We start from the raw sequence: 51,241 nt of genomic DNA, 5'->3' as shown, positions 1-51,241 counted from the left end.
CCGGCGTTTGAGGCGCGGGGTCCGGGGCGGAGCCCCGGTTCGGGAAGGGGCGGGGTGGGGAAACGGCTCCGCGCAGCGGCAACGGCCCGCACCACCACGGCGCCGCACACCGCACGAAACCCGCGCCCCCGGCAACGAACCGCACCCCGCACAGGGCGGCACCGGCACCCGGAAGCGCACCGCACCCGGCACGGGACCGGCACGGCACGGCGCCGCACCCGGCAACGAACCGCACCCGGAATCGAGCCGCGCCCGGCACGGCGCCGCACCCGGCACGGGACCGGCACGGCACGGCGCCGCACCCGGCAACGAACCGCATCCGGAATCGAGCCGCACCCGGCACGGGACCGGCACCCGGCATCGGACCGGGTCCTCACCGGCGTTTGAAGAACTCGGCCTCCGCCAGGGCCACCCGCTTCGCGGGCCCCGTGCCGTAGGCGGACCGGACCGTCAGGCGGACCCGCACCGCATCGCTCACCGGCACGTGAAAGGTCTGCTTGCCCGGCTCGTCCGCGACGCGGAGCGTCTTCGTCGTGACCTCCCCGTCCTCCGCCGTCACGGCGACCAGCACCTCCCGCGGCCGCCCCTGCGTCAGGAACCGCTCGGCGACCGGCGCGACGCCCGGGTACAGGACCAGGTCGACCAGCCGCACCGGCTCCGCGAAGACGGCCTCCAGGAACTCCCCTTCCCCGGCACCCGGTTCGGCGGGCGCCCAGTACCGGTCCGTGGTGCCGTCCACGGCCAGGGAGGCCGGATGGCCCTCCTGGGCGCTGGACGCCGTGACCTTCACCGCGTGCACCTGCTCGGTCTTCGAGGTGCGGTCGCGTACGGACTCCAGCGCCCCCTCCGCGTGGGAGCGCAGCGCGTACCCGACGCCCAGCACCACGGCGATCACGATCAGCGGCACGAGGCAGCCGGGCCGCCGCCACTGCCGCCGCTCGGGCCGGTCGCCGGCATTCGGCTTCTCCTTGGGCCGGCGCGTGAACAGCCTCTTCCACCACGGTGGTTTGGGGACCACCCGGGCGTCGATGAGCGAGCGCCCGCAGCTGCGGCAGTAGTTTCGGGTGGGGAGGTTGCCGACGCCGCACTTGCCGCAGATCAGGTCGCCCGCCTGGGGCGGCGGTTCCTCCCGCTCCCGCTCCCGCTCGCGGCGCTTGCGCGTGGGGTGCGGTTCGGGAGTGGGCTGGACGGCGCGGAGGGGCTGGTGTCTGGGCCGGGGAGGGATGTCGGGCGTGCCGGTGCGGGGCTGCCCGGCACCGGGCGCGGCGACGGGGCCGGATGTGCCGGTGCCCGTGTCGGCGCCGGAAGCTCCGGGCGTGCCGCCGCCCGGGCCTGTACGGGCAGTCGCCCCCGCATCAGCGGCTCCTGCACCCGGTGCCCCGGCACCCGGTGGCCCGGCGCCCGGGGACCCGGCACCTGGTGACCCGGCGCCCGGGGACCCCGTACCTGGTGACCCCGCCCCCGGTGACCCGGCACCCGGTGACCCCGCCCCCGGTGACCCCGCCGCCGGTGACCCGGCGCCAGGTGACCCCGTACCCGTCTGGCCCCCTTCAGGCACCCCGGTCTGCGCGCCCTTGAACTTCAGGAACGCCCCGCAGTTGCCGCAGAACTTCTCGTCCGCGCCACAACGCTGACCGCACCGCATGCAGTTGACCACGCGCCCCTCACCCCTTCCCGGGGCCCATGCTCCGCCGTGCGCACCGGGCGGGCCATTCCCGTAAGGGCAGGCAGGACGGGGACGCACTCTGCCCCTTCGGGCAAAGCCCCTGAGGGGCGCGGCAGGGGCGCGGCGGCGCGACGGGAGCGGAACGGGAGCGCGTCAGGCCCGCGGATACCGCGCCAGCCACCCCGGCGACGTCACGGCCGGCCCGTGCAGCGCCGGGCCCTGGGTCATCTCCATCGCGAAGTCGTCGGCCAGTTCCAGCACCGTGGCCCGCCCCTCCAGCTCCGCCAGCCAGGCCGGCGGCAGCGCCGTCTCGCCGTGCAGCGCACCCAGCAGCGACCCGCAGAGCGTGCCCGTGGCGGTGGAGTCCCCGCCGTGGTTCACGGCCAGCCGCAGCCCGTGCCGCAGGTCCTCGGCCACCAGCGCGCAGTACACGGCCACGGCCAGCGCGTCCTCGGCGTCCCGCCCGTCCCCAGGCGAGAGCGACTCGACCAGCTTCGGCGAGGGCAGCCCCTGCCGTACGGCGCCCAGGGCCCGCTGGAGCGCGTCGGTGACGGCCTGGTGCCCCGGCCGGCTGCCGAGCATGCCCAGGGCCCGCTGTACGGAGGCGTCGAGGCCGTCGCCGCGGGCGAGCCCGTGCACGATCACCGCGAAGGCGCCGGCCGAAAGGTAGGCCGTGGGGTGCCCGTGGCTCTGCGCCGCGCACTCGACGGCGAGCTGCAGGACCAGGTCCGGCTCCCAGCCGACCAGCAGCCCGAAGGGCCCCGAGCGCCCGGTGGCCCCGGCGTCGCGCGCCGTCGGGTTCTTCGGCTTGTCGAGGGTGCCGAGGACGTCGTCCCCGAAGCCCGTCATACAGGCCCGGTCCGGGCCGCGGCGGGCGTACAGCCATTCCTCGCGGGCCAGCCAGCCGTTGTCGGTGCGGCGTTCGTCGGGGCCCCAGTCGTGCTGGGTGGCGGCCCACCGGAGGTACGCGCGGTGCAGGTCGGTCGGCGGGTGCCAGGCGCCCGTGTCCCGGCGCACGTGGGCCCGTATCAGGCCGTCGACGGTGAAGAGGGTGAGCTGGGTGGACGCGGTGACGGTGCCGCGCCTGCCGTAGGCGGGGGCGAGTTCGGTCAGGCCCTCCGGGCCGTGCTCCTCGCGGATGGCGTCGAGGGAGAGGCCGGCCACGGGCGTGCCGAGGGCGTCCCCGATGGCGCCCCCGAGGAGCGTGCCGCGCACCCTGCTGCGGAAGTCCTGTTGCTCCGTCCGCCCCCACACGGGCGCCTTCGTCGCTGTCGCTGAGCTCACGGAACCCCCCAACCGTCTCTGGACGCAGCAGGTTAGTGGACCCGGGCGGCCGAATTCGATCGGTGGTGGGGAGGCGGCGAGTAAGTGAGCGGAGAACGGCTGGAATGCGAATATCCGCGGGCGGACGGGTCGTGGGGTGGCACGTTTTGTCACCTTGCTGGTCATCGAGCAGGTCGGTTTCGGCCACGTCCCGTTCAGCGCCGGTTCTCCCGTGGCACGGATTGTCACCTCCATGAAGACCGCAGCAGTCGCGACCACCGCGCTCGCCCTCGCCCTGACCGCCGCAGCCGCCACGGCCACCGCCACCGCCACCGCCCAGGCGTACGGCGGCGAACCGGGCCGGGACCACGGCCGCCCCGAGGCCCACCACGGACGTCCCGGCGCCCACCCCGCCCGCATCCCGTTCACCGAGGCCACCGTCACCGCCGGCGCCGACGGCTCGTACACGCTCAAGTGGGCCGCGGAGGGCGTCCGCCGGGTAGAGATCCGCGCCGACGGCCGGGTCGTCGCGCGCGGTACGGAGCGCGGCGAGGCCGTGGTCACCGGCCTGCCAGCCGCCGACCGCCAGTGGTTCGACTTCCGCGCCGACCACGGGCAGTCGCTGCGCCTCGCCGACCGGCTGGTGCGGCTGGACGGCACGGTCAACCTGCGCGACGCGGGCGGCTACCGCACCTCCGACGGCCGGTGGGTCCGCATGGGCGAGGTCTACCGCTCCGACGCGCTGAACCACCTCACCGCCGAGGACCAGGCCAAGCTGCAGCGCCTGGGCATCCGTACCGTCTTCGACCTGCGCATGCAGGGCGAGCGGGACAAGGACCCGGACCGCGTCCCGGCCGGTACCACGTACACGGTCGCGGACGTCTTCGCGGACTCCGGCGCGTTCTCGACCCTGCCGCGCACGCCCGACGAGGCGGTTCGCGCCATGATCGACGCCGAGAGGGCCATGGTCTCCTCGCCGGCCGGCCGGAAGGCCTACTCGCGGGTGGCCGACGGCCTCGCCGCCGCGGACGCCCGCGGCGAGGCCGTCCTCTTCCACTGCACCGCGGGCAAGGACCGCACCGGCTGGGCCGCCGCGGCCCTGCCCACCGGCCTGGGCGTGCCGCGCGCGACGGTGGAGGCCGACTACCTCGCCAGCAACGACTACCGGAAGGCCGCCAACGACGCGGTCCTGGGCCACCTGCCGCCCGCGCAGGCCGCGGTCTACAAGCCGCTGCTCGACGTCCGCCCCGAGTACCTGAACGCCGGCTACGACGAGGTGGCGGCGGAGTTCGGCGGCTTCGACGCGTACCTGCGCGAGGGCGTAGGCCTGGACCGCCACGAGCTGAAGCGCCTGGAAAACGACCTCCTGACCGGCTGACCCGCCGCCGCGGCACGGTGGTGGGGCGGGCCGTTGCCGCTGCGCGGAGCCGTTTCCCCACCCCGCCCCTTCCCGAAACTGGGGGCTCTGCCCCCAGACCCCCGCGCCTCAAACGCCGGCGAGGCTGGATTTCGCTGCGCGACCGCAGCCCCCGCCGACACATCCCTCGCCGCACGCACCCCCGGGCTCGGCAGGAGTATCCGGCGCCGCAGGCATACCGAGCGCCGCAGCCGTATCCCAGCGCCGCAGGCATATCCAGCCCCTCCGGCGTTTGAGGAGCGGGGGTCCGGGGGCAGCGCCCCCGAAGGGGTCCGGGCGGAGCCCGGGGAACGGTGGAAGGGCGGGTAGGGGACTCGCCCCGCAGGGCAACGACCCGCACCCAGCAACTACCCGAGCTTGGCAAACACGCGCACCCCGCACGGACCTGCATCCGGCAACTACCCGAGCTCGGCAACCACGCCGGCACCCGGCACGGACCGGCACCCGGCAACCACCCGCACCCAGCACGGGACCGGCACCCGGCACGGGACCCGCACCCCGTACGCCCCCAAGGGCACACCCGTACGAAGGACTTTGCGGGCCGCCCGGCCCAAGCGCCGCGGCCCGGCCGCTCCGGCCGGGCAGTCCTCCCCGGTGTCGCCAGGAACCGTCGGAGGAGGAACCCCGAATGGCACGCATCATCAAGGCAGGCGTCGTCACCGCGGCAACCGCGGCGCTGGTCGCCCTGGGCTTCCCGGCAGCCGCCGCGCCCGCCGCGCCCGGCGCCGCAGCCGCCCCGCCCACCTGCTTCGGCATCCCGGCCACCCTCACCGGCACGGGCACCCTCACCGGCACGCCCGGCAACGACGTCATCGTCGGCTCGGCCGCGGCCGACACCATCGACGGCCGGGGCGGCACCGACCTCATCTGCGGCCTCGGCGGCAACGACCGCCTGACCGGCGGGACGGGCAACGACCGGCTCGACGGCGGCGCGGGCAACGACGTCATCCGCGGCGACGCCTCGGCCGACAGCGGTGACGTCCAGGGCGGCGGACACGACGAACTGCGCGGCGGCGAGGGCGACGACGACCTGGTCGGCGACTCCTACACCGCGAGCGGCAACGCCCGAGGCGGCGGCAACGACCTCCTCGACGGCGGATCCGGCGCCGACTTCCTGGTCGGGGACTCCGAGAGTGACGGCGCAGGGAACGCCATCGGCGGAGGCCACGACCGGATCTACGGCGGGGACGGCGACGACGAGCACATCACCGGCGACAGCGTCGCGCTCGAGGGCGACGCCGCAGGCGGCGGCCACGACCTCATCGAGGGCGGGAACGGCGACGACGGCCTGCTCGGGGACTCCGCCGCACCCTTCCAGGGCACGGGAACGGGCGCCGGTGACGACGTCCTGCGCGGCGGCCTCGGTGTCGACAACATCATCGGCGACAGCGAGGGCATCACCGGGGCCGTCGGCAGCGGCGGTGACGACCTGCTGGACCTCGGCACCGACGGCGGCGTCTTCGCGGTGGGCGACCACAACATCGGCGACGCCTCGGGCGGCCAGGCCCGGGGCGCGGGCCACGACCGCATCATCGGCGGCACCGCCGACGAGATCCTGGTCGGCGACAGCTCGGTCGGGGACGCCTCCGTCACGGCCGCCGGCCACGACCGCATCGACGGCGGGGGCGGCGCCGACACGGTCTTCGGCGACAACAGCAACTACGACGGGGACGCCAGCGCCGGGACGGCCGGCGGCAACGACACCCTCCGCGGCCAGGACGGCGCCGACGCCCTGCACGGCGGCCCCGACGACGACGTGCTCGACGGCGGCGCGGCCACCGACACCTGCGACGGCGAGGCCGGCACCGCGGACATCGCCGTCCGCTGCGAGACGGTCACCAACGTCCCGTAGCACCGGGCCCGCACCGCAGGCCCCGCACCCGCCTGCGGGTCCGGCACCCGGCCAGGGTCCGGCACCGCACACCGAAGTCCTAGTCCAGCACCGGCAGCAGCTCCGGCAGGTGGCCGTCCGACGCGGCGGCCGCCCGTCGCCGCTCCTCCGGGACCTCCCCGTACAGCGTCGTACGGGGCTTCGCCGGGCGCCCGGCGGCCTCGGCCACCGCCTCCAGGTCCCGCACGGACTTGTACGAGCCGTAACCCGAGCCCGCCATGCGGGAGATGGTCTCCTCCATCAGGGTGCCGCCCAGGTCGTTCGCACCCGACCGGAGCATCTCCGCCGCCCCCTCCGTGCCCAGCTTCACCCAGCTCGTCTGGATGTTGGTCACGTACGGGTGCAGCAGCAGCCGCGCCATCGCCGTCACCGCGCGGTTGTCCCGCATCGTCGGCCCCGGCCGGGCGATGCCGGCCAGGTAGACCGGCGCGTTGGTGTGGATGAACGGCAGCGTCACGAACTCCGTGAAGCCCGCGACCCCCTTCTCCCGCGCCCTGCGCTGCACCTCCACCAGCGTGCGGAAGTGCCCGAGCCAGTGCCGGGGCTGGTCCACGTGCCCGTACATCATCGTGGACGAGGAGCGGATGCCCAGCTCGTGCGCCGTGGAGATGACGTCGATCCAGTCCGCGGCCGGCAGCTTGCCCTTGGTCAGCACCCACCGGACCTCGTCGTCGAGGATCTCGGCCGCCGTCCCCGGGATCGAGTCGAGGCCGGCTTCCTTCGCCGCCGTCAGCCAGTCCCGTACGGACATCCCGGTGCGCGTCGCGCCGTTGACGACCTCCATCGGCGAGAAGGCGTGCACGTGCATGCCCGGCACCCGCTCCTTCACCGCCCGCGCGATGTCGAAGTACGCCGTCCCCGGCAGGTCCGGGTGGATGCCGCCCTGCATGCACACCTCGACCGCGCCGACGTCCCAGGCCTGCGCGGCCCGGTCGGCCACCTGCTCCAGGGACAGCGTGTACGCGTCGGCGTCCGTGCGGCGCTGCGCGAAGGCGCAGAACCGGCAGCCGGTGTAGCAGACGTTCGTGAAGTTGATGTTCCGCGTGACGACGTACGTGACGTCGTCGCCCACCACGTCGCGGCGCAGCTCGTCCGCGATCCGGGTCAGGGCGTCCAGCGCCGGGCCGTCCGCGTGCAGCAGCGCCAGCGCCTCGGCGTCGGTCAGCCGCGTCGGGTCGTCGGCCGCCTGCGAGAGCGCCGCCCGCACGTCGGTGTCGATCCGCTCCGGCGCCATCCCGGGCGCCGCGGCCTCGCGCAGGGCGTCCCAGTCCCCGTACACCGCATCGAAGTCGGTCCGCCGGTCCCCCGTACGCCCCTCGGTGTCGACGGCCCGGTGCAGATCGGTGCGGCCGCTCGGGCTGAACACCTCCTCGGGCTCCTGCCACGGCCGGCCCTCGACCACCGCGTCCGGCTGCGCCAGCCCGGTCTCCGGATCGGCGAGCGCGCGGACGTGCGGGAGCAGCCGCGGGTCGAGCCAGGGCTCGCCGCGCAGCACGAACTCCGGGTACACGCACAGCCGTTCCCGCAGCTCGAAGCCGGCCGCAGCGGACTGCTGCGCGAGCCGCTCGATCTGCGGCCAGGGCCGCTCGGGGTTCACGTGGTCGATGGTCAGTGGCGAGACGCCGCCCCAGTCGTCGATGCCGGCGCCGATGAGCCGCCCGTACTCGCCGTCGACGAGGTTCGGCGGCGCCTGCAGGCACGCGGCCGGCCCCATGATGTGCCGCGCCACGGCGACGGTGGCCACCAGCTCGTCCAGCTCGGCGTCCGGCATGCCGCGCATCGCCGTGTCCGGCTTGGCGCGGAAGTTCTGGATGATCAGCTCCTGGATGCCGTGGTACGCCCGGGACACGCGGCGCAGCGCGAAGAGGGACTCGGCGCGCTCCTCGTACGTCTCCCCGATGCCGATCAGCAGCCCGGAGGTGAAGGGCACGGAGGACCGCCCGGCGTCCTCCAGCACCCGCAGCCGTACGGCGGGTTCCTTGTCGGGGGAGCCGTAGTGCGGCATCCCCGGCTCGGACCAGAGCCGCTCGGCGGTGGTCTCCAGCATCATCCCCATGCTGGGGGCGACGGGCTTGAGTCGCTGGAAGTCGGCCCAGGACATCACGCCCGGATTGAGATGGGGAAGCAGCCCGGTCTCCTCGAGGATCCTCACCGACATGGCCCGCACGTACGAAATGGTGTCGTCGTACCCGGCGGCCTCCAGCCACTCCCGCGCCTCGGGCCACCGGTCCTCGGGCTTGTCGCCGAGGGTGATCAGCGCTTCCTTGCACCCGGCGGCCGCCCCTCGCCGCGCGATGTCCAGCACCTCGTCGGGGGACATGAACATCCCGTGCCCGTCCCTGCGGAGCTTGCCGGGGACGGTGGCGAAGGTGCAGTAGTGGCACTTGTCCCGGCACAGCCGGGTGAGCGGGATGAACACGCTCTTGCTGTACGTGATCACCCCCGGCCGCCCGGCGGCCGCGAGCCCGGCGTCGCGCACCCGTGCCGCGGATGCGGCCAGGTCGTCGAGGTCGGCCCCTCGGGCCTGGAGCAGCACGGCGGCCTCGCTGACGTCCAGCGCGACCCCGTCCCGGGCCCTCCTGAGGGCCCGGCGCATGGCGTTGGTGGTGGGTCCGGTGCCGGGGCTCATGGTCATCCCTGGAGCATACGATTCGCCGCTCCGCGTTCTCCCGCCGATGTCCGTTTCCCCTCCCCTACGGGCCCCCTGCCGGGGTGCCGACCTTCTGTTGCGGGCTCCCTGTCGGGGTGTCGCCCGTCTGCCGTCCCCGTGTCGGGGTGCCGGCCCTCTGTTGCGGGCTCCCTGTCGGGGTGTCGCCCGTCTGCCGTCCCCGTGTCGGGGTGCCGGCCCTCTGCTGCGGGCTCCCTGCCGGGTGCCGCCCTCCTGTTGGGGGCTCCCTGCCCGGGTGCCGCCGCCCATACGGCCCCCCCTGCCCGGGTGCCGGCCCTCTGCTTCGGGCCCCTGCGCCCGTGTGCGGTCACGCCCCCTTGCCGGGCGCCGCCCCGCACCGCGCAGCGGCCCTTGCCCGCGCAGCACCCATACCGGGCGTGCCCGGGCTGGCCTGTGCCGTGTGCGGCGCCGTCGTGGTGCGGGCCGTTGCCGCTGCGCGGAGCCGTTTCCCCACCCCGCCCCTTCCCGAACCGGGGCTCCGCCCCGGACCCCGCGCCTCAAACGCCGGCGAGGCTGGATTTCGCCGAGCGAACCCAGCCCCCGCCAGCACATCCCTCGCCGCAGGCACCTCCCGTGCCACCAGCACATCCGCGCCGCAGGCACATCCCGCCCCACCAGAGCATCTGCGCCGCAGGCACATCCCGCGCCGCCAGCGCATCCCGTGCCACCAGCGCATCCGCGCCGCAGGCATATCCCGTGCCGCCGGCACATCCAGCCCCTCCGGCGTTTGAGGAGCGGGGGCACGGGGGCGGAGCCCCCGAAGGGTCCGGGCGAAGCCCGGGGAACGGAGGAAGGGCGGGTAGGGGACAGCCCCGCAGGGCAACGAACCCGCACCCGGCACGCCGCCGCACCCAGCACAGGACACGCCCCGGCACGAGCCCCGAACCCGGAAGGACCCGCACCCGGACCGAGACCCTCACCCGGAGGGAGACACACCCGGCAGCAGCCCGGTACGACCCGCCCCCGGCACGGGACCGCACCCGGCAGCACCCGCCCCCAGTACCGCATCCGCACCCGGCATGGGACCGGCACCCAGCACGGGACCGGGACCCGGCACCACCCGCCCCCGGCACCGCATCCCCACCCGGCACAGGACCGGCACGGGACCCGCAGCGCAGCGTCACCGCATCAGCTCACCCGCATTCACCAGCACCGACTGCCCCGTAATGGCCCGCGCACGCGACGACGCCAGGAAGGCCACCGCATCCGCCACGTCCCCGTCCGTCGCCAGCTCCGGCAGAGCCATCCGCTCCGTCAGCCGCCCCAGCACCTCCGCCTCCTCCACGCCCTCGCCATGGGCGGTGAAGGTCACGTACGCCTGCACCGGCGGGCCCCACATCCACCCCGGCAGCACGGTGTTCACCCGGATCCGGTGCGGCCCGAGCTCCCGGGCCATCGAGTACATGGCCGACGTCAGCGCGCCCTTCGACGCCGCGTACGCGGCCTGCTGCACCTGCGACGGCGCCGCCACCGCCGACTGCGTGCCGATGATCACCACCGACCCGCCGCCCCCCGCCTTCAGCGCCGGCAGGCAGGCCCGGGTCATCCGCAGCGTGCCCAGCAGGTTCACGTCCAGGATCTGCTGCCAGGTGCCGAAGTCCGCGTCCTCCAGGCCCCCGAAGTACGAGTCCCAGGCCGCGACGTGGACCACCGCGTCGATCCCCCCGAACCGCTCCACCGCCAGCGCGGCCAGCGCCTCGCACTGGGCCTCGTCCGAGATGTCGGTCGGCAGATACGCGGTGTGCCGTCCGTCGGGGTCGATCTCAGCGGCGGATTTGGCGAGATTGGCCTCCGTACGGGCGCCCAGCACCGCGTTCCCGCCGTCCCGCACGACGGTCGCGGCCACCTGGTGCCCGAGCCCGGCCCCGACCCCGGAGACCACGACGGTCTTCCCTTGCAGCAGCATGCGTGCTCGCCTCCCGGCTCCAGCAGAAACTGATGGCGCGTCAGATTAGGCCGCCGCCCGCCCGGATGGAAGCCCTGCGACCGCTTCGCCCGGCCCCCCGCGGGGGTGCACACACCCCGAGCCCCCTGCCACCACCCTCCGCCCCCCTCGCCTCCACCCCCCACCCCCCAACCGCCACCCCCCACCCCCCCAACCGCCACCCCCCCAACCCCCACCCGCTGTCCGGAATCCGCCACCCCCTGGCCGAACGCCGACCGCGCGCCCCGCAAACGCATCAAGGCCCAAGATCACCGCATCGAGGTAATGCCCCCGGCTTCGGTGCGCCGACCCGGCGCGCGGCCGTCTACTGTGCTCCCGGATCCGGTCGGAATGCCCGGAAATTCCGCCCCTGTCACACGAAGGAGAGCCCGCCCGATGACGGTGGACGCCAGCCCGGACGCGCAGTTAGAGCCGACCCCGCCGAGCCGCGGCCCGGGGGCCGCCGCCCCGCACACCAGTCTCGGCACGGCCGCGGCCCGCAACCTCGCCACCACGACCAAGTCCGCCCCGCAGATGCAGGAGATCACCTCCCGCTGGCTGCTGCGGATGCTGCCGTGGGTGGAGACCAAGGGCGGCACGTACCGGGTCAACCGCCGCCTCACCTACACCGTGGGCGACGGCCGCATCGAGTTCGTCCAGGACGGCGCCGACGTCCGCGTCATCCCCCGCGAGCTCGGCGAACTCGCCCTGCTGCGCGACTTCGACGACGTCGACGTGCTCACCGAGCTCGCCGCCCGCTGCGTCCAGCGCGACTTCCGGCCCGGCGAGGTCATCGTCCAGGCCGGCACCCCTGCCGAACGGATTCACCTGATTGCGCACGGCCGCATCCGCCAGACCGCCACCGGCAAGTACGGCGACGAGCTCGCGGTGGCCGTCCTCGCGGACGGCGAGCACTTCGGCGAGTACGCCCTGCTCGACCCGGACGCCACCACCGACAGCACCGCCACCGCCGAGACCGCCGGCACGCTCCTCACCCTCTCCCGCGCCGACTTCGCCGCCCTGCTGGACCGGACACCGCACCTGCGCGACCACGTCGAGCGGTTCCGCTCACTGCCCCGGCAGCGGCAGAACCGTCACGGCGAGGCAGAGATCGCGATGTCCGCCGGCCACACCGGCGAGCACGAACTCCCGGGCGCCTTCGTCGACTACGAGCTCAAGCCGCGCGAGTACGAGCTGTCGGTCGCCCAGACCATCCTCCGCGTCCACACCCGGGTCGCCGACCTCTACAACGGCCCGATGAACCAGACCGAGGAGCAGCTCAGGCTGACCATCGAGGCGCTGCGCGAGCGCCAGGAGCACGAGCTGGTCAACAACCGGGAGTTCGGGCTCCTCCACAACGCCGCCTTCAAACAGCGGATCCAGCCCCACTCCGGCCCGCCCACCCCGGACGACATGGACGAACTGCTCTGCCGGCGGCGCGGCACCCGGTTCTTCCTCGCCCACCCGCGGACCATCGCGGCGATCGGGCGGGAGTTCAACGCCCGGGGCCTCTACCCCGACCACGTCGACGTCGGCGGCCAGGCGGTCCCCGCCTGGCGGGGCGTGCCGATCCTGCCGTGCAACAAGATCCCCATCAGCAGGGAGAACACGAGCTCGATCCTCGCGATGCGCGTCGGCGAGGACAAGCAGGGCGTCATCGGCCTCCACCAGACCGGCCTGCCGGAGGAGTACGAACCCGGCCTCTCGGTCCGCTTCATGGGCCTCGACGAAAAAGCGATCATCTCCTACCTCGTCACCACCTACTACTCCGCCGCCATCCTTGTGCCTGACGCGCTCGGCGTGTTGGAGAACGTGCAGATCGCCCGTAGGCACGATGAGTAGGACCTGCCCCGCCCCACGGCCATCACAGCCCGGACACCCCCGGGCCGGCCGACCGCGCCCGGGTCCCGGGACAGTCCACCCCCGTCTCATCTAGGAGCCACGGATGCCCGAGCCAGGGCTTTCGCCTCTGCCCACCACCACACCCCCGCCCCTGCCCGTACGCCGTCGCGCGCCCGCCACCGTGCCTGTGCCCGGTGCCGCCCCCGCGGCGGAAGCACCCGCCCCCGCGGCGGAAGCACCCGCGCCCGCGACGGGAACACCCGCCCCCGCGGCCCCCGGCAGCCCCGCCCTGGAGCGCATCCTGCGCGGCCCCAGCGGCCTCGGCACGGCGGGCCTCTTCCTGACGCCGCGCGAGGCTCCGCCGGAGCCCCCGCACGCCCCCGCGACCGACCAGGCCACCGAGCCCCCGGCACCCACCCGGGGCACCCCCATCCCCGGCCTCTACTACCACCCGGTCCCGGAGCCCGACCCGGTCCGCGTGGAGGAGGTCAGCCGCCGCATCAAGACCTGGGCGGTGGACGAGGTGGAGCTGTACCCGCCCGAGTGGGAGGACCAGTTCGACGGCTTCTCCGTCGGCCGCTACATGGTCGCCTGCCACCCGGACGCCCCCACGGTCGACCACCTGATGATCGCGACGCGGCTGATGGTCGCCGAGAACGTCGTCGACGACTGCTACTGCGAGGACCACGGCGGCTCCCCGGTCGGCCTCGGCGGCCGCCTCCTGCTGGCGCACACCGCCCTCGACCCCGTCCACACCACCACGGAGTACGGGCCGGACTGGGCGGAGTCCCTCCACTCGGACGCCCCGCGCCGCGCCTACCGCTCCGCGATGGAGTACTTCGTACGGCAGGCCAGCGCCTCCCAGGCGGACCGGTTCCGCCACGACATGGCCCGGCTGCACCTGGGCTACCTCGCCGAGGCCGCCTGGGCCCAGACGGAGTACGTCCCGCACGTCCACGAGTACCTGGCGATGCGGCAGTTCAACAACTTCCGCCCCTGCCCCACCATCACCGACACCATCGGCGGCTACGAACTGCCCGCCGACCTGCACGCCCAGCCGGAGATGCAGAAGGTGATCGCCCTCGCGGGCAACGCCACGACCATCGTCAACGACCTGTACTCGTACACCAAGGAACTCAACAGCCCCGGGAAGCACCTGAACCTCCCCGTGGTGATCGCCGAGCGCGAGGGCGTCTCCGACAAGGACGCCTACCTCAAGGCGGTCGAGGTCCACAACGACCTCATGCGCGAGTTCGAGGCCGCGGCCGCCCAGCTGGCCGCCGCCTGGCCGGTCCCGATGGTGCAGCGCTTCCTGCGCGGCGTGGCCGTGTGGGTCGACGGCAACCACTACTGGCACATGACGAACACCTACCGCTACAGCCTGCCCGATTTCTGGTAACCCCCCTTCTGCTTAAGAGGAATGGATCTCTCAGTGACCACCACCGTCAGCACCAGCCCCTTCATCCCCGCCCCCGGCTCCGCCCCCGCCGCCACCCCCTACCAGGGCGACATCGCGCGTTACTGGGACGGCGAGGCCCGTCCGGTCAACCTGAAGCTGGGCGACGTGGACGGCCTCTACCACCACCACTACGGCATCGGCGCGATCGACCAGGAGGCCCTCGGCGACCCCGAGGAGAGCGAGTACGAGAAGAAGCTGATCGCCGAGCTGCACCGGCTGGAGTCCGCGCAGGCCGAGGTGCTGCTCGACCACCTCGGCGCCATCGGCCGCGACGACCTGCTGATCGACGCCGGCTGCGGCCGCGGCGGCTCTTCGGTCATGGCCCACCAGCGCTTCGGCTGCAAGGTCGAGGGCGTCACGCTCTCCGCCAAGCAGGCCGAGTTCGGCAACCGCCGCGCCGCCGAGCTGGGCATCGGCGACCACGTCCGCGCCCGCGTCTGCAACATGCTGGACATGCCCTTCGAGAAGGGCTCCGCCGCTGCCTCGTGGAACAACGAGTCCAGCATGTACGTCGACCTCGACGACCTGATGGCCGAGCACTCCCGGGTCCTCCGCGTGGGCGGCCGCTACGTGACCATCACGGGCTGCTGGAACCCCAAGTACGGCCAGCCGTCGAAGTGGGTCTCGCAGATCAACGCCCACTTCGAGTGCAACATCCACTCGCGCCGCGAGTACCTGAAGGCGATGGCGGACAACCGCCTTGTCCCCCAGGCCGTCATCGACCTGACCCCGGACACCCTGCCCTACTGGAAGCTCCGGGCCACGTCCTCCCTGGTCACGGGCATCGAGGAGGCGTTCATCAAGTCCTACGAGGACGGCTCGTTCCAGTACGTCCTGATCGCCGCCGACCGCGTCTGACACCCGGCCCCGGGCCGCCACTGGTCAGGAGGAGCCGTCGTACGCCTTCCAGATCAGCGGCGGCAGGGCGCTCCCGCGCTCGGAGCCGGGGCCGCCGACGCCCTGCATGGGCAGCAGCTGCGTGACGCCGGGCTTCGTGCGGAACATGCCGACCGAGGTGCTCAGCTCCGGCGTCATGCCGATGTACCAGGCCGACTTCATGCGGTCGTTCGGTCCGGTCCTGCCGGCCCAGGACGGCCGGAAGGACCCCGGGCTCTTCGGGGGCCCGAGGGCCAGCCGGCTCACCTGCTGGAGCGCGGAGCCGACGACGTCGGCCGTGTACGAGCCCATGGCCTGCCGGGGCGCGGGCCGGCCGAGGCCCTTCACCGTGACGCCGTCCCGCACGACCTTGGTCACGGAGTAGGGCTCGGTGGCCCGGCCGTGGTTCAGGAAGGCGGTGTACGCGCTGGCCAGGCGGACGGCGCTGGGGGTCGAGGTACCGATGGCGAAGGTCGGCTCCAGCTTGGCCATGCTCTCCTCGCGCAGGCCGGTCGCCACGGCGAGCTTCTTGACCCTGTCCAGGCCGATGCGCTTGCCGGCCGTCACGAACGGCGTGTTGTCGGAAGCGACCAGGGACGAGTGCAGGTCCGTGAGCGCGCTGGGCGGTCCGGCGAACAGGGGGAGCGGGAGCGTGGTGGCGACCGGGGCCGGCTCGTCGGCGGGGTTCCCGTTCCCGAACTCCTGCTCCAGGGCGGCGGCGTACACGAAGGGCTTGAACGCCGAGGCCGCCGGGACGCCCGAGGTGTCCGCGTTGTTGCTGAAGTGCTTGATCGCGTCGGACCCGCCGTAGACGGCGACGACCGCGCCGTCCTTCGGGCTCACGGAGGCGGCACCGACCTCCACGTACCGGTCGTCGGCGCGCTTCGCCGGGTCCAGCTTGTCCTTGCTCACCTGCTCCACGGCCTTCGCCAGGGCCGCCACCCTGTCCTTCCGGAAGGTGGTGTGCACGCTGTAGCCGCCCCGGGCCAGGTCCTTGTCGGTGAGGCCGGTGCGGCTCTTCAGGTACTTGTTGGCGATGTCGACGAGGTAGCCGGTCTGTCCGGCCTGGCTGGTCGGCTTGACGGGCGCCTTCGGCTCGGGGAACTCGGTGTACTTCGCCCGCTCCGCGGCGCTCATGGTCCCGGTCTCGACCTGCCGGTCGAGGATCCACTCCCAGCGGTCCTCGGCGCGCCGGTGGTTCTCCGCGCTCACGGACGGGTCGAAGCCCTCCGCCCCCTTCAGCACGGCCGCGAGCAGGGCCGCCTGGCTGGGGTCCAGCTTCGCGGCGGGTATGCCGTAGTACGCGTACGAGGCGGCCTGGATCCCGTACGCGCCGCGGCCGAACCACGAGGTGTTGAGGTAGCCCTGGAGGATCTCCTGCTTGGACCGCTCCCGGCTGACCTTCACGGCGAGGAAGAGCTCCCTGACCTTGCGCTCGGCGGTCTGGTCCTGGCTCAGGTAGGCGTTCTTCACGTACTGCTGGGTGATCGTCGAACCGCCCTGGACCTCCTGGCCCTTGGCGATGTTGACGGCGGCGCGGAGGATTCCGGTCGCCGAGACGCCGGAGTCGCGGTAGAAGTCCTCGTTCTCGGCCGCGATGACCGCGCGCGGGACGGACTCGGGCACCTGGCCGAGCTTCACGTCCTGCCGGTTGACGTCGCCGACGCTGACCATGCGGCTGCCGTCCGCCCAGTAGTAGACGGTGGCCTGCCGACGGGCGGAGTCCTGGGCGTCGGGTATCTCCGTCTGTACGTACACGGCGATCACGAGGGCGGCCAGGGCGCCGGTGCAGAGGGCGAACAGCCCGGCGGTCAGCTTCCAGGAGGGCGTCCAGCGCCGCCAGCCGTGCCGTCCGCGCCGGGGGTAGTCGATGCGCATGGGGGACATGGACCTCCTTGGCAACAGGAATCGCGTGGGGGAAGCGACATCCGGCTTGAAGGATGATCAGACCGCGCTGTTGGTTGACTCTTTGGCCGAGATTCCATTCCATAAGCCCCCGCACGGGGTGGCGTCACCGTGCGGGGGCGGTCGTGGGGAGGGGGCCTCAGCCGCTGAAGACGACGGAGCGGAAGCGCGCGCCGGCCGGGGCGTTGAGGCCGGGGTTCACGACCCACCAGGTGTCGCCCTCGCACGCGGCGTCCTGGAAGAGCGTGGCCTCGGCGTCGGTGTAGTTGCGCCCGAGGAGTGCGGGGAGGTTGGCGGTGCCTTCAAGGTCGATGCAGACCCCGCTCGCCGGGTCTTCGAGCACGTGTCGGACCTGGACGTTGTTCAGGTCCACCGAGGTGTAGCGGAACTCTCCGGCCGCGGCCGAGGAGGATCCGGCGGTCGACAGGACGAGCACGAGGGCGGCGGTGCCGGCCGTGAGGGCTGTGCGCAGACGCATGGGGCATCCCGTGAGGTGGGTGGGGGAGGGGCGCCCCCACTTTCTCGCGCTCCTGACCTGCGGTAACGCCCCTGGCAGTGCCGTATCGTTCCGCCCTCACCCACCCGGCTCAGCGGGCTGCGGCGTACGCCACGAAGCCGGCCCAGGCGGCCGCGCCGAAGGCCAGCTGGGGGCCGGGGACGGCCTTGGAGTCGCGGACGTGGATGGTGTCGGGAGTGGAGGCCACTTCGACGCAGTCGTTGACGTCACCGTTGTCGCTGTAGCTGCTCTTGCGCCAGGCGACCTCGACGCAGTCGTTGATGTCGCTGCTGTCGCTGTAGCTGCTCTTGAACCAGCGGAGCTCGGGCTCGTCGATCATGTCTCTCCCAGTACCTGCTCAATGAAGGCCAGGGACTCCCGGGGCGTGAGAGCCTGGGCCCGGATGATGCCATACCGCAGCTCAAGGACCTGAAGCTGCTTCGGATCTGACACCGCGCGCCCGTAGAAGCTGCCCTCGGCCCGTCCAACGGCTGAGCCGTCACCGAACTTCAGCACCTGGATCAGTCCGTCCATTCCTGCATGCTCGTCGCAGAGGGTCGGCATCACCTGGAACGTGACGTTGCGCAACGTCGAGATCTCCAAGAGGTGTTCGAGCTGTCGGCGCATCACCATTGTCCCTCCGATGCGGCGCCTCAGCGTGACCTCTTCTTGGACGAAGCTCAGGGTTGGCGCCGGCGACCGACTGAAGATCGATTGGCGCGCCAGACGTCCCGCGACTCCTCGCTCTACCTGCTCGGGCGCGTGGGCTGGCTGTGCCATCTGAAAGAGGGCGGCGGCGTACTCCTCGATCTGTAGCAGCCCGTGGAGGTTGTGGTTGCCGTAGGCCAGCAGCTCCACAGCCTTGGCTTCCATCTTCGCCAGGTCCCGCACCCGCTTCGGGTATCGAGCCGTCTCGACGTCCTCCTTCATGGCGGCGATGCGGCCGCCCGCCTGGAGAACACTGTCGGCCTTGTCGAGGTACTCGGGGCGGGGGATCCTCGTGCCCGCCTCGACCTTCCGGACGAGGTCCTCTCCGTAACCGATCGCGCGGCCGAAGTCCGGGACCCGCATTCGCGCGGCCTCGCGCCACACCTTCAACTGGCGCCCCACCGCGGCGACAACGGCCGCACCCTGCTCGTCCTCCGGATCGACGTCCCAGCCGGACTCGTCCCTGTCCTCGTTGTCCTCGCTCATCCGCGCACCTCCCGCGTACCGACACGTCCAACGGCGCCGTACCCCTCCCCATACGCCGGACAGGCAGGACAAGACCGGACAAGCACCGGACAGTCTCCGTACGCACGGGCGCTGTCGCTGTCCACGGTATGCACGGGTCGCCACGCTGAGTCACATGAATCTCGAAAGTCGCCGCCTCGCCCTGTTCAGCGTGCAGCTCTCCTCAACCCCGCGCGGCGCCCGCCTCGCCCGCCTGCTCGCGGTCGAGCAACTGCGCAGTTGGGGCGTGCCATTCGAGCCCGCAGAGCACGTGGTCGCCGAACTGGCCGTGAACGCGATCACCCACGGCCGGGTCCCCGGGCGGGACTTCCTCCTCGGGCTCGCCGTCCACGCGGACACGCTCCGTATCGAGGTGGCCGACACCCGCGCCGACCGCCTGCCCGCCGAAGGCGGACCCGGCCTCGGCCTGCGCCTCGTCTCCGGCCTCACGGACCGCTGGGGAGTCACCCTCGGCCCCGCTCCCCGCAAGACCGTCTGGGCCGAACTGACGCTCGACACCGCGTCCTGAGAACGTACGACCCGGCAGCCCACTCCCCGGCCCGCCCCGGACCTAAAAGACTCAAAGAACCGGGGAAAACACCCCACCAAAACCCCTCCAGCCTCCCACCCCGAGCCCTCTCCCTCGGACGGGTGAACTATCCCAACTGGGCTGGATTTCGGGGTGGTTGCCGGGCATATGCTCGCCGCACAACCCCAGACATGAGACGGCCCCCGGCGGGACTGGCATCCCGGCCGAGGGCCTGATCCACGAGGAAGCGATACCTTCCCGATGGTCTTCCAGAAGCCTAGCGCGGGCACGCCTGCGCGACCCCGCAATCACGCCGGAACCGCCCGATCTGGTGGCATGGTCGGCGTCGTTCACGCCAACGTGCCGCTGACGACCCGCTTCACGGTCATCGCCAACCAACTGGCCCAGCACGAGCGCCTCTCGCTGCTGGCGATCGGCATCGCGGTCCACATCCAGTCCCTCCCGGCCGGCAGCCCGGTGAGCATCCGCGCCCTCGCCGACCGCTTCCCGGAGACCGAGCACCGCATCGGCCGAGCCCTCCGCGAACTCGAAGCCGCAGGCTTCCTCCGCCGCACCCGCCTCCGCCTCCCGACAGGCAAGGTCATCACGCGCACGGTCTCGTACAACGTCCCCCTGACCCCGGACCCGGACCCGGATCCCGACCCAGACTCCGACCCGGACCCGGACCCGGACCCGGACCCGGCCCCAGACCCCGCCCCGGACCCGAGCCGCACCCCCGACCCGGAATCCACGCAGGACCCGGCCCCACCACGGCCAAACCCCGCCCAGCAGCCCGTCCAGCACCCCGTCCAGCAGCCCGTCCAGCACCCCACTCCGCACCCCGCCCCGGCCGCGACGCCCACCCCCACGACGGTCGAGCGCCCGCCCCGCGCCGCGTCGAGTCCGCCGGCACCCGCGCCCAGCAGCCCTCTCGCACGCGAATCCGCCCACCTCCTGGCCGGACTACGGGCCCGGGACCCGCGCCTGCTCCTCTCCGAGGGGGACATCCGCCGCCTCACCCCCGGCGTCGTGGAATGGCTGGTGCGCGGCGTCCCGCCGGAAGGCATCCGCCGCACCCTCACCGCCACCCTCCCGGACAACCTCCGCAACCCCGCGGGCCTCCTCGCGCACCGGCTCCGCGACCTGCTGCCGCCGCTCCTCCCGCGGCCGCTCCACGCCTCGCCCCCACCCCCGACCCGGGACCGCCCCCACTACCCCCTGCACAACTGCGACGGCTGCGACCTGGCCTTCCGCGCCCCCACCCCCGGCCGCTGCCGCGACTGCCGCTCTGCTCCCCCCACGGCCGCCTGAGATGCCGGATCCCGCCTACCTGGCCATGCGGCCGTTCATCGAGTCGCTCCCCGAAGGGCTCCCGGGCACCCTTGAGGGCCGTCATGTCCGACATCCACCCGACGCCCGACGGCCCGCGCTACGCGACCAGCCGCGACTTCCTCTACGGCGAGGACGTCACGATCGGCAAGTGGACCATCTCCACCGACGGCCTACCCCGCTACGAGACACCGTGAGCCACTCGCACTGGAAGACCCGCCGCACCAGAAAGCTCCTGGGGCAGTCCGTTCAGGAATCTCCCGCCTACGTTCAGGCGGGGTACGGGTTCGCGCTGGGGCAGGCCGTCTACGACCGCCGCACCGACCTGGGCCTGTCGCAGGCAGAGCTGGCACGGCGAGCGGGCATGAGCCAGCTGCAGGTCTCGAACATCGAGGGCGGCGACTCCGTGCCGACGCTGCCCCTGCTGACTCGCCTGGCCAAGGCCCTGGACGCGTCGCTGACCATCGACCTGGACGGCGACCGCTCGTCCTTCGCCTTCACGTCGCGCTCAAGCGACCAGCCGGACGACGCGCCCTCGGATGGAAGCAACCCCGCCGCATGACGCCGTGACGGTGACGCGGAGGCCCCGGTCGCCTGGTGGCGGCCGGGGCCCTCGCTCACGTACGCGCGCGTCAGCCGGTGAACCAGCCCATCAGGTCGGCCCGCAGCTGGACGCTCCCCGAGTGGTTGGTGAGCGAGACCCAGCCGTCGGTGACCGGGACCGTGATCAGGTTGGTCGCCGCACGGCCGGTGCCGTACGTGAGCGCCGCCAGCCCGGGCCAGGTGCGGCCGTGCGGGGCCACCGTCACGTAGCTGGTCGTGGTCGGCGAGCCGACCGTGACGGCGAGGGTGACCGCCTTCGCGTCGTCGGGTACGCCGGCCATTCCCCGTACGGGGAAGCTCACCGTCTGGTCCGGGCCCACCGCGCCCGGACGGGCACCCAGCCCCGTCGAGGTGTTGAGCAGCCGCACCGGGGCGGCGGGGGTGTACCGCGAGCCGTCGGCGGAGTAGTAGCCCGAGACATCGGCGACGAGGTCCACGCTGCCGGCGCTGTTGCGCAGGTCGATCACGCCGTTGCGGACCGGGACGGTCACGCTGTTCGAGCTCGTCCTACCGCCGGTGAAGGTGAGGTGCGTGGTGCTCGGACGGGTGGTGCCGTCGGCCCATGCCGTGATGTGGCCGTTGGTCGTCGGCTTCACGACGGTGAGGTTCACGACCACAGCGGTGGCGCCCGTGGCCGGTACGCCGCCCACGCCCGCGACCTTGAGCTTGACGGTCGCGCCCGCGCCCACGCGGGCCTTCGGCGCGCCCGTGCCGACCCGGGTGTCCAGGATCCGCTTCGGGGTGACCGTCGTGAGCTTCGAGCCCGCGGTCGTGCTGGTGGTGTAGTACCCCGTGACCTCGGCGAACAGGTCGAGGTAACCCGTGCTGTTGCGGAGGTTCACCGCCCCGTTCCGGACCGGGACGACCACGGTGGTCGTGGTCGTCTGCCCGGCCGTGGTGCTCAGGGCCGTGGTGTCCGGGCGGGTGGCGCCGTCGGCCCACGCGGTGATGCGGCCATCGGCGGTGGGCGCCACGGCGGTGAGGTTCACGACCACCGCGGTGGCGCCCGTGGCCGGTACGCCGCCCGCGCCCGCGACCTTGAGCTTCACGGTCCCGCCCGCACCCAGCCGCGCCTTCGGCGCGCCCGTACCGGTCCGGGTGTCCAGGATCCGCTTCGGGGTGACCGGCACGAACCGGCCGCGGGTGACGGCCGGCGCGGCGGTCACCGTGAACGCGTTCGGGAGGTAGCCGGGGGAGCGCTCGCCGGAGGTGTAGCCGGTGTTGTCGAGGACCAGGTCGTAGCGGCCGGGAGGAGTGCTGCGGGTGCTCAGCCGCACGGTGAGTTCGGTGCCGTCGGAGTTGACGGACACGGGAGTCGCCATGCGATAGCTGCCCTGCCAGCTCCCGGACGAGAGTTCCACCTCGGTGCCCAGGGTCAGCTTCTTGCCGCGCAGCACAACCAGGTGGGAGGTGCCCGCCGCTCCGCTGCTCAGGCTCAGCGACGACGCGTCGGCCCGCTGGCGGGGAACCGCGCAGCCGGAGTGACAGACACCCTGGATCGTGTATTCCACAGGCATCGCGGACCGGTCCGGGCTCACGATCACCACCTGGCCGCCCGACGTGCTGGAACCGGCGCTGCAGTGGTAGCGGAACTCGCCCATGTTCTCGCCGTAACAGCCGTAAGGGGCGTTGTTCCCGAAGCCGTCGTTCCCCAGCACGCTCACCCACGGCACGTCCCTCGAGTAGCCGCTCGCCGCGCCGTAGACCTTGAACTCCTGCCGCGGCTTCATCGAGACCTGCGCGCAGTAGGCGGTGCCGGATTCGCTCAGGACACCGCTGCGGGCGGAGAAGCCCTCCGCGGACACCTTGTGGGCCGTGCACTCAGGGGCCCAGCCGGCCGAGGTGCCGACGCGCCACGTGTCGAGCCGGGCCGGGATCGCCTTGCCCGCGTACCCGGAGGCCAGTGCGAAGACCACGTAGCCGGCCGAACCGGTGGGCCGGCACGCGACCCCCCACTGCCAGCACACGATCCGGCCGGCGCTGTCCACGACGCCCAGCATCGCGCCGCTGTCGTCGGTGGTGCTGGTCCTCGCGGAGAACCAGAACTTGTCCCCGGCGGCTCCGCTGACGTGCAGGCAGGTGCTGTCGAGGCTGGTGGTGAAGGTGTACCCGACCGAAGGGCCGCCGACTGCGGTCGACTTGGGCGCCGCGCACTTGGCGGTGGCGGAGACGTCCCGCCGCACCAGGCGGTACGTGTCGGCCGCGCCGAACAGCACCGCGGCGTATGCGGTGCCCGCCTTGAAGGCGCATGTGGTCGTCGTCAGGGAGTAGGACGTGCCGCAGACCTTCTCACCGGCGCGGTCGTACACCTCGATGTACGCGGTGTTGCGGTTCGCGGTGTTGGAGTAGTCGAACATCTCCGCGACGGAGTGGGCGTCGGCGCCGATGGCCAGACAGGTGGCCGGGCGGTCCGCCGTCAGCTGTGCCTTCGTCCCGGAGGAAGGACCCCAGGAGGTCTGCGACCAGGGCAGGCAGCCGCCGGTCTCGCTCGTGCGCTGGATGACGAGCCGGTAGCCGTTCCCCTGTCCGAGCCCGGACACCACCGCACGGAACGGGGCGGTGCCGGTCAGCTTGCAGACGGCGTGGGAGTACTCGGCGCGGCACTGCTGGACACCCTTGGCGTCGAAGACCTCCACGTCCGGATGCGTGCTGTCCGCCGGGGGCGCGCTGAAGAGGTGTGCGCCCTGACCGGCGGCGGTCGGCAGGGTGAGGCACAGCCGCTGACCGAGCGCGCTGAAGGTGCCGGTCACCGGGCCGGACGCGAAACCGTCGTCGCGGACCGCCGTGCAGCCCTCGCCGCTGTCGGTGGCGTGGAACCACATGCCGAAGGCGTCCGGGTTCTCGTCCCTCAGGGTCCGGGCCCAGGTGTAGTCACCGGCCGTCAGGGTGCAGGGTGCGAGCAGGGTCGGCGTGCACACGGAGGTGCCGTCGGCCTTGCGGAGGTCGCCGTTGACCGAGGTGCCGGTGTGGACCGGGCCGTAGAGGTACGGGCCCGTGGCCGGCACGCGCAGGATCCGGCAGCGCGTGAAGGAGCTGGTGTCCGGGACCGTGCCGTAGGCCTGTGGGGTGACGACCGGGCAGCCGACGGGATCGGACAGCCGGTCGGCGGTGATGCTGTACGCGTCGACGCTCTCGCCGGAGATCTGGTACGCGAGTAGCCGGTAGGGTGCCTCGCCGGTCAGTCGGCACTCGATCTGCTCACCCCCGCTGCCGGGGTATGTGGTGCAGACCTCCTTGCCCGTGGCGTCGTTGACGGACAGATTCACCTGCGACTTGGACACATGTGTCCGCAGCACGTCTCCCGCTGCCAACGGGAGCGCGTAGCAATGGCCGGCCGAGCCGCCGGACAACGCACCGGAGAAGGAGTTCGGAGCACCGAGGGAGACGTCCTCATCGGTGATCTGCGTGCAGGCCGGGTCCGAGAGCAGGGCGTAGGCCTCCACGGAGTAGCCGGCGGAGCTGTCCTCGTCGCCGCTGACGTCGAGGGTGTAGGTGCCGGCGGTGTGGGTCGGGCAGCGCCAGGCTCCGTACCCGTTCCCCGGCGGGCGCGTGCAGGCGACGGCGGAGCCGTCGGGAGCGGTCAGCCGCTGGTACGGGTCCTGGTGGTTCAGACCGACGAGCTGGAGGAAAACCAGGTCGGTGGCCTTCGGGAGGTCGAACGTGAAGCGGCTGCCGCCCGGCGGCCGGGTGGCGCAGAGGTACGTGGTCCCCAGGGTGATGGCCCCCGAGCAGGCCTCCGGCAGGTCCGCGCCGGCCGAGGCGATCTCGCGGGCGGTGGTCTTCCGGGCCGCCCCGGCGCCCTCCGTGGGCGCGGTGGTCGCCGAAGGCTTGGGCGACGAAAGCGGGGCCTTGGGTCCTGTGCCGCTGGCCGCCATCCCCGTGCCGCCGTCCGGCCGCACCACCGCCGCGGACGCCGTGCCGGTCAGGCCCGGGCCGGTCACGGCGGTCGTCAGGGCCAGGGCGAAGGCCGCGAGCGTGGCGGCAGCGGAGTGCCGCGATCTGCGCCGCCACCCGGTACCGAATCGTTTCAGCAAGGATTCCCCCCTCGGAATCTCACCTCCCCGACCCCGCGCTACTCACGGAGCCGTCTGAAGCAGGCGGAGTCTAGACCAGGGCTGACCTGCGAATATGGGTGGTACGGGGGTGTGCGGCACTCGTGCACTCTTGCCCGGAAGAACCCGTTGCGGCCGGAAATCACGGGGGTGAGCCGGGATCGCCCACCGGGCCGCGCGTCCGGTACGTGGTCCCGGACGGCTCAGTCCCCGTCCCCGTACGGGCGCCACCGGGCCGACTGGCCGACGGCCGCCCGGGCACCGCACCACCACGCGAGGACGGCCAGCCCCGACAGGGACACGGCGGTGGCTGCGAGCAGGCCGCCGGACACCGCGATCCCGTCGACGGCACTCTCTTGGGGAGCCGCCAGCCACCACGCGACCACGGCGCTCACGACCACCGTGAGCAGCAGCGGTGCCAGCAGGGCCCAGGCCGCCGTCGTGTAGTGCACCTTCCGGGAGCCGGTCAGGACGCTCAGGGGAGCGACCAGTCCGCTGAGGCGGAGGAACTCCGCCAGGTTCGCGAAGACGATCGCGAGGGCGACGACCAGCGTGCCGGGGAGGCCGAAGAAGGTCACCCACCTGCTGTGCGCCTCGCTGTTGCGGGACCCCACCAGCCAGGACTCGCCCGGCAGCTCGGCGGTCACCGCCGCCAGCGGCAGGGTGTCGCGCAGTTGGCGCTTGAGCCGGTCGACCGGCAGGTCGGCACCGTCCGAGGTGGTGAGGACCAGGGTCGGCGGCGCCTCGCGCCAGTTCGGGGTCAGAGCCCCGCCCTGCTCCACCGCGACCCGATCGCTTCCCCCGACGGACCAGCGCACGGCCTCGACCACGCGAGGGTCGGCACCTGTGAGCGGAACGGTCGTTCCCGGCGTGCGGGCAGCTCCGCGGGCGGTCCCCTTGGCCGCACAGGGGAGCCGTACGCCTCCCAGTGCCTGGCAGTCGCCCCGTACGACGACCCGCCGTGCCGGATCCGAGCCCTCCTCGCTCCGCAGGGCCAGCGTTCGGACCGGGGAGGGGAGCTGCCGGAGGAAGCCTTCGAGCCGGCCGGGCGGCAGTCTGCCCGGATCGGCCTGGAGGAGCAGGACCGTGCGGCCGACGCGTTGGGCGGTGGCCTGCGCCGCCTGGGCGCTCTCGCCGAACTGCGCGTGCTTCAGCTGCATCTGGCTGACGAGGACCATGGCGATGCCCATACCGGCCACGAGCCTGGCGACCTGGGCGGGATGGGCGGCGATGTGCCGCCCCGCCAGCAGCGCCCCCGAACCGCCCCTGCGCCGCGCGGAGTCCGCCAGCCGCGGCCCCAGCGCGGAGGCGCCGAGTGCCACCGCGCACGGGAGGGTCGCCAGGACCGCGACCACGCCGGCGTTGTAGAGCAGCATGCGCAGATCGGCGTGCTCGGCCGGGTCCAGCAGGGCCGGCCCGCGGACGGTGGCGAGGAGGAGCACCGGGCACGCGTACGCGGCCCAGCGCAGGGCGTGCCCCCGATGGGCCGCCCAACGGGGGGACCGCGCCGCGGTCCGGCCCCCGGCGCGGTGCATCACCGCCACCAGGAGCACCAGTCCCGCCGCCGACCCGGCGCCCGCCAGGACGATCGCCCACCACCAGTGCCGCAGGTCGGTCGTGGAGAGGTGGTAGCCGATCCAGGGGAGCCGGACCTCGTCCAGGGGCATGGCCGCCCAGGCCGGCAGGGTGCCGAGGCAGGCGCCCAGCAGGACCGGCGGCCCCGACTCTCCCAGGTGCATGAGGAGGCGACGGGAGGGACCGCCGCCGAGTGCGCCGACCAGGGCCGTGCGGCGGTCCCGAGCCGCGGAGCCCATGCGGACGGCGACGACGGCGAGGGTGGCGGCGGGCAGGAGCACGAGGTAGAGCCCGGTGAGCAGCTTGCCGCGGTCGGACACGAACAGGAGGTCGCCCATGGGCAGGCCCCGCTCTCCGCCGAAGCCTGTCACCTCGCCGAAGTCCGCGCCGTCCAGCTGGCGGTCGGTCGGGTTCACGTACGCGTACCGCTCGCCCGGACTGGCCAGCCCGGCGGGGTGGATGGTGCCCACCACCCTTCCCAGCCGCTCAGGGGCGCCCTCGTCGCGCAGGGCCCGTGCCAGGGCGGCGGAGAGCACTGCCTCACCCGGCGCGGGCCACCGGTCCACGCCGGGGGGCGGCGGGACGCCGGGGGCGAGCGGCCGGACGTACACGAGGCTGTACTGGCGCCCTTCCGCCTCGTCGAAGTCGTTGCGGGCGAGGGCGGTTGCGGGCCGGTCCGGGAAGGCGGACCGGAACTGGATGCTGCGCGATGCGGTGCGCTGCTCCATCCCGTCGTACGCGGCGCAGACCGCCGCGACGGCCGACAGCCCGAGCGCCACTACGGCGGCCGCGGTGAGCAGCGCGACGGTGCGGAGGCGGCCGTCGGCCGACCGCCGCGCGGCCCGCCCCATCCGCAGGAGCTGTCCGGAGAGCGAGGCCGGTGAGGAGAGGGGGAGCCGTGTCACGCCCTGCTCCTCGCGGGCCGCGGCACGAGGTGGGCCCGGCTCAGCTCGAACGTGCGGTCCGCGCGGCCCGCGACCTCGGCGTCGTGGGTGACGACGACCAGTGCGCAGCCGCGGCGGCGGGGGAGCCCGAACAGCAGGTCGCACACGGTGTCCCGGGCGGCCGCGTCCAGCGCGCCGGTCGGCTCGTCCGCCAGGAGCACCGAGGGTTCGTTGACCAGGGCCCGGGCGAGGGCGGTCCGCTGCCGTTCGCCGCCAGACAGGTGCGCGGTGGCGATCTCGGAGGCGGGTACGCCGAGTTCGGCGAGGAGCCGCCCGGCCTCCTCGTAGGCGGGGCCGGGTCGCCTGCCCGCCAGCAAGGCGGCCAAGGCGACGTTCTCCACGGGCGTCAGTTCCGGCAGCAGTTCGCCGGACTGGAAGACCACGCCCAGGTGCCGGCTCCGGTGCCGCTCCAGCGCGCGGGCGCGCATCGTGGTGATGTCGGCGCCCGCCACGCGGACGCTCCCGCCGGAGGGCCGTACGAGACCCAGCGCACATCCGAGCAACGTGCTCTTGCCACTTCCGCTCGGACCGATGACCGCCACGGATTCCCCGCCCGCCACCCGAAGCCCGACCCCGTCGAGCAGCGTCCTGCCGCCCACCGCATACCGCAGCCCCCGTATGTCGAGCACGGCCTCCGAGCCCGCCCCACCCATGCCGTCCTCCCTCACCTGGCTTCCCCTCGATGTCTCTCCGAAGCGGCGCAGCAATTGCACGTCCCGGGACGTGCCGGGGAGGCACGCGCGTCCCGCGCGCTCCCCGGCCCACGCCCGAGCATCAGCGCGTGCACTTGACCGCCAGGTCAGTGCGGCGGGCTGGGAACGCGAGATCAGCGGTAGTAGCGGCTGCACTCGTCGTCGTTGTCAGGGATCCAGTTGCAGGCTCGCAGCTGGGTGATCTTGCCGCCGTAACCGCTGGTCGTGGTCGAACCCTTGGCACCCTTGTTCCACAGGTGGTAGGGGTCGGACGGGTCCGTCTCCCGGTAGTAGTCGGTGTGCGCCTTCTGGCTCGTCTTGATCGTGAGCGAGACCGCGGTGTCACGCGAGAACGTTTCCGCATACGCCTTTGCCGACGGCGACCAAGCGCTCAGGGCGAAGGCCGGCGAAGCCCCCAGGAGTGCCACGCCCGTCAGCACCGTCCCGGCAATCCACTTCTTCATCTCTCAAGCCCTCCCTTGAAGTGCGTGAACGGTTGTTCACAACGCACTTTCGAGCGTAGGGGGCATATGCCGCGCGTTGCTGGGGGCTGAAAGTGGAGCGACTGGTCCCGCACGTGGTGGCCGGGTGACTTGCGCAGGATTTCGCCGATTCGCCCGACGGTGGGGGGTGTAGGAATCGCGTGATCTTGTCTGAAACGCGGCGGGGCGTGAAGCGCGTGACGGGGGGCTATGCGGATTTCAGGACCGTGCTCAGGCGGTGGAGGCCCTCCGCGATCTCCTCCGGCGTGTGGGTCGTGAAGGAGAGGCGGAGGGTGGACTGGTCCGGGGACGTGGCGAAGAAGGGGGCGCCGGGGACGTACGCGACGTCGTGCGCCACCGCCGACTTCAGGAGGGCGGTTGCGTCGCGGCCCTCCGGAAGGCGGGCCCAGAGGAACATGCCGCCCTCGGGGTGGTTCCACGTCGAGCCCTCGGGGAGGGCGTTCGGCAGGCCGGCCAGGAGGGCGTCGCGGCGGGCGCGGTAGGCGGTGCGGACCGTGCTCAGGTGGGTGGTGAGGTCCGTTGCCGCCAGGTAGCGGGCCGCCGCTATCTGGTCCACCGTCGACGTGTGCAGGTCGGCCGCCTGCTTCGCCGTGACCGCCGCCCGCCGCAGCGACGCCGGGGCGCGCAGCCAGCCCAGCCGCAGCCCGGGGGCCATCACCTTCGAGAAGCTGCCCAGCAGGGCCGTACGGTCCTCCGCGCCCGGGTGCGCGGCGATCCAGGGCACGTGCTGGCCCTCGTACCGGAGTTCGCCGTACGGGTCGTCCTCGACCAGCCAGAGGCCCAGCCGGGCGGCGGTCTCCGCCACCGCCCGCCGCCGTGCGGCCGGGAGGGTGCGGCCGGTGGGGTTCTGGAAGGTCGGGATCGTGTAGAGCATCTTCGGGCGCTCCCGGAGCACCAGCTCCTCCAGGGCGGCCGGGTCGAGGCCGTCCTCGTCGCAGGGGACGGGGACCACGCGGGCGCCGGCCAGCCCGAAGCACTGGAGGGCCGCGAGGTAGGTCGGGTTCTCGACCAGGACCGTGTCGCCCGGCTCCAGCAGGGTGGCCGCGATCAGGGTGAGGGCCTGCTGCGAGCCGGTGGTGATGAGTACGTCGTCGGGGCCGGTGGGCAGGCCCCGGCCGGTGGCCCGGGCCGCCACCGCGGTCCGCAGCTCCGGCGCGCCCTCCGTGGTCGAGTACTGGAGGGCGCGGGCCGCGCTGTCGGCGAACGCCGCGTCGTACGCCGCCCGGAGGCCCTCCGCGTCGAACAGCTCGGGCGCCGGCAGGCCGCCCGCGAACGAGATCACCCCGGGGCGCTCGGTGAGCGCGAGGATCTCCCGTACCGGCGAGGAGGCGACCGAAGTCGCGCGGGCGGCGAACGCGGGCGGGGCGGCGGCGGTGCGGCGCATGGGGGCTCCTCGGGGCGGGCGGCCGGGCGGACGGGTGGACCGTCTGGCGGGACGGTCCGGCGGGTGGCCACACCCTAGCGGAGAAGGGTGTAGTCGACACCTATTTGTTCGCCCCCTGGACTCCCTTGCTAGAAAGCCCCGTTGAGGCCCCACCACGTCCGGTCGGAGACGTAGCCCGGAGCGAGGGTCCCGTCGCCGCGGCCCGGGTAGCGCATGAGGTTGCCGCCCGTGGTGACCGTGGCGATGTCGAGCTTGCCGTCGCCCGTGATGTCGCCGTTGGCGATGATCGACGACATGGAGTTCCAGCCCCCGCTGCCGATCAGGCGGCGCGGTGAGAGGGCCGAGGAGCCGCCCGGGTACAGCCACAGCCTGCCGGTGGCCGCCTCACGGGCCAGCAGGTCGGGCTTGCGGTCGCCGGTCAGGTCGCCGGCACCCACCAGGGCGTTCATCGCGCCCCAGCCGCTGCCGCCGATCAGGCGGCGGGTGCCGAGCCCGCCGGTGGAGGTGCCGGGGTAGAGCCAGAGCTTGCCGGTGGCGGTCTCGCGGGCGATCAGGTCGTTCCGCCCGTCGCCCGTCAGGTCGCCGAAGGCGGTGATCAGGGACATGGAGTTCCACCCGATGCTGCCGAGCACGCGGCGCGGGAGGAAGTCGCCGTCCCCGGTGCCGGGGTAGAGGTACAGCTTTCCGGTGGACCGTTCGCGGGCGATCAGGTCCTCGCGGCCGTCGCGGGAGAAGTCGCCGTGCCGGGTGAGGGCGTTCATGCCGTTCCACCCGTGCGTGCCGGCCAGGAAGGCGCTGCCGTTGCCCGAGACGAACCACAGGGCGCCGGTCTCGTCGCGTACCAGCACGTCGGAGCGGCGGTCCCCGTTCAGGTCGCCGAAGCCGGCCGCCGTGGGGTTGGCCTCGTCCCACCAGAAGGGGTACGGGGGCAGGGTGCACTCGCGGGCGGTGCGGACGAACTTCAGCGAGCTCTTGTCGGTGTGCGCAGTGCCGCTGTAGCCGGTGCCCGCGGAGTGGGGTCTGACCACCTGGTAGCTGCCGGCCGGACCGGTCGTGATCGTGTAGTTCCGCCCGTCGTACAGGCAGGCGACCATCGAGGTCCGGTTGGTGAAGGAACGGATGCGGTTGTCGTACGTGGAGCCCAGCCAGGGCGTGTCCGCGCGGGTCTGGAGGCGGGAGCCCGTGGCGGCCTCGTTCGTCCAGGCGCAGAAGTTGCCCGCCGCGCAGTCCCCGAAGCCGGCGGCGGTGTCGGCCTGGGCGGGGGTGGCGGACAGGGTCAGGGCGCCGGTGAGGAGCGCGGCGGCCGCGGCGATGGCGCGCAGAAATCCCTTACGCATGAGCTGGGTTCCCTTCCGGTGGGCGGTCCGGCCGGGAGCGGTCCGGCCACCAGCGGGGAGGCGCGGGGGAGGAGGGGCAGTTGCGGCCGGGGGTCGCCTGTCGCCGGATCGGCACATTGTCCGTACGCCGTCACGGCGCTCCGGACAGCCGGGCCTCCGTGTCCGCTCCTGCCGCAGGGCTCCCCATCTGACGTCGCATCAGCTACACCGTTCGGCATGGCGAACACCGAGCACACACCACAGGACACCCGGGCCCAGGACTACGCCGAGCTGGCCGCCGTGGGCCCGTACGGGGTGCACCCGGGGCACGCGCTGATCACCATGGTCGAGCCGCACCCGGGACACGAGTACGCGTACAACCGCTGGTACGAGGACGACCACTACATCGCGGGCGCGATGGCCATGCCCTGGATGTACGCGGGCCGGCGCTGGGTCGCGACCAGGGAGCTCCAGGAGCTGCGCTACCCGGAGAAGTCGGCGGTGGCCCAGCCGGTGACCGCCGGGTGCTACATCTCCACGTACTGGATCACGGACGGCCGGTACGACGAGCACATGAAGTGGACCGTCGGCATCAACAAGCGGCTGAACGTCGACGGCCGGGTCTACCAGGACCGCACCCACGTCTTCACGTCCTTCCAGGACCACGAGACGACGGTCTACCGGGACGGGGCGGCCGGGCCGCGGGACTTCCACGCACTGGACCACCCGTACGCGGGGCTGGTCGTCCAGGTCGTCGACGCCGAGGGGCCCGGGCAGCGGGCCGAGCTGCTGACCTGGCTGCGCACGAAGCAGCTGCCGCGGCGGCTGGCCGGCGGGCCGGCGGCGATGGTGACGGTCTTCCGGCCGACCCCGCTGCCGGGGGACCGGATGACCTACGTCAAGCAGGTCGAGGGCGTGGACACCCGGCTGACGCTGCTGTGGTTCCTGGAGGCCGATCCGCGCGAGGTGTGGGCGGACCGTTTCCTCGGCCTGGACGCGGAGGTCGCCGAGGCGGGCCTGGGGCGGGTCGAGCTGGTCGCGCCGTTCATCCCGACACTGCCGGGCACCGACCGGTACGTCGACCAGCTGCGCTGACGTACGTCGACCGGCCGGGCTGACCTGCACGGACCGGCTGACGCACCCGGACCGGCTGTGCCGGTGCGCGGACCGTCCTGGCCGCCCCGCATCACGGGCGGCCGGGACGCGGCCGAGCCCCCTCGGCCGGGACGGCGGGCCAGTCGAGAGGGCTCTGTCAGTACCGCGCGGCTGGCGGTCGTATGGGTGTGCTCCCGGACGTTCAGCCGAGGTGCCCAAGCGGGCCCCGGGTCACGCCGGCGACGAAGGAGGTCCACGAGGTCGGGGCGAAGGTCAGGAACGGACCCTCCTGCACCTTCGAGTCCTGCACCGCGATCTCGCTCACGGCGGGGGACTTCACCTCGACGCACGCGCCGTTTCCAGCGGAATACGAGGACTTCGTCCAGGCATCCGTGGCGCCCTGAAGAATAGCCATGTTCGCTCCGGTCTAGCGGGTTTCGTTGATGTGGCGCCAACCTGTTCTTGATTGGCGTGATCGACGCTACTCGCAAGGCCGCCCGGGTGAAGAGACCTTTCACTCGACCGGATGGCATATTCCAGTGGGGACTTCCATGGTCGGGCCGTCACGGTGTACGGTGCGGCGCTTTCCGGCGCACACCCGGCTCACGCCCGGCGTTCGCCCGCTTTCCGCCCGTTTTACCCCGCAATTACCGCTAGCTGTCCTTGGCATGCTCCTCGATGACCCCGGCGATGAAATCCCGGGTCTGCTCGACATTCAGTGCCTGGGCGCGCAGGTGCTCGTACATGACGCTGTAGCGCTGCACGTCGTTGGCCTTCTCCAGATACAGGTCGCTCGTGACGCCTTCGATGTAGACGACGGTCGAATCCGAAGCATCCGGAAATTCCAGAATCGCGTACTGACCGTTCACGCCCGGATGCGCGCCCATGCTGAACGGCATTACCTGGACGGTCACGTGCGGCAGCTCGGACTGCCGTATCAGGTGCTCCAGCTGCCGGATCATCACCGTGGTGTCCCCGACCCGCCGGCGCAGCGCGGCTTCGTCGATGACCGCCCAGAGGCGCAAGGGGCCGCGTTCGTTGTCGCTTTCGGTCTCGGAGACACGTTCCTGCCGTCGGATACGGACCTGCACGCGTTTCTCGATGTCCTGCTGCGCGGTTTCCGGCAGCGCCCCGCGGATGATGGCCGCGGCGTACTCCTGGGTCTGGAGCAGGCCCGGGATGATCTGGGGCTCGTACACGCGCAGCGACGCGGCGTCCGTCTCCAGCCCGATGTACACGCTGTACGGGATGTCGCCGAACGCGTGCCACCAGCCCTGCTGGCGCGAGTCCTTGGCCATCTGCATCAGCGAGTCGACCAGCCGCCGGTCGTCGACGTCGTAGACCTCGCACAGGTCGCGGACGTCGCGCTGGCTGATGGAGCGACGGCCGTTCTCCAGACGGCTGATCTTCGACTGGGAGACGAGGAGGCGTTCGGCGACCTGCTCGGCCGTCATGCCCTTGTCCTCGCGGAGCTTGCGGAGCTCCATGCCCAGTCGGCGGCGTCGGACGGTGGGATTGACATTGGTCGCCACGGGAACGGCACCTCCGGTCTGTCTGTTCATCAGTTGCGGTCTGCTTGTGGTGCTTCAGCGGTCTCTCTGCGTATCCGCCGATGAGCAGACTGCCACCGAAAGGCGCGTTGCCGCTGGGAAAGCGGGAGGAATGCAGACGCGCGGGGTGGCGGGACCGGTTCCCCGGCCCCGCCACCCCGCACCGGGTGTGGGTCAGCGCGTCGCGACGGCCCTCGCCATCGCGGTCGCCCCGCGGCGCGGCTGCATCGGTACGCCGGCAGCCGTTGCGGCCGGACGTCCGGGGGCCTGCGCCTGGGCGCGGCGCGGCTGCGCGGCCACGCCGTTCTGAACGTCCATCACGGCGTGTGCCACGAGGCCGCCCATGGGGTCGTGCCTGATCAGGTCCCGCAGCCGGGACCTGGACGAACGCCCCTCGTTGCCGGGGTACAGGTGCTTGCCGAGGCCGACCGCGTGGGCCAGGGCGGCGAGCGCCGCGGTCCGCGGGTCCGGCGGTACACCGGTGCGGATCGCACTGTCCAGCCGGGCCCTGATCTCCCGGCTGATGGCCGTGTCCGTCGCCTGGTAGCGAGTCGTCGGCAGCACCCCGCACATCTGGCCGGCCACGGCATGCACCATGCCGCAACGCTCCAGATGAGCGAGGTAAACCTGGCGGAGCCCCAGCCGGGGTCCGCCGATCCAGTGGACGGCCCGGACCGGACTGCCGCGTCTGCGCAGCAGTTCCAGTGCGGAGTCCAACGTCGGATCTCCTGTCGGCCGTGGCATCACCACGGCGATACGATCCCCGTCTGGGGCTATCCGTCCTGCCAGAGCCAGCTCTACTAGCTGGGCCCCGGCAAGGCCGAGGTCGAGCGACTGCGGCTGCGCCGTGGTACCCGTGGCCGGGTCCAAAGCGAGCAGCAGAAGCTCCTCCGGAAGTGTTCTGCGGCTCCTGCCCATCCATGCCTCCCCGCGTGGATGAATGACAGGGTGACCCCTCTCACATTCATCTGTCGAGAGTGCCTGGCCGCTTTGGACGGGAACCGGCACTTATGTCGTTCTCGTCTAGGCCGGGGGCGATGGCCCCGAGACGGGACACTGTTAGCGGTTCGGACAGCCGGACAGCGAGCGAGGAGGAACTGGTGGCGGGCGAGTCCCCCGACAAGTCGGTACAGCAAGGTTCGTCGGGGACGGCGAACGGTCCTGAGGACCGCGACCCCCGACTCTCCGTCTTCCGCCGGCCCGCCACGGGCGAGGACGCCGCCTCCGGCTCCGCCGGTTCCGGGGAGGCCGGTTCGGCTCCCGCCGGGTCCGGGGACGCCGGTTCGGCTCCCGCGGGGGCCGGGGATGCCGCTCCGGAGGGTGCCGGGCCGAAGTCGTCCGGCGCTGCCGGTTCGGGCTCGGACGCCGGTACGGGTTCTGCCGCGTCCGGGAACGCCGCTTCCGGCGCCGCCGGTTCGGAGGGTGACGGTTCCCGTTCCGCCGACGCGGAGCCCGCAGGGCCGGGCGCGTCCGGCCCGGTCGCGGAGGACGCTCCCGCAGCGGTCGCCGCCGGTGGGTCCCGCGCCGCCACCGGCTCGGAGTCCTCCTCCGCCGCGTCCGGGGACGCCCGGCCGAAGAGGGCCGGCTCGACCGAGGAGCCCCGCGGCCGGGTCGCGTCCGGCGCCTCCCTCGACGCCGGTTCCGGTTCTGCGCTGGACCGCCTGTCCCGAGCCGCCGGCGGCTCGGAGTCGTCCTCCGCCGGTTCCGGTTCTGCGCTCGACCGGCTGTCCCGCGAGGCCGCCAAGTCCGCGGCTGCGGGTTCCGCTCCGGTCCGTGGCGCCGGGTCCGCAGCCACCGGCTCCGAGGCCCCTGAGGCCGCCTCCACGGCCTCTCGTGACGCCGCGGACGGTCCCGCCGGGGGCGCCGCCGGCCCGCGTGACTCCGCGGCGACGCCGGACGAGGCCGGCCTCCCCTCCCGCTCCCGGGACGGTTCCGCTTCCGGTTCCGCCGAACGAGGGGCGTCCGCCACCGGCCGGAAGGGTGACGGCGAGACCGGCCCGGTTGACGGCCGGGAGCGGTCGGACGCTTCCGCGTCCACCCCGGCCTCCGGTGCTGGTTCCGGTTCCGCTTCTGGATCCGGCCCCGCCAGCTCGCCCGCCCCGCGCACGGGCGGCGGCGACAGCTTCGACGCCTTCGCGCGCCCGGCCCGCCGTACGCCTCCCGCCGCGACCGGCAACGGCGCCGCCGACCCCCGCGTCGTACCCGGCCAGGGCGGCCGCAGCGCCGACGACGAGCTGCGCTCCGCCGTGTCCGCCTGGGTGTCCCGCACCGCCGACGAAGACGATGCGAACGCGAATCCGAAGGCCCCGGCCGCGGGTTCCCCGAAGTCCCCCGCGGCGAGCCGCGCGCCCGAGGCGTCCGCCGCTGCCGAGGCCCCGGCAGCCGGCTCCGCCGACACCGGTTCCTCCGCCGACACCGGTTCCTCCGCGGGCTCCGGCTCCGCCGCGCCGAAGGCCCGGGCCGCCGGTCCCGGCGCCCCGAAGGCCCCGGCCGACGACGTCGAGCGGACGGCCGTCTTCCGGATGCCCAAGCCGCCGGTCGCCGACGAGGCCCCGGCCGCCGGCTCCGCGGCCCCGAAGGCCCCGGCCGCCGGCTCCGCCGCCCCGAAGCCGCCCGCCGCCGGTGCCGGTGCCCCGAAGGCCCCGGCCGACGACGTCGAGCGCACGGCCGTCTTCCGTATGCCGAAGCCGCCGGTCGCCGAGGGGACCCCGGCCGCCGGCGCTGCCGCGCCGAAGGCCCCGGCCGCGGGTCCCGGCACCCCGAAGGCGCCCGCCGACGACGTCGAGCGCACGGCCGTCTTCCGCGTACCCAAGATCCCGGCCGCGGACCAGGCCGGTCCCGCCGGCCCCGGCGCCCCCAAGCCCCCGGCCGCCGGCACTGCCGGCCCGGGCGTTCCCAAGGCCCCCGCCACCGGCACCGCCGGCCCCGGTGCGCCCAAGGCGCCGGCCGCCTCCGCAGCGGCACCCACGGCCCCCAAGGCCCCCACCACGGGCCCCGGCGCGCCCAAGCCCCCGGCGGCGGGCCAGAGCCCGGCCGGCCAGGCCCCCGGCGCCACCACCCCCGCCACCACCGCCCCCGGCCCCCAGGGCCCCGGCGTCCGGCCGGCCGGCACCTTCGTCCCGCTCCGGGAAGAGGCCGAGCGGACCAAGCAGCAGCCGCTGCCGCCCAGGCCCCCGCTCGACATGCTCGCCGAGCTGACGAACAACCCCCCGCCGCCCCCGAGCCCCCTCCGCACCGCCGTGCGGCGGTTCAAGATCTGGACCCCGCTCGTGGTCCTGCTCGGCGTGATCTTCGCCGTCGTGCAGCTCGTCCGGCCCCTGCCGGACCCGCACCTCGTCATGACCGCCGACAAGACGTACTCGTTCGCAGGTGAGAAGCCGAACCTTCCCTGGCCCGAGCAGCCGCGCACCCAGGCCTTCATGGCGGCCGCCGGACTCGGCACCGTCGGCTCCCACGGCGAGCAGAAGCCGGTGCCGATCGCGTCCGTCACCAAGTCCATGACGGCGTACATCGTCCTGCGCGACCACCCCCTCAAGAGGGGGGAAAAGGGTCCGATGATCGACATCGACCAGGCCGCGGAGGACGAGGGCGGCAAGGACAAGTCCGACAACGAGTCCACCCTCAACACCGTCAAGGCGGGCGACAAGATCTCGGAGTACGACGCGATCGCCGCCCTCATGATCCCGTCGGCCAACAACATCGCCCGGCTCCTCGCGCGCTGGGACGCCGGTTCCCAGGAGGCGTTCGTCAAGAAGATGAACGACACCGCCAAGGAACTCGGCATGAACAACACCACCTACACCGACCCGTCGGGCCTGGACGCGACCACCGTCAGCACCGCCGAGGACCAGGTGAAGCTGGGCCTGAAGCTGGTCGAGAACAAGGCCCTGATGGACATCACCAAGCTGCCCTACTGGGAGGACCCCTCGGGCAAGCGGTGGCGCAACTGGAACGACCTCGTCCCCTACAACGGCGCGCTCGGCATCAAGACCGGCTCCACCACGGCCGCCGGCGGCAACCTGCTCTTCGCCGCCCACAAGATGGTCGGCGGCACCGACCAGCTGATCGTCGGCGCGGTGCTCTCGATGCACACCTCGCGCATCCTCGACGACGCCATCGCGGCCAGCAAGAAGCTGATGCTGGCCACCCAGGACATGCTGGAGAACGCGAAGGTCGTCAAGAAGGGCGACGTCGTCGGGTACGTGGACGACGGCCTCGGCGGCCGCACCCCGGTCGTCGCCACCGCCGACGTGGAGGCGGTCGGCTGGCCGTCGATCACCGTCGACATCGTGCTCTCCGACGGCGGCACCAAGCTCCCGCACTCGGCCACCGCCGGCTCCGAGATCGGCACGCTGACCGTCGGTGAGGGCGCCAGCCAGGTCAAGGTCCCGGTCGCGCTCCAGAGCGAGCTCGCCGAGCCCGGCTTCGGCGCCAAGCTCACCCGCGTCGGCTGAGCCTCCGCACCACCATGCGGTCCGAGAGATGAGCGCGATACGGCGCCCCGGTCAACCCCGGGGCGCCGTACCGCGTCTAGCCTCCGACCGGGAAGGCACACGTTCGACCAGGGGAGAGGCGCAGTGACGACCGCCGAGCGGCAGGATGCCGCCCCGTCCCGCGCCGCCGCCCCGGACCCCGGGGCCGGGCGGCCTGGACTCGCCGGCCTGCCGCGCCGCCATCCGGTCGCCTTCACGACCGCGCTGGCCGCCGTCCTGCACGTGGTCTGGTTCTTCGCCCTCGCCAACAGCGGCGGGGACCTGGCCGCCCAGGACGCCTGGGCCGAGTTCGTGGGCCGCCACCCCGACTCCGCGTACAACCTCGCCTGGTACGGCGGGATGCACCCGGTCTCCTACAGCGTGGTCTCCCCGTACCTGATGTCCCTGCTGGGCGTCCGTACGACGATGATGGCGGCCGGCACGGTCTCCGCGGGCCTGCTGACCCTCGTCCTGTGCCGCTGCCGCGGTGCCGTCCGCAACCCCCTGCCACCCGCGCTGGCCGGTGTGTTCGCGCTGTTCTGCAACGCCCTGTCGGGCCGCGTCACCTTCGGCCTCGGCGTGATGTTCGCGCTCGGCGCGGTCGCCGCCGTCTTCTGCTGGCCCCGCAAGTGGAGCCGCAACCGCTGGGGCAAGGCCGCCGCGGCCGCCCCGCTGGCCGGACTCGCCACCGCCGCGAGCCCGGTCGCCGGCCTCTTCCTCGGCGTCGTCGCCGCCGCGCTGTTCCTCAGCGGGCGGCGCCCCGGCGCGTACGCGATCGGGCTCCCGCCGGTCGTCGTGGTCGGCCTCTCCGCCTGGCTGTTCCCCTTCTCCGGCACGCAGCCGCTGTCCCTCGGCTCGGCCACGCTGCCCTTCCTCTTCGGCGCGCTGGTCTTCCTCCTCGTACCGCGGGACTGGAAGACCGTGCGGGTGGCGGCGGCCGTGTACGCCCTCGGAGTGCTGCTCTGCTGGCTGGTCGACTCGCAGATCGGCTCCAACGTCACCCGTTTCGCGATGCTGTTCGCGGGGGTCGTGCTGCTCGCGGCCCTGCCGTACGCGGCCCCGCGCAGCCGGCGCTGGTACGCGCTGCTGCTGGCCTTCGCCGGCCTCAACTCCTGGATCGCGGTCAACAGCGTCAGCGACATCGTGCGGACCACGCCCAAGGCCGCCTGGGCGCGCGAGCTGTCCCCACTGGTCGACCGGCTGCAGCGGGTCGGCGCCGAGCGCGGCCGGGTCGAGGTGGTGCCGGTCGGCAGCCACCGCGAGTCCTCGGCGCTCGCCCCGTACGTGAACCTGGCCCGCGGCTGGAACCGGCAGGCCGACCTGGAGCGCAATCCGCTCTTCTACGACGACACGCTCGACGCCGTGAACTATCGCGAGTGGCTGGACCGCTGGGCCGTCCACTGGGTGGTCCTCCCGCAGGACACCCCGGACTCGGGCGGCGAGCGCGAGGCCGCGCTGATCCGGCAGGGCCTGCCCTACCTGGAGAAGGTCTGGGGCGACGCGAACTGGCAGCTGTTCCGGGTGTCCGCGCCGACCCCGCTCGCCGACCCGCCGGCCACCGTGCTCCGGGCGGACGCCGGCGAGGTGGTCATCGACGTGGCCCGGGCCGGCCGGGTGCTGCTGCGCGTCCCGTACTCGCCCTGGCTGGGCCTCGTCGACGCCGGGGGCAAGGCAGTCGAAGCGCCCAGGGAGACGGCCGCCTCGCAGGCCGCGGGGACGGAGCCGAAGGAGTACGAGAACGTCGCCGGGTGCCTGATGAGCACCCCGCGCGACGCCGTGGGCGACGAGTGGACCGTGCTGCTGGCGCCCCGGCCGGGCGAGTACCGGCTGGCGGCCAAGTACCGGCTGCCGCGCGGCACGCCGTGCCCCGAGGAGATGCTCGGAAACGGCTCCGCCACCGGGCCGGGTGGAACCGGCCGCGGTGGCGGGGTGGAAGCGGACCGCTGAGCGGGGCTCAGGGGCGCTGAGCGGGGCTCAGGGGCGCTGGGCGGGGCTCAGGGGCGCCGCGGGCGCCGGGCCGGGCCCGGAGACGCCGTAGGGCGTTCCGGGCCGCCGACGGGGCTCAGAGGCGCTTGGCGCTGCGCAGGGTGCTCGCGTAGTAGCCGTTGCCGTCCAGGCGGGAGGTGCCGCCCTTGTCGCCGATGGTGGGGCCGTTGGCCTCTTCACGGCTGGATATGAAGATCTTGTGGCCCTCGGTGTCGTTGCCGAGGTACATGCCGGTGTGGTCCAGGCGCTCGCCCGTACGCGCGTCGAGCTTGAAGAACAGCAGGTCGCCCGGCTGCAGCACGTCGATGTTGCTGGGCCGGCCGGCGGCGGAGACGCCCTTCAGCGGGATGGTGTCGACGCCGATCTTGGAGCGGGCCATGCCGTTGGCGGTGCGCGGCAGGCCGTCGCCCGAGGTGTCCGAGGACATCAGGGGGAAGCGGGCCCGGTAGCCGAAGAGCGTGCGGATGAAGCCGGAGCAGTCCATCGAGCGGTAGCGGTTGGCTTCCTGCTGGATGGTGGTGCCGTCACGGAAGGTGTACGGGATGCCGAGGTAGTCGTAGAAGTCCGACTGCTCCAGGCGGTAGTCGTTGCCGATCGAGCCGTTGGGGTTGATCGGGCCGAAGGAGGCGTCGCCGGCGTACGGGATGCCCTCCGCGTCCTTCTTCACCGGGGCCTGGTCACCGTACTGGAAGGCCATGGCGAAGAGGTCGTCCTCCTCGCTGCCCTGGTACTTGGTGAACCACTCCTTGAACCACTGCTCCTTCTCGGCACCGCTGACCCACGGCTCCGGCATCAGCCGCACCCAGTCGGTGGTCACCACGCGGGTCTTGGTGGTGGCCGGCTCGGAGAAGGTGCGGCTGGGGCCGGTGAGCGTGGCGGTGCGGGCGCCGTCGGTGAAGGTGGCGATGACGTTGCCGTCGCCGCCGCGCAGCACGGAGCGCTCGGGGTTCTTCAGCCGCTCCCACTTCTGCTCGCCGGTGGAGGAGCTCTTGCCGGACGAGTCCACGCTGTCGGTCACGCTCGCGATCGCGGGCGCCTTCTCCTGCTCGTCCTTGCGCAGTTCGAAGGTGAAGTACGCGCTGCCGGCGAGCAGCGCGACCACCGTGACGGCATGCAGGACGGGACGCTTCTTCTTGGGCTTGAGTTCGGCCATCGGTCGCTCCGGGCGGATCGGTCAGGTACGGCGGGCGGGTGCGGGTGTGCGGCGTACGCGTGTGCGTTCGGACGCCAGCCTTACACGTGGGGCATGAAACCGAGCAGGATTCCGGCGGTCAGCACGACGTACGTCATGAGCGTCGCGGAGCCGGTGGCGAGCAGGGTGGCGCCCTTGGGCTGGCGGACCAGCTGGTAGGCGATCAGGCCGGGCACGATGAAGCCGAGGGTCTGGTTCGCGTACAGGAGCGGGAACTCCATCTGCAGCACGATCACCACGGTGGCCTGCAGCAGCACACCGATGAGCACGACGGCGGCGAACAGCCGCTTGCCGTACAGGATCACGAACTTCTGGGTGAGCAGCGTCAGGACGTAGGTCAGTACGGTGACGCCGACGACCAGCGCGGCGCGCTGGAGGTCCTCGATGAGCGTGAGGGCGAGCCAGCCCGGGGTGATCATGCCGCCCGGGGAGAGGTTCGTCGTCAGGTAGCACAGGAGCGAGAACAGCAGGCCCAGCGCGATGCCGATCGCGGCGATCTCGGGGGTGAGTACGGCGGGGATCAACGGGGCTCTCCTGGGCTCTGCCACTGCTGCGGGTTCGGGTTGGGCTGTTGCTGCTGCTGGAACGGCGGCCACGGGGCCGGCGGACGCTGCTGCCCGTACTGGTCGGGCGCGTACTGGTCCTGGGCGTAGCCCTGCTGCTGCTCCTGGCCGTACTGGGACTGGCCGGGCGGCAGCTGGGGCATCGTCGGCTGCGGCTGGTGCTGCTGGACCGGCCGTACGTGCTGCACCGGCACCGGCTGCTGTGCGTACTGCTGCTGCTGGGGCTGCTGCTGGTACGGGTACGGCTGGCGCGGATGCGGTACGGGGGCCTGCATCCGGCGCGCCTCCTCGGCGGCGGGCAGGTTCGCGTACGGGTCGAGGTGCTTCATGTACAGCGCCATCGTCTGGTCGTGGCGCGGGTGCTGGGCGGCGGGCTCGCTGCCGGGGGCGCCCATGGCGGGGCCGCTGTCGCCGTCGTCCTCGAAGTTGGGCAGCTCGGCGAGGTGCTCCAGGAGGATCTCGCCCTGGCCGTGGATGTTGCCGATGGAGACGAGCGAGGAGTCGGGGCCGAGGTGGCCGAGGAGCTCGTGCATGAACTCCTCGCCCTCGCGCTCGCCGCCGAGGTCGACGGCCCGGTCGCGCCACTCGGAGGGGATGGCGTCGATGGCCGACTTGGTCGGGTGGCCGATGACGAAGACCTTCTCCGGCTTGATGTCCGGGATGATCTGGCCCATCTGGCCGTTGCGCTCGACGCGGTCGGGGCGGCAGTTGATGACCACGTTCAGCGGGCGCTTGATCGCGCCGAGGTCGATCAGCTGCTGGATGTTCATCAGGGTCGACTCGGGGTCGTTGGCCGCGAAGATGTTGCCGAAGCGCAGCTTCTTGTCGCCGGGGGCTATGTAGCGCTCGACGGAGAGCACGCCCGGGTCCGGCGGGGCGTCGTACATGCCCTGGAGCGCGGTCTGGCGCTCGATGCCCAGCAGGTCGGCGACGACCAGGGCGATGGCGACGTTCTCCTTGAAGGTGAACCAGGAGAAGCCGCGCAGCTCCTCGTCGGTGACCATGTCCGGGTCGGCGTAGATCAGCTGGCAGTCGCGGGCGTCCGCCTCCTGCTGGAGGACGTGGAAGCGCTCCTTCTCGGCGGTCACGCAGATGCCGCCGTGCGGCATCGAGCGGGACAGCGAGCGGCCGATGTCGTCGAGGGTCGGGCCCATCTCGGCGACGTGGTCCTCACGGACGTTGCAGAGCACGCCGATGGTGGACTGGATCAGCTTCTGCTGGTTGAGCTCCTGGAGGGGCGGCATGACCGCCATGCACTCCATCACCAGGGCGTCCGGCTGGTACGCGGCCGCACGGCGCACGATGCCGATCTGCTCGACCACGTTGGCGAGGCCGAACTTGCGGTAGACCGGCTCCTCGGTGGCGTCCGGGTGGATGAACCGGGCCGCGGTGCCGGTGGTCTTGGCGACCGTCACCAGCCCGCCGCCGCGGAGCGCGCCCGCGACGAGGCGGGTGATGGAGCTCTTGCCGCGGATGCCGTTGACCAGCACCCGGGTGGGGATCTCGTTCAGGTTGGCGAAGTGCCGCCGCTGCTCGATGATGCCGGCGACCAGCATGATCGCGCAGCAGATCAGGAGCACGACGTAGAGGAAGAGCACGGCGGTTCAGTTCCTTCCGGCCGGAGTGGCCTTGCCGGCCCTTCCGGCACTTCCACTGGCTTCCCGCTTCTTCAGCTCCACGAGCTGCTGCCTGATGACCTCCAGGCTGCGGGTGACGGCGCCGACCTCGTCGTGGTGGGTCGGGAAGAGGACGGTCCGGCGGTCGCCGTCGGCCAGGGCCTCGGCGCGCTGGGCGAGCTGGCGCAGCGGGCGGACGACGATGATGTGCATCCAGCCGAGGCAGGCGGCGACGGCGGTCAGGCCGAGGAGACCGGCGAGAACGGTGCGGTTCTGCAGGTTGTACTCGGGGATCGCCAGGCCCTTGGCGTTCTGCCAGCTGACGACGGTCCAGTTGAGCGGCTTGGCCGCGCCGCCGCCGTTGAACGGGGCCGCAGCCGCGATGCCGACGCCGTCGCCGTCGCGGTGCACCACGCTGCTGGCGTGCGGGCCCTTGCCGGACTTCTGGTTGGCGGCCGTGACGAGCGCCTTGAGCTTGTCGTCCGGAAGCTCCTGGAAGGCGCGGTAGCCGCTGCTGCTGGCCACGATGCGCTGCTTGCCGTCCACGACCCGGATCTCGCCGAGTCCGGGGCGCTTCAGCAGGCCGTTCAGGAAGCTGATCTTCAGCTCGCCGACCACCGCGGCGCCCTTGAGGCCGGGGGCCTCGGCGTACTCGGTGACGACCGGCTTGTTGTCGGCCTCGCGCAGCACGACCGGGGCGTTCTCGGGGCCCTTGCCCTTGGGGTGGTGCGGCTCGGAGCCGGCCTTGGCCGTGACGGTGCCGTCGGCCTGGAGCACGTACAGCGACTCGTAGCGGGTGTGCTCGGTGCGGGTGCGCTCGAGGACCTGGGCCATCTCGTTGGGCGTGGTGTCCGCGTTGAGCATCGAGGCGACCGAGGTGAGGTCGGCGTGTCCCTCGTTGAGGGCCCGCCGGACCCGGTCGGCCAGCGTGTCGGTGCGCTCGCGCTGGTCGCTGACGATGGCCGAGGGCACCTTGACGGTGTCGTCGGCGCGGTTGATGAGCAGCACCAGCGGGGCCGACCACACGAGCAGCAGCGCGGCGCACACGCCGATGAGCGCCCGCATGCCGATCCTGCCGCGGCGGCCGCGCTCGGGGGCGCTGCCCTCCTGCTCCTCGACCGGCTCGCCGAGCAGCTGCCGGCGGAGCAGCTCCAGGGCGGCACCGATGCGGGAGGCCTCGCCGTACTTCGGGAGCGTGACCGGGCGGGTCAGGTCGCCGCGGCTGAGGCGGCGGCTCTCCAGGAACAGCTGGAGCAGCGGCTTCTGCACGGTGCCGACGAGCACCGCGAGGGCGATGGCGCCGATGACCAGCAGCGCGCCGGCCGCGGCGATGCCGAAGAACGGGTCGACGACGGCGGTCTCGGAGCTCTCCGTGACCTCGACGCTGGAGACCACGGTCAGGCCGAGGGCGGTGGCGGCGGTGCCCTCACCGGGGATGGCGCCCGCCAGGGTGGCGTAGCCGGCCACGGAGCGCTCACCGCTGCGGGAGTCGCCCAGCAGGCTGCCGCTGACGCCGGGGAAGCCGCCGGCGCCGGGCTCCTTGGTCTTCAGCGGGTGCTGCTCGGCCTTGCGGGCGGCGGTCTTGGCGAACTTCGCGAGCTGCTTCTTGGACTGCTTGGCGGCGCCCTTGGTCTCTTCGCTGTCGGCCTGGTCCGGGTCGGCGCCGTCGCTGCTGAGGATCTGGCCCGAGGAGTCGACGACCGCGATGGCGCGGAACTTGCCGAGGCTGACGCCCGGGAACTTCAGGCTGCTGGAGGCGACCAGCAGCTGCTGGGGCTTGCCGGGCCAGGACAGCACACCCAGGGTGAGGAGGCGGGTCTCGCCGTTCGCCAGGCGGACCATGCGCGGGGCGAGGCCGTTCTCGCCGGTGAGCGTCGTACGGTCGATGGCCGTCAGCGGCAGGTTCTCACCGCGCTGGGCCATGAGCTTTCCGGACTTGATCTCCAGGACGGCGGTGCCGCGCCACTTCTGGTAGACGTTGCCCAGCTTGTCCAGGACGGTGTCGGCCGAGACCGGCTTGCCCGCGTTGAAGAGGTTGGCGGTGCGGCTGAGGTCGGTGATGCTCTCGTCCAGCGACGCGCGCAGGGCTATCGCCCCGTCCTCCGCGAAGTGCTGCTGCGAGGTGAGCACCGCCTCGGGGACGGCGTCCTTGCCGACCCGGCCGAACTGGATCGCGGTCAGGGCGGCGAGGGCGAGCAGGGCAGCGCACAGCGCCGCGATGGGCGGGCGTATGCCACCCAGCAGCGACATGTCCGCTCTGCGACGGACCTTGTGCCGCCGCTTCGTGCGCGACGCGGCCAACGGACGCTCCTCTTCAATACGTCCCGGCGGGCTCGTGGCTCCGGGACTCGTGCGGGTCATGGACATGGAGGATCTTGTCAGGGGGGTCTTCACGGGCGTTCCGGCGGGGCGGCGCAAGCCGCCGCCACGCTCTCGGCGTGGCCGTCGGTGCGCTCCCCGCCCGGTCAATCGGGCAGACCCTCCAGGGGGCGGAGCCCGTCCCGGGCGCCGCCTCTGTTGAGCAGGGTGCTCGCGGTGCGCTCGGAGGCGAGGCGGTACCGGGCACGCTGCTCGTCCGTCAGCTCGTCTCCGGCCTCCAGCGCGGCTATCACGTCGATCAGCCGGACGTCCTGGATGGCGCCCGGCTCCTGGACCGGGGCCTTGGGCCGGCCGGTCTCGTCGACGGCCGTGGCCTCCGGGGGTATCTCCAGGAAGGTGGGAGCGTACCGGGCCCGGACGGTCCAGCTGCCGTCCTTCTGCCGGAAGTCGAACCAGCCGATGGCTCCCTCTTCGGAGAGGCCGGTCGGGGAGTCGTGGCGCGACAGCTGGTTGCCGAGGCCGTACGCGATCCAGGTGTCGCCGACCTTCTCCATCGGCTGGACGACGTGCGCGTGGTGGCCGATGACCAGGTTGATCCCCGTGCGCTTGGCGATCTTGCGGGCGAGGCGGCGCTGGGCGGAGTTGGGGTCCGGCTCGAACTCGGTGCCCCAGTGCATGCTCAGGACGACGACCTCCGCGCCAGCGGCGCGGGCGGCCTTCTCGGCGGCGGCGATGCGGTCGAAGGAGGTCCGGTTGGCCAGCCACTCCTGGCCCGCGGGCAGCTCGGCCCGCCCGGCGAAGTTGTTGGTGAAGGACAGGTGCGCGACCTTGACGCCCTTGACGTCCAGGATCAGGGGCTTGGCGGCTTCCTGGGCGGAGCGGGCCGAGCCGGTGTGCTTCAGGCCGGCCTTGTCGAGGGCGTCCAGGGTGTTGCGTACGCCGGCGGGGCCGTGGTCCAGCACGTGGCTGGAGGCGGTGGAGCAGCTGTCGTAGCCGAGGCTCTTGACCGTCGTGGCGATTTGGGGCGGTGAGACGTAATTGGGGTGACCTTGAAAGGGTCCGCCCGGTTTGCCCAGTACGGGCTCAATATGGCAAATCGCTAGATCTGCCTTGTTGATGATCGGCTTGATCGCGGCCATCGTCGCGTCGAAGGAGAGTCCGTACGCGGCGCCCTTGATGCCCTTGCCGTCCTTGCGGGCCTGCTCCGTCAGCTCCGGCTGGACGACGATGTCGCCACCGGCGGCGAGGCTGAAAGAGCGGCCTCCACCTGCGTTTTCCGGCCCCGCGTGCGCCTCGTTGCCGACCAGTCCACAGCCGGACAGCGAGGCGCACAGCAGGAGTGCGAGGGCCCCGGTCCGTCGGGTGGTGGCTTGGTCGGCGTTGGTCATCACTCCGGTATTTTCATCTGACTATGAGCGCATCTCCCGCAAAACGAATAACGATTGCAATAACTTTCGGCGCGGTGGCTTCCATCTGCGCCATTGTGGTGTGTCTCACGCTGCTCGTCGGGCAACCCTCTGCGGATCCGCAGGAACGCCCGACGCCGCGGGCGGCCGCCGGGGTCGACCTGGGCGAGCGTATTGCCCAATACACAACAGCGTTTGGTGAACGCGGGGGATACCGCATCCCGACGAAAGACGAACGCCTGACGCTCACTCAGGGCGTGGCGATGCTTCTCGATGGCGATCATGAAGCGGCGAAGCGGCAGCTCGCGGAGGTCGACTACGGTTTGCAGACCTTCATCGACAAAGTCAGCGGACGGCGGTTCGCCGAGGTGAGCGACGCGGCCAGCTTCACGGGCCGGCGGAGCCGCGGCTGGGGTCGTGTCTACCTCGACCTGACGGCTCCGGTCAGCTGGTCCGTACAGGTGCCGCACCCGATCGCGGACGAGCACACCGAAGACCTCGGCGCGCGGGTGCTGCGGGGGACCCCGGGCGGCGTCCTGGTGCTGGCGGGAGCGCACCGGGCGGCGGGCGTGGACGGCTCGGCGGACGTCGCGCACCGCACCGACTCGGTCTTCCACAGCGTCGTCGACGAGCTCATGCGGCGGAAACTGCCCGGCGTCCAGCTGCACGGCTTCGCCAACGAGTCCTTCCCGGAGTTCGACGTCGTGGTCTCGACGGGAGCGGGTGACCGGGCGGTGGCGGACGCGAAGCTGCTGGCACGGCAGCTGAAGGCCGGGGACCTGGAGGTCTGCCCGGCGTGGTCCCGCAAGTGCAAGCTCTCCGGCACCTCCAACGAGCAGGGCCAGGTGGCGGCCGAGGAGCGGCTGCGCTTCCTGCACATCGAGCTGAACCGCGGGATCCGGACGAACAGCGAGAGCCTCGACGAGGTCGCGGAGTCGATCTCGGTGCTGACGCGCCGCTGGGCGGAGAAGGCCAGGTAGCGAACGAACCGGACGAACCAGCACAAAAACTAGACGGTGTGACGAAGCCCTCCCGGAAGATGCGCCCGGGAGGGCTTCGTCGCGTCTGGGGGTGCGGCGGGGTCAGCTCAGCCCCCGGCTCCGCTCGCCGATGCGGTCGCCCTGCGGCGAGCCCGCTCGCTTGAGCTCCGCCTTGGTGTGGGCGCCGCCCTTGACCTTGCTGGGGACGGGGCCGCCGAAGCCGTGCCCCGTATCGCGCGGCGGGCCGCCGGCGTCCGCGCTCCTGAGGGCTTCCAGCAGCTCGGAGCGGCCCTTGTTCTGCCTCTTCGCCATCCTGTCTTCACCTCTTCAGACGGTGCTCGATCGGACTATTCGGATCGTAGGCACATACAGGGGCATATGCATCCGCTGCGCGTCCCCGCGGACGGGGCGGCGGAGCCCGCCCGGGCCCTGCGACCTGCCGCTTCGTGGAGCCCGTACGAGCTTTACGACTTCGCTCCCGCACATCCGCCCGGCCGTTACGTCGCCTACGGGTGACCGGAACGCGCCCCCCGTAGCTTCGTCTCCGTCGCCCCGGCAAACGCCGACGACCGGGCGACGACGTCCAGCAGACGAGTCGAGGGGAACCAGAGCACGCGTGCCCCCTTCCGTACCGCCGCCGCACTCGCCATCCCGGCACAGGCGGCCTTTGCCGCGGCCCCGGCTCCTCACCCCTCCGGCGCGCCCGCACGACCGCTGAGGCGCACCCGGCACGGACCCCGCCCCGGCACAGCCCCCCACCTCACCCCCCTGCCTCCCTCCCCAGGAACCAACAACCCCATGAGCACCCGCCCCCGCCCCCGCACCCTCACCCGCACCCTCACCCTCACCCTCCCCCGCCTCTCCCGAGGTGTGGCGGCCGGCACCCTCACCCTCGGCCTGACCGCGGGTCTCGCGGCCTGCGGTGGCAGCGTCGCGGCGCCCGCCCCGAAACCCGAGGTCGGCAGCACGGCGACGGCCCCGTACGAGGTCCCGGCGCTCAAGCCCCTGGGCAAGGCGAAGCCGACCGGCCTGAAGCTCCCCTCGGCCGGCGTGAACACGACGAAGATGACCGACCTGTCGGTGGACGCCAAGGGCGAGCTGGGCGTCCCCGACGCGGACACCGAGGCGGACGTCCCCGGCTGGTGGACGGGCGGCGTGACCCCGGGGGAGAAGGGCGTCTCCGTCCTGGTCGCCCACTACGACACGAAGCACGGCCCGGCCCTGATGAAGAACGTGGGCGACGTGAGGCTCGGCGACCGCATCGAGGTCCCGAGAGCGGACGGCACCACCGCGGTCTTCAAGATCCACGAAATCGAGAACGTCCGAAAGGAAGCATTCCCCACCAGAAAGGTCTACGGCCCGACCCCCACCCCCGAGCTCCGCCTCCTGACCTGCGGCGGCGACCTGGAGAACGGCCACCGCACGAACAACGTCATCCTCTACGCCACCCTGACCGCCTGAGCCGGAGGAGGCCGGTGCCGGCACCCGGGGGTCCGGCGCCGGCCCCACCTCACGGCGAGCAGTAGACGATGGCCTGGGCGGTCCCGTCGACGTTGCTGGACGTGTTCCGGAAGGTCACCGTCCACCGGTCGGTGAACCCGACCGGCCGCCGGGACTCGACCGGAAAGATCAGCGAACTGGAAGCGGTGAACCCGCCCGACACGGCCCGCTGCCCGGCCGGACACATGGCGGTGGCGGTGTTGACCCCACCCCCGTCCTCGACGGTCACGGCAGTCCCGACGACCTCGGTGAGCGTCAGCACCCCGGCGGCCCCAGTAGCACCGGTAGCCCCCGTGGCTCCGGTCGCACCAGTAACCCCCGCACCCCCAGTAGCGCCGGTGGCTCCCGCCGCCCCGGTACCGCCGGTGGCTCCCGCAGGCCCGGTAGCACCCGTCGCCCCAACAGCTCCAGCAGCTCCGGTAGCCCCGGTGGCTCCGACGGGCCCCTGGTCGCCGGTAGCTCCGGTGGCTCCGACGGGCCCTTGGGCGCCAGTGGCCCCCGTCCCACCGGTGGCCCCGGTCGCACCGACCGGCCCCTGAGCCCCGGTCGCCCCCACGTCTCCCGTAGCGCCGGTGGCGCCTACGGGCCCCTGCGCGCCCGTGGCCCCCGTCGCGCCGGCAGCGCCGGTGTCCCCGGTAGCGCCGGTCGCTCCCGTAGCTCCGGTCTCACCTGTTGCCCCAGTGGCACCGGTTGCACCGACGGGCCCTTGGCCCCCAGTGGCGCCGGTCGCCCCCGTAGCTCCGGTCTCACCGGTGGCGCCAGTGGCTCCGACGGGCCCTTGCTGGCCGGTGTCCCCGGTCGCTCCGGTGGCGCCAACGGGCCCCTGCGCGCCAGTGGCCCCGGTCGCGCCGGCAGCGCCGGTCTCCCCGGTGGCCCCGGTAGCGCCGACCGCCCCCGTAGATCCGGTCTCACCCGTCGCCCCAGTGGCACCCGCAGGCCCCTGGCCACCCGTGGCTCCGGTGGCGCCGGCCGGACCCGCAGGCCCCTGGTCTCCGGTCGCACCCGTGGCTCCGGTC

38 protein-coding genes are annotated in these 51,241 nt (G+C 72.8%); 14 read left to right on the top strand and 24 right to left on the bottom strand.

Annotated features, from left to right (window positions below):
* Positions 1 to 373: 373 nt before the first annotated feature.
* Together ACIQUQ_RS14165 and ACIQUQ_RS14160 are read right to left on the bottom strand one after the other, a co-directional pair.
* Positions 374 to 1,018, bottom strand: coding sequence for a discoidin domain-containing protein (locus ACIQUQ_RS14165; protein ID WP_403975104.1), 645 nt, complete (start codon positions 1,016 to 1,018; stop codon positions 374 to 376).
* An 801-nt stretch (positions 1,019 to 1,819) separates the two neighbouring features.
* Positions 1,820 to 2,950, bottom strand: coding sequence for an ADP-ribosylglycohydrolase family protein (locus tag ACIQUQ_RS14160; protein WP_403975102.1), 1,131 nt, complete (start codon positions 2,948 to 2,950; stop codon positions 1,820 to 1,822).
* Positions 2,951 to 3,182: 232 nt separating this feature from the next.
* Between ACIQUQ_RS14160 and ACIQUQ_RS14155 the strand changes: the two genes are divergently transcribed.
* Together ACIQUQ_RS14155 and ACIQUQ_RS14150 are read left to right on the top strand one after the other, a co-directional pair.
* Positions 3,183 to 4,307, top strand: a complete 1,125-nt coding sequence (locus tag ACIQUQ_RS14155; RefSeq protein ID WP_403975099.1) for a tyrosine-protein phosphatase — start codon at positions 3,183 to 3,185, stop codon at positions 4,305 to 4,307.
* A 667-nt stretch (positions 4,308 to 4,974) separates the two neighbouring features.
* The gene (locus tag ACIQUQ_RS14150; RefSeq protein ID WP_403975097.1) at positions 4,975 to 6,198 is read left to right on the top strand and encodes a calcium-binding protein; all 1,224 of its coding nucleotides are present in this window, start codon (positions 4,975 to 4,977) and stop codon (positions 6,196 to 6,198) included.
* A gap of 79 nt (positions 6,199 to 6,277) precedes the next feature.
* Here the strand turns inward: ACIQUQ_RS14150 and ACIQUQ_RS14145 are convergent, their stop codons facing one another.
* Together ACIQUQ_RS14145 and ACIQUQ_RS14140 are read right to left on the bottom strand one after the other, a co-directional pair.
* Positions 6,278 to 8,872 (bottom strand): bifunctional FO biosynthesis protein CofGH, encoded by a 2,595-nt coding sequence (locus ACIQUQ_RS14145; protein WP_403975094.1) that lies wholly within the window; start codon positions 8,870 to 8,872, stop codon positions 6,278 to 6,280.
* A 1,153-nt stretch (positions 8,873 to 10,025) separates the two neighbouring features.
* Complete coding sequence (locus ACIQUQ_RS14140; protein ID WP_403975091.1) at positions 10,026 to 10,811, bottom strand: SDR family oxidoreductase; 786 nt, start codon at positions 10,809 to 10,811, stop codon at positions 10,026 to 10,028.
* A gap of 414 nt (positions 10,812 to 11,225) precedes the next feature.
* Between ACIQUQ_RS14140 and ACIQUQ_RS14135 the strand changes: the two genes are divergently transcribed.
* The 3 genes from ACIQUQ_RS14135 to ACIQUQ_RS14125 all read left to right on the top strand — a co-directional run bounded on the left by ACIQUQ_RS14135 (position 11,226) and on the right by ACIQUQ_RS14125 (position 14,988).
* Positions 11,226 to 12,671 carry a family 2B encapsulin nanocompartment shell protein gene (locus ACIQUQ_RS14135; protein ID WP_403975088.1) on the top strand — a complete coding sequence of 482 codons (1,446 nt, stop codon included), beginning with the start codon at positions 11,226 to 11,228 and terminating at the stop codon, positions 12,669 to 12,671.
* Positions 12,672 to 12,774: 103 nt separating this feature from the next.
* Complete coding sequence (locus tag ACIQUQ_RS14130) at positions 12,775 to 14,070, top strand: family 2 encapsulin nanocompartment cargo protein terpene cyclase (protein ID WP_403975085.1); 1,296 nt, start codon at positions 12,775 to 12,777, stop codon at positions 14,068 to 14,070.
* Positions 14,071 to 14,091: 21 nt separating this feature from the next.
* Positions 14,092 to 14,988, top strand: a complete 897-nt coding sequence (locus ACIQUQ_RS14125) for a geranyl diphosphate 2-C-methyltransferase (protein WP_403975083.1) — start codon at positions 14,092 to 14,094, stop codon at positions 14,986 to 14,988.
* A 24-nt stretch (positions 14,989 to 15,012) separates the two neighbouring features.
* Here the strand turns inward: ACIQUQ_RS14125 and ACIQUQ_RS14120 are convergent, their stop codons facing one another.
* From ACIQUQ_RS14120 to ACIQUQ_RS14105, 4 genes are all read right to left on the bottom strand, one after another.
* Positions 15,013 to 16,893 carry a transglycosylase domain-containing protein gene (locus ACIQUQ_RS14120; RefSeq protein WP_403975081.1) on the bottom strand — a complete coding sequence of 627 codons (1,881 nt, stop codon included), beginning with the start codon at positions 16,891 to 16,893 and terminating at the stop codon, positions 15,013 to 15,015.
* A 157-nt stretch (positions 16,894 to 17,050) separates the two neighbouring features.
* A complete protein-coding gene (locus ACIQUQ_RS14115) occupies positions 17,051 to 17,389 on the bottom strand; it encodes a hypothetical protein (RefSeq protein WP_403975079.1) in 339 nt (112 codons plus the stop codon).
* A 109-nt stretch (positions 17,390 to 17,498) separates the two neighbouring features.
* A complete protein-coding gene (locus ACIQUQ_RS14110; protein ID WP_403975077.1) occupies positions 17,499 to 17,747 on the bottom strand; it encodes a DUF397 domain-containing protein in 249 nt (82 codons plus the stop codon).
* Positions 17,744 to 18,601, bottom strand: coding sequence for a helix-turn-helix domain-containing protein (locus ACIQUQ_RS14105; protein ID WP_403975074.1), 858 nt, complete (start codon positions 18,599 to 18,601; stop codon positions 17,744 to 17,746). The genes ACIQUQ_RS14110 and ACIQUQ_RS14105 overlap by 4 nt, the downstream gene beginning before the upstream one ends.
* Positions 18,602 to 18,755: 154 nt before the next feature.
* On the opposite strand from ACIQUQ_RS14105, the gene ACIQUQ_RS14100 reads away from it, so the two are divergent.
* From ACIQUQ_RS14100 to ACIQUQ_RS14085, 4 genes are all read left to right on the top strand, one after another.
* Positions 18,756 to 19,148, top strand: coding sequence for an ATP-binding protein (locus ACIQUQ_RS14100; protein ID WP_403975071.1), 393 nt, complete (start codon positions 18,756 to 18,758; stop codon positions 19,146 to 19,148).
* A 336-nt stretch (positions 19,149 to 19,484) separates the two neighbouring features.
* Positions 19,485 to 20,459 carry a helix-turn-helix domain-containing protein gene (locus ACIQUQ_RS14095; RefSeq protein ID WP_403975069.1) on the top strand — a complete coding sequence of 325 codons (975 nt, stop codon included), beginning with the start codon at positions 19,485 to 19,487 and terminating at the stop codon, positions 20,457 to 20,459.
* Between the two features lie 83 nt (positions 20,460 to 20,542).
* Positions 20,543 to 20,674: a hypothetical protein gene (locus ACIQUQ_RS14090; protein ID WP_403975067.1), complete on the top strand. Its 132-nt coding sequence runs from the start codon at positions 20,543 to 20,545 to the stop codon at positions 20,672 to 20,674.
* Positions 20,671 to 21,039 (top strand): helix-turn-helix domain-containing protein, encoded by a 369-nt coding sequence (locus tag ACIQUQ_RS14085; RefSeq protein WP_403975064.1) that lies wholly within the window; start codon positions 20,671 to 20,673, stop codon positions 21,037 to 21,039. Before ACIQUQ_RS14090 ends, ACIQUQ_RS14085 begins: the two co-directional genes overlap by 4 nt.
* 70 nt (positions 21,040 to 21,109) lie before the next feature.
* Here the strand turns inward: ACIQUQ_RS14085 and ACIQUQ_RS14080 are convergent, their stop codons facing one another.
* The 6 genes from ACIQUQ_RS14080 to ACIQUQ_RS14055 form a co-directional block, all read right to left on the bottom strand.
* Positions 21,110 to 25,114, bottom strand: a complete 4,005-nt coding sequence (locus tag ACIQUQ_RS14080; protein WP_403975062.1) for a hypothetical protein — start codon at positions 25,112 to 25,114, stop codon at positions 21,110 to 21,112.
* Positions 25,115 to 25,335: 221 nt separating this feature from the next.
* A complete protein-coding gene (locus ACIQUQ_RS14075; protein WP_403975059.1) occupies positions 25,336 to 27,612 on the bottom strand; it encodes a hypothetical protein in 2,277 nt (758 codons plus the stop codon).
* The gene (locus ACIQUQ_RS14070) at positions 27,609 to 28,304 is read right to left on the bottom strand and encodes an ABC transporter ATP-binding protein (RefSeq protein WP_403975057.1); all 696 of its coding nucleotides are present in this window, start codon (positions 28,302 to 28,304) and stop codon (positions 27,609 to 27,611) included. Before ACIQUQ_RS14070 ends, ACIQUQ_RS14075 begins: the two co-directional genes overlap by 4 nt.
* 173 nt (positions 28,305 to 28,477) lie before the next feature.
* On the bottom strand, positions 28,478 to 28,807 hold the full coding sequence (locus tag ACIQUQ_RS14065; RefSeq protein WP_403975054.1) for a hypothetical protein: 330 nt from the start codon (positions 28,805 to 28,807) through the stop codon (positions 28,478 to 28,480).
* Between the two features lie 226 nt (positions 28,808 to 29,033).
* A complete protein-coding gene (locus ACIQUQ_RS14060; protein ID WP_403975051.1) occupies positions 29,034 to 30,230 on the bottom strand; it encodes a PLP-dependent aminotransferase family protein in 1,197 nt (398 codons plus the stop codon).
* Between the two features lie 128 nt (positions 30,231 to 30,358).
* Complete coding sequence (locus ACIQUQ_RS14055; RefSeq protein WP_403975049.1) at positions 30,359 to 31,567, bottom strand: FG-GAP-like repeat-containing protein; 1,209 nt, start codon at positions 31,565 to 31,567, stop codon at positions 30,359 to 30,361.
* 216 nt (positions 31,568 to 31,783) lie between these two features.
* Between ACIQUQ_RS14055 and ACIQUQ_RS14050 the strand changes: the two genes are divergently transcribed.
* Positions 31,784 to 32,641: a hypothetical protein gene (locus tag ACIQUQ_RS14050; RefSeq protein ID WP_403975046.1), complete on the top strand. Its 858-nt coding sequence runs from the start codon at positions 31,784 to 31,786 to the stop codon at positions 32,639 to 32,641.
* A gap of 202 nt (positions 32,642 to 32,843) precedes the next feature.
* On the opposite strand, the gene ACIQUQ_RS14045 is transcribed toward ACIQUQ_RS14050, so the two are convergent.
* The 3 genes from ACIQUQ_RS14045 to ACIQUQ_RS14035 all read right to left on the bottom strand — a co-directional run bounded on the left by ACIQUQ_RS14045 (position 32,844) and on the right by ACIQUQ_RS14035 (position 35,109).
* Positions 32,844 to 33,056 (bottom strand): DUF397 domain-containing protein, encoded by a 213-nt coding sequence (locus ACIQUQ_RS14045; RefSeq protein ID WP_399957949.1) that lies wholly within the window; start codon positions 33,054 to 33,056, stop codon positions 32,844 to 32,846.
* Between the two features lie 238 nt (positions 33,057 to 33,294).
* Entirely contained in the window at positions 33,295 to 34,173 is an 879-nt protein-coding gene (locus tag ACIQUQ_RS14040) for a helix-turn-helix domain-containing protein (RefSeq protein ID WP_403975044.1), read from the bottom strand.
* A 192-nt stretch (positions 34,174 to 34,365) separates the two neighbouring features.
* A complete protein-coding gene (locus ACIQUQ_RS14035; protein ID WP_403975042.1) occupies positions 34,366 to 35,109 on the bottom strand; it encodes a GPP34 family phosphoprotein in 744 nt (247 codons plus the stop codon).
* A gap of 182 nt (positions 35,110 to 35,291) precedes the next feature.
* Here ACIQUQ_RS14035 and ACIQUQ_RS14030 point away from each other — a divergent pair, with 182 nt between their 5' ends.
* Together ACIQUQ_RS14030 and ACIQUQ_RS14025 are read left to right on the top strand one after the other, a co-directional pair.
* Entirely contained in the window at positions 35,292 to 38,645 is a 3,354-nt protein-coding gene (locus ACIQUQ_RS14030) for a hypothetical protein (protein ID WP_403975040.1), read from the top strand.
* A gap of 207 nt (positions 38,646 to 38,852) precedes the next feature.
* Positions 38,853 to 40,610: an MFS transporter gene (locus ACIQUQ_RS14025; RefSeq protein WP_403975147.1), complete on the top strand. Its 1,758-nt coding sequence runs from the start codon at positions 38,853 to 38,855 to the stop codon at positions 40,608 to 40,610.
* 115 nt (positions 40,611 to 40,725) lie between these two features.
* On the opposite strand, the gene ACIQUQ_RS14020 is transcribed toward ACIQUQ_RS14025, so the two are convergent.
* The 5 genes from ACIQUQ_RS14020 to ACIQUQ_RS14000 all read right to left on the bottom strand — a co-directional run bounded on the left by ACIQUQ_RS14020 (position 40,726) and on the right by ACIQUQ_RS14000 (position 47,727).
* The gene (locus ACIQUQ_RS14020) at positions 40,726 to 41,802 is read right to left on the bottom strand and encodes a C40 family peptidase (protein ID WP_403975038.1); all 1,077 of its coding nucleotides are present in this window, start codon (positions 41,800 to 41,802) and stop codon (positions 40,726 to 40,728) included.
* 80 nt (positions 41,803 to 41,882) lie between these two features.
* Complete coding sequence (locus ACIQUQ_RS14015; RefSeq protein WP_399957964.1) at positions 41,883 to 42,365, bottom strand: poly-gamma-glutamate biosynthesis protein PgsC/CapC; 483 nt, start codon at positions 42,363 to 42,365, stop codon at positions 41,883 to 41,885.
* Positions 42,362 to 44,002 carry a poly-gamma-glutamate synthase PgsB gene (gene pgsB / locus ACIQUQ_RS14010; RefSeq protein WP_403975035.1) on the bottom strand — a complete coding sequence of 547 codons (1,641 nt, stop codon included), beginning with the start codon at positions 44,000 to 44,002 and terminating at the stop codon, positions 42,362 to 42,364. The genes ACIQUQ_RS14015 and pgsB overlap by 4 nt, the downstream gene beginning before the upstream one ends.
* A gap of 6 nt (positions 44,003 to 44,008) precedes the next feature.
* Positions 44,009 to 46,270 (bottom strand): HAMP domain-containing protein, encoded by a 2,262-nt coding sequence (locus ACIQUQ_RS14005; RefSeq protein WP_403975033.1) that lies wholly within the window; start codon positions 46,268 to 46,270, stop codon positions 44,009 to 44,011.
* A 215-nt stretch (positions 46,271 to 46,485) separates the two neighbouring features.
* The gene (locus ACIQUQ_RS14000; RefSeq protein ID WP_403975030.1) at positions 46,486 to 47,727 is read right to left on the bottom strand and encodes a CapA family protein; all 1,242 of its coding nucleotides are present in this window, start codon (positions 47,725 to 47,727) and stop codon (positions 46,486 to 46,488) included.
* Positions 47,728 to 48,002: 275 nt separating this feature from the next.
* Here ACIQUQ_RS14000 and ACIQUQ_RS13995 point away from each other — a divergent pair, with 275 nt between their 5' ends.
* A complete protein-coding gene (locus tag ACIQUQ_RS13995; RefSeq protein WP_403975028.1) occupies positions 48,003 to 48,725 on the top strand; it encodes a hypothetical protein in 723 nt (240 codons plus the stop codon).
* A 102-nt stretch (positions 48,726 to 48,827) separates the two neighbouring features.
* Here the strand turns inward: ACIQUQ_RS13995 and ACIQUQ_RS13990 are convergent, their stop codons facing one another.
* Complete coding sequence (locus ACIQUQ_RS13990; RefSeq protein WP_399957982.1) at positions 48,828 to 49,037, bottom strand: hypothetical protein; 210 nt, start codon at positions 49,035 to 49,037, stop codon at positions 48,828 to 48,830.
* Positions 49,038 to 49,523: 486 nt separating this feature from the next.
* Between ACIQUQ_RS13990 and ACIQUQ_RS13985 the strand changes: the two genes are divergently transcribed.
* The gene (locus tag ACIQUQ_RS13985; RefSeq protein WP_403975025.1) at positions 49,524 to 50,186 is read left to right on the top strand and encodes a sortase domain-bontaining protein; all 663 of its coding nucleotides are present in this window, start codon (positions 49,524 to 49,526) and stop codon (positions 50,184 to 50,186) included.
* Positions 50,187 to 50,235: 49 nt separating this feature from the next.
* Here ACIQUQ_RS13985 and ACIQUQ_RS13980 read toward each other — a convergent pair whose 3' ends face one another.
* Positions 50,236 to 50,487 carry a hypothetical protein gene (locus ACIQUQ_RS13980; RefSeq protein WP_403975023.1) on the bottom strand — a complete coding sequence of 84 codons (252 nt, stop codon included), beginning with the start codon at positions 50,485 to 50,487 and terminating at the stop codon, positions 50,236 to 50,238.
* Positions 50,488 to 51,241 lie beyond the last annotated feature (754 nt).

This window comes from Streptomyces sp. NPDC101118, assembly GCF_044759445.1.
In the GTDB taxonomy this organism is placed as follows: Bacteria; Actinomycetota; Actinomycetes; order Streptomycetales; family Streptomycetaceae; genus Streptomyces.
Note: the sequence above shows the minus strand (reverse complement) of the source record. Positions and strands in the feature narration are given on the sequence as shown.

What these genes read in the sequence shown, in the direction of transcription:
- ACIQUQ_RS14155 (WP_403975099.1), top strand. Translation starts at nt 3,183, where the DNA reads ATGAAGACCGCAGCAGTCGCGACCACCGCGCTCGCCCTCGCCCTGACC.
- ACIQUQ_RS14150 (WP_403975097.1), top strand. Translation starts at nt 4,975, where the DNA reads ATGGCACGCATCATCAAGGCAGGCGTCGTCACCGCGGCAACCGCGGCG.
- ACIQUQ_RS14045 (WP_399957949.1), bottom strand. Translation starts at nt 33,056, where the DNA reads ATGGCTATTCTTCAGGGCGCCACGGATGCCTGGACGAAGTCCTCGTAT.
- ACIQUQ_RS14130 (WP_403975085.1), top strand. Translation starts at nt 12,775, where the DNA reads ATGCCCGAGCCAGGGCTTTCGCCTCTGCCCACCACCACACCCCCGCCC.
- ACIQUQ_RS14070 (WP_403975057.1), bottom strand. Translation starts at nt 28,304, where the DNA reads ATGGGTGGGGCGGGCTCGGAGGCCGTGCTCGACATACGGGGGCTGCGG.
- ACIQUQ_RS13985 (WP_403975025.1), top strand. Translation starts at nt 49,524, where the DNA reads ATGAGCACCCGCCCCCGCCCCCGCACCCTCACCCGCACCCTCACCCTC.
- ACIQUQ_RS14145 (WP_403975094.1), bottom strand. Translation starts at nt 8,872, where the DNA reads ATGACCATGAGCCCCGGCACCGGACCCACCACCAACGCCATGCGCCGG.
- ACIQUQ_RS14060 (WP_403975051.1), bottom strand. Translation starts at nt 30,230, where the DNA reads ATGCGCCGCACCGCCGCCGCCCCGCCCGCGTTCGCCGCCCGCGCGACT.
- ACIQUQ_RS14000 (WP_403975030.1), bottom strand. Translation starts at nt 47,727, where the DNA reads ATGACCAACGCCGACCAAGCCACCACCCGACGGACCGGGGCCCTCGCA.
- ACIQUQ_RS14050 (WP_403975046.1), top strand. Translation starts at nt 31,784, where the DNA reads ATGGCGAACACCGAGCACACACCACAGGACACCCGGGCCCAGGACTAC.
- ACIQUQ_RS14125 (WP_403975083.1), top strand. Translation starts at nt 14,092, where the DNA reads ATGGATCTCTCAGTGACCACCACCGTCAGCACCAGCCCCTTCATCCCC.
- ACIQUQ_RS14100 (WP_403975071.1), top strand. Translation starts at nt 18,756, where the DNA reads ATGAATCTCGAAAGTCGCCGCCTCGCCCTGTTCAGCGTGCAGCTCTCC.
- ACIQUQ_RS14110 (WP_403975077.1), bottom strand. Translation starts at nt 17,747, where the DNA reads ATGATCGACGAGCCCGAGCTCCGCTGGTTCAAGAGCAGCTACAGCGAC.
- ACIQUQ_RS14090 (WP_403975067.1), top strand. Translation starts at nt 20,543, where the DNA reads ATGTCCGACATCCACCCGACGCCCGACGGCCCGCGCTACGCGACCAGC.
- ACIQUQ_RS13990 (WP_399957982.1), bottom strand. Translation starts at nt 49,037, where the DNA reads ATGGCGAAGAGGCAGAACAAGGGCCGCTCCGAGCTGCTGGAAGCCCTC.
- ACIQUQ_RS14035 (WP_403975042.1), bottom strand. Translation starts at nt 35,109, where the DNA reads ATGGGCAGGAGCCGCAGAACACTTCCGGAGGAGCTTCTGCTGCTCGCT.
- ACIQUQ_RS14065 (WP_403975054.1), bottom strand. Translation starts at nt 28,807, where the DNA reads ATGAAGAAGTGGATTGCCGGGACGGTGCTGACGGGCGTGGCACTCCTG.
- ACIQUQ_RS14005 (WP_403975033.1), bottom strand. Translation starts at nt 46,270, where the DNA reads ATGTCGCTGCTGGGTGGCATACGCCCGCCCATCGCGGCGCTGTGCGCT.
- ACIQUQ_RS14055 (WP_403975049.1), bottom strand. Translation starts at nt 31,567, where the DNA reads ATGCGTAAGGGATTTCTGCGCGCCATCGCCGCGGCCGCCGCGCTCCTC.
- ACIQUQ_RS14115 (WP_403975079.1), bottom strand. Translation starts at nt 17,389, where the DNA reads ATGCGTCTGCGCACAGCCCTCACGGCCGGCACCGCCGCCCTCGTGCTC.
- ACIQUQ_RS14135 (WP_403975088.1), top strand. Translation starts at nt 11,226, where the DNA reads ATGACGGTGGACGCCAGCCCGGACGCGCAGTTAGAGCCGACCCCGCCG.
- ACIQUQ_RS14020 (WP_403975038.1), bottom strand. Translation starts at nt 41,802, where the DNA reads ATGGCCGAACTCAAGCCCAAGAAGAAGCGTCCCGTCCTGCATGCCGTC.
- ACIQUQ_RS14105 (WP_403975074.1), bottom strand. Translation starts at nt 18,601, where the DNA reads ATGAGCGAGGACAACGAGGACAGGGACGAGTCCGGCTGGGACGTCGAT.
- ACIQUQ_RS14095 (WP_403975069.1), top strand. Translation starts at nt 19,485, where the DNA reads ATGGTCGGCGTCGTTCACGCCAACGTGCCGCTGACGACCCGCTTCACG.
- ACIQUQ_RS14140 (WP_403975091.1), bottom strand. Translation starts at nt 10,811, where the DNA reads ATGCTGCTGCAAGGGAAGACCGTCGTGGTCTCCGGGGTCGGGGCCGGG.
- ACIQUQ_RS14120 (WP_403975081.1), bottom strand. Translation starts at nt 16,893, where the DNA reads ATGTCCCCCATGCGCATCGACTACCCCCGGCGCGGACGGCACGGCTGG.